This window comes from Pseudomonas sp. FP453 (genome assembly GCF_030687495.1).
Lineage (GTDB): Bacteria > Pseudomonadota > Gammaproteobacteria > Pseudomonadales > Pseudomonadaceae > Aquipseudomonas.
In genome coordinates this window covers 1,774,845-1,831,799 of record NZ_CP117435.1, presented here as the reverse complement: position 1 = coordinate 1,831,799, position 56,955 = coordinate 1,774,845, and the positions used below count along the sequence as shown (strand labels likewise).

The following is a 56,955-nucleotide window of genomic DNA, read 5'->3' as shown; positions in this document are numbered from 1 at the left end:
CAGGGCGAGGCTGTTGACGTTGAACGGCTGGCGTACGCGGTTCAGCACATCCGCAACCACTGCCGTGGACAAACCGTAGCCAACCCGCAACGACGCCAAGCCATAAGCCTTGGAGAACGTGCGCGATACCAGCAGGTTCGGGTAGGCCGCCAGGAAGTCCAAACCATCCGGCAGGTCGCTGCCTTCGGCGTACTCGATGTAGGCTTCGTCCAAAACCACCAGCACGTGCTCGGGCACATCCTGCAGGAAATCGTTCAACGCCTGCGCATCGAACCAGGTCCCGGTCGGGTTGTTCGGGTTGGCGATAAACACCACGCGGGTCTGCGCATCGATGGCCGCCAGCATGGCCGGCAGATCGTGGCCCCAGTCCTTCGCCGGAATCACCCGCGCATCGGCACCCACCGCCTGGGTGACGATCGGGTAGACGGCAAATGCGTGTTCGCTGAACACCGCGTTGAGGCCCGGCGCCAGGTAAGCACGCCCGACCAGCTCGAGAATGTCGTTGGAACCGTTGCCCAACGTCACCTGATTCAGCTCGACCCGGCACTTTTCAGCCAGCAGCGACTTCAGGGCAAAGCCGTTGCCATCGGGATAACGCGTCAGCTCGGCCAGCTCTTCACGAATCGCCGCCAACACCTTGGGACTTGGGCCCAACGGGTTCTCGTTACTGGCCAGCTTGACGATCTTCGCCGGGTCCAGGTTCAACTCGCGCGCCAACTCGTCCACAGGCTTGCCCGGAACGTAAGGCGACAGTTGTTGCACGCCCGGCTGTGCCAGGGCGAGGAAGTTGCCACTCATGTTAACGCCTCACAAAACCGCTTTCGGGTAGGAGCCCAGCACCTTGAGTGCCACCGCTTCCTGACTGATTTTCTCCAGCACACCCTTGACCAGCGGGTCGCGGTGATGGCCGATGAAGTCGATAAAGAACACGTAGGTCCATTTACCGCTGCGCGAAGGACGAGTCTCGATGCGCGTCAGGTCAATCCCGTTGTCATGGAACGGTACCAGCAGCTCATGCAGCGCGCCGGGCTTGTTGCTCATGGAGACAATGATCGAGGTCTTGTCGTCGCCGGTCGGCGGCACTTCCTGGCTGCCGATCATCAGGAAGCGCGTGGAATTATCCGGACGATCCTCGATCTTTTCAGCCAAGCGCGTCAGGCCGTACAGGCCCGCCGCCATATCACCGGCGATGGCCGCCGAGTTCCACTCACCCTTGACCCGCTTGGCCGCTTCGGCGTTGCTGGACACCGCCACGCGCTCGACATTCGGGTAGTGCGCATCCAGCCACTTGCGGCACTGGGCCAGGGACTGGGCGTGGGAGTAGATGCGGCTGATGCTGTCGGTCTTGGTGTTCTCGCCCACCAGCAAGTGGTGGTGGATACGCAGCTCGACTTCGCCGCAGATCACCATGTCGTGCTCAAGGAAGCTGTCCAGGGTGTGGTTGACCGCGCCCTCGGTGGAGTTTTCCACCGGGACCACACCAAAATTCACCGCACCGGCTGCCACTTCACGGAACACTTCGTCGATCGCCGCCATGGGCTTGCTGATCACCGCGTGACCGAAGTGCTTCATGGCCGCCGCCTGGGTGAAGGTGCCTTCCGGGCCGAGGTAGGCCACTTTCAGCGGCTGCTCCAGGGCCAGGCACGAGGACATGATTTCACGGAACAACCGCGCCATCTCTTCGTTGCCCAGCGGCCCCTTGTTGCGCTCCATCACGCGCTTGAGCACCTGGGCTTCACGCTCAGGCCGGTAGAACACCGGCACTTCGCCTTCTGCCAGGGACGCCATCTTCACCCGCGCCACTTCCTGGGCGCATCGCGCCCGCTCACTGATCAGCTCCAGGACCTTCTCGTCCAGGCTGTCAATGCGTACGCGCAGGGCCTTGAGTTCTTGCTCAGACATTAGCCGTGTTCCTTTTCGAACTCTGCCATGTAGGCAACCAGCGCATTGATCGCGTGGATGTCGACAGCGTTGTAGATGGAGGCGCGCATGCCACCGACCGAACGGTGGCCCTTGAGGTTCAGCAGGCCGCGTTCGTCGGCGCCGGCGAGGAATGGCTTGTCCAGGCGGTCATCAGCCAGGCGGAATGGCACGTTCATCCACGAGCGATCGGTCAGGTTGATCGGGTTGCTGTACAGGCCGCTGGCGTCGATGAAGTCGTACAGGGTGCGCTTCTTCTCTTCGTTGAGCTTGCCCATGGCGGCGACACCGCCCTGCTCTTTCAGCCACTCGAACACCAGGCCGGACAGGTACCAGGCGAACGCCGGCGGGGTGTTGTACATCGAGCCGTTGTCAGCCGCGACCTTGTAGTTGAGCATGGTCGGGCACAGCGAACGGGCCCGACCCAGAAGGTCTTCGCGGATGATGTTGACCAGGATGCCGCTCGGGCCGATGTTCTTCTGCGCGCCGGCGTAGATCATGCCGTACTTGGACACATCGATCGGGCGCGAGAGGATGTCCGAGGACATGTCGCACACCAGCGGAACGTCACCGACTTCCGGCACCCAGTCGAATTCCAGGCCGCCGATGGTCTCGTTCTGCACGTAATGGACGTAGGCCGCATCCTTCGAGAGTTTCCACTCGTTCTGACCGGGAATCGCGAAGTAGTCGTAGGGCTTGGCGGTACCGGCGACGTTGACGTTGCCGTAGCGCGAGGCCTCTTCAATGGCCTTCTGCCCCCAGATACCGGTGTCGATATAGTCAGCCGTGCCGTCTTCCGGCAGCAGGTTCAGTGGAATCTGCGCGAACTGCTGGCTGGCGCCGCCTTGCAGGAACAGCACTTTGTAGTCTGATGGGATGTCCAGCAAGTCGCGCAGATCCTGCTCGGCCTTGTTGGCAATGGACACGAATTCATCGCTGCGATGGCTCATTTCCATCACAGAGAGGCCTTTGCCATGCCAGTCGAGGAGTTCACCCTGCGCACGCTGCAGGACTGCTTCAGGAAGCGCCGCGGGACCGGCACAGAAGTTATAGGCTCTCTTGCTCACATCCAATCTCACTCTGATCTGGTGGGGCTGCAATCATGTTCGACAACACCCTTTCCCTGGAGCGAACCCTTGTGGGAGCTGACTTGCCTGCGATAAGGGCACCTCGGTATCGCAGTGATACCGCAGCGCTGCCATCGCAGGCAAGCCAGCTCCCACATTGACCGCGTCCAGTCAAAGGACATGTTGTTTCAAAGGGGACAAACAACAAGGGGGCGAATCTTCATCCGCCCCCTGTGTGTCCGCTTATTCCTGCGGTTCTTCTTCGTCTGCGGCAGCGTCGAGGGTTGGCTCGTCGACGCTGTCATCGCCTGTTGCGATCACCTCGCCGTCAAACTCTTCACCTTCCAGCTCCTCGCCTTCGACTTCCGATGGTTCCTGGACTCGCTCCAGGCCCACCAGTGTCTCGTCGCTGGCCAGCTTGATCAGCGTCACGCCCTGGGTGTTACGGCCCAGGCTCGACACTTCGGCCACACGGGTACGTACCAGGGTGCCCTGGTCGGAAATCAGCATGATTTCCTCGCCATCGAGCACCTGGACCGCGCCGACCAGACGGCCGTTGCGGTCGTTGCTGACCATGGCGATCACGCCCTGGCCGCCACGCTTGTACTCCGGGAACTCGCTGATGGCGGTACGCTTGCCGTAGCCACGCGCCGAAGCGGTGAGGATCTGGCTGCCTTCTTCCGGGATCAGCATCGAAATCAGCTTCTGCCCTTCTGGCAGGCGCATGCCGCGCACACCGCGGGCGGTACGGCCCATGGCGCGAACGTCGGACTCCTTGAAGCGTGTCACCTTGCCACCGTCGGAGAACAACATGACTTCACGCTCGCCATCGGTGATGGCGGCGGAGATCAGTACGTCACCTTCGTCCAGCTCCAGGGCGATCAGGCCCACGCTGCGCTGGCGGCTGAAGGATTCCAGCGGGGTCTTCTTGACGGTGCCTTTGGCAGTCGCCATGAAGATGAAGTGACCTTCGGTGTATTCCTCGACCGGCAGCATGGTGGTGATGTATTCATCACTGTCCAGCGGCAGCAGGTTGACCAATGGACGACCACGGGCGGCACGGGAGGCTTCCGGGATCTCGTAGGTCTTGAGCCAGTACACCTTGCCTTTGCTGGAGAACAGCAGCAGCGTGGTGTGGCTGTTGGCCACGAGCAGGTGAGCGATGTAGTCCTCATCCTTCACGCCAGTAGCCGATTTACCTTTACCACCACGGCGCTGGGCCTGGTAGGCCGCCAGCGGCTGGGTCTTGGCATAGCCGCCGTGGGAGATGGTCACCACACGCTCTTCTTCCGGGATCATGTCACCCAGGGTCAGGTCGAGGCGCGCATCGAGGATCTCGGTGCGACGCACATCGCCGTATTCGGCGCGGATCACTTCCAGTTCTTCGCGGATCACTTCCATCAGGCGCACAGCGCTGCTGAGGATGCGGATCAACTCGCCGATCTGGTTGAGGATCTCCTGGTACTCGGCCAGCAGCTTCTCGTGCTCCAGGCCGGTCAGGCGGTGCAGGCGCAGTTCCAGGATGGCCTGGGCCTGTTCCGGCGACAGGAAGTACTTGCCTTCGCGCAGGCCGTATTGTGGGTCCAGGGTCTCTGGACGGCACGAATCGGCACCGGCACGCTCAACCATCGCGACCACGGCGCTGGATTCCCAAGGCGTGCTGATCAGCGCTTCCTTGGCTTCCGACGGGGTTGGCGAGGCCTTGATCAGGGCGATCACCGGGTCGATGTTCGACAGCGCAACCGCCTGGCCTTCCAGGATGTGGCCGCGCTCGCGGGCCTTGCGCAGTTCGAACACGGTACGACGGGTGACCACTTCGCGACGGTGACGCACGAAGGCTTCCAGCAGATCCTTGAGGTTCAGGATGCGCGGGCGGCCGTCGATCAGGGCAACCACGTTGATACCAAACACGCTTTGCAGCTGGGTCTGGGCGTAGAGGTTGTTGAGGATCACCTCAGGCACTTCGCCACGACGCAGCTCGATCACCACGCGCATGCCGTCTTTGTCGGACTCGTCGCGCAGTTCGGTGATGCCTTCCAGCTTCTTCTCTTTGACCAGCTCGGCGATCTTCTCGATCAGGCGCGCCTTGTTCAGCTGGTACGGCAGTTCGGTGATGACGATCTGTTGGCGGCCACCGACCTTGTCGATGTCTTCGATCATCGAGCGGGCGCGCATGTAAATGCGGCCGCGACCGGTGCGGTAGGCTTCGATGATGCCGGCGCGACCGTTGATGATCGCGGCGGTCGGGAAGTCCGGACCGGGAATGTATTGCATCAGCTCATCGACGGTCAGCTCAGGGTTGTCGATGAGGGCCAGGCAACCGTCGATGACTTCACCGAGGTTGTGTGGCGGGATGTTGGTCGCCATGCCCACGGCGATACCGCTGGAACCGTTGACCAGCAGGTTGGGAATACGGGTTGGCATCACAGCCGGGATCATTTCGGTGCCGTCGTAGTTCGGCACCCAGTCCACGGTTTCTTTGTGCAGGTCAGCCAGCAGCTCGTGCGCCAGCTTGGTCATGCGCACTTCGGTGTATCGCATGGCCGCGGCGTTGTCGCCGTCGACCGAACCGAAGTTGCCCTGGCCGTCTACCAGCAGGTAGCGCAGGGAAAACGGCTGCGCCATCCGAACGATGGTGTCGTACACCGCAGTGTCGCCGTGAGGGTGATACTTACCGATCACGTCACCGACAACACGGGCAGATTTCTTGTACGGCTTGTTCCAGTCGTTACCCAGCTCGCTCATCGCGAACAGCACACGCCGGTGCACGGGCTTCAAGCCATCGCGCGCATCAGGCAGTGCCCGACCGACAATCACGCTCATCGCGTAGTCGAGGTAGGACTGTTTCAGCTCGTCTTCGATATTGACCGGGAGGATTTCTTTGGCCAGTTCGCCCATGAGAAGCCTGATTCCTTTTTCGGGTGAAACCTCGTCACATCCATATGGGACGAACGAAGCTCGCCGCTGCCGGCACGGTGCCTGACAACGACTTACGACAAATCAACGAGTTATGACACGGATCTGCACGTTATAGGCAACCCCTCGGGGCGGCCTTGGAAACCGCCGGATGTTATCACAATCGCCGCCACGCACCTATCCCCCAGATGCGCATGGAGCATAGTTAGTTGACGGGTGACAGGCTTGAGGGGGACGAGAGGGGCTTAGAGAAGCGTTGAGGCTATTTTTTGTGGGCAGATCCGAGGGTTTTGTTGACTTTCAGGGCCAATCGCGGGCAAGCCCGCTCCCACATTTTGAGCGGCGTACACCCTCAGTGTGGGAGCTGGCTTGCCTGCGATAGCCATTTCACTGGCACCAACGCCCTCAATGCAGACGCTTACGGCACATCAACTTGGCCATCTTGGCCACATCCGGCCGCTCGACAATGCCCTTTTCCGTGACGATCACGTCGATCAGGTCCGCCGGCGTCACGTCGAACACCGGATTGAACGCATCCACCCCCAAACGCTGCCCGACGATCTCCAGCAATTCGCCCGGATCACGCTCTTCCAGCGCGACGTCATCGCCCGTCGCCATCATCAAGTCGACGGTCGAACTCGGCGCCACCACCATAAAGCGCACACCATGGTGCATGGCACAGACGGCAAGCTGGTAGGTGCCGATCTTGCTGATCACATCGCCATTGGCCGCAATGCAATCGGCGCCGACGATCACCCAGGTCACGCCTTTGGTCTTGAGGATATGCGCGCCCGCCGAGTCGGCATTCACCGTCACCGGGATGCCCTCGCCCGCCAGCTCCCATGCGGTGAGCCGCGAGCCTTGCAGCCAGGGCCGGGTTTCGTTGGCGTAGACCTGCTCGACCATGCCTTCCAGGAAGGCCGCGCGGATCACCCCAAGGGCCGTGCCGACACCGCCCGTAGCCAGGGCGCCCGCATTACCGTGGGTCAGGATCGCCTGGGCGTTGCCCTGGTGCTTGCGGATCAACTCGACGCCCAGCTGGGCCATGTTCAAGTTGGCTTCCCGATCACTTTCATGGATCGCAATGGCTTCGGCCTCCAGCACCGCTAACGGATCAGCGTGCTTCTTGAGCCGGTCCAGACGGTCGCGCATGCGTTTCAGAGCCCAGAACAGGTTCGACGCGGTCGGACGGCTTTCAGCCAACAATGCGTAGTCTTCTTCCCACGCAGCCTGCCAGTCACCGCCCTCGGCGATCCGTTCACGGGCAGCGAGCACCAGGCCATAGGCCGCACTGATGCCGATCGCCGGCGCACCGCGCACGACCATGGTGCGAATCGCTGCGGCCACGGCCTCGACCGTGGAGCACGCCACCCAGCTTTCCCGGGACGGCAAGGCACGCTGATCGAGCAGGTACAGCGCGCCATCACGCCAATCGATGGCCTTCACTTTCTCCGCAGCCAACAGTCGATCGCGCATCCCTTACTCCGCACTCATGAACAAAAGCCGCCGATTATAGCGATCCGCCAGCCGGGGCGCTCGGGTATACTTCGGCCTTCTTTTATAGCTGCCTGGGAAGAAGCCCGCGATGACCGCCACTGCCGCCCCGCTCGACTTGGTGTTGCTGCCCACCTGGCTGGTGCCCGTCGAACCTGCCGGCGTGGTGCTCAAGGAACATGGCGTGGGCATCCGTGACGGGCGCATCGCCTTTATCGGCCCACGGGCGGCGGCATTGAAGCTGGCAGCCAAAGAGGTCCGCGAGTTGCCGGGCATGCTGCTCAGCCCTGGCCTGGTCAACGCCCACGGGCATGCGGCGATGAGCCTGTTTAGCGGCCTGGCCGACGATTTGCCGCTGATGACCTGGCTGGAAAAACACATCTGGCCCGCCGAAGCCAAGTGGGTCGATGAGGCTTTCGTACGCGACGGCACCGACCTGGCCATCGCCGAGCAGCTCAAGGGCGGCATCACCTGCTTCTCGGACATGTACTTCTACCCCAAGGTCGCCAGTGACTGCGTGCACAACAGCGGCATGCGCGCGCAAATCGCGATTCCGATCCTCGACTTCCCGATTCCCGGCGCCAGCAGCGCCGACGAGGCCATCCGCCAGGGTGTCGAGCTGTTCGGCGACCTCAAGCACCACCCGCGCATCAAGATCACCTTCGGCCCCCACGCGCCCTACACCGTGTGCGATGCCAACCTGGAAAAAATCCGCGTGATCGCCGAAGAGCTCGACGCCGCGATCCACATGCACGTACACGAAACCGCCTTTGAAGTGCAGCAAGCCGTCGAGCAGACCGGCGAACGCCCGCTCGCGCGCCTGGGCCGCCTCGGGCTGTTGGGCCCGCGCTTCCAGGCCGTTCATATGACCCAAATCAGCGAGGACGACCTGGGTTTGCTGGTAGAAAGCAACACCAGCGTGATCCACTGCCCGGAATCCAACCTGAAACTGGCCAGCGGCTTCTGCCCGGTGGAGCGCCTGTGGCAGGCTGGCGTCAACGTGGCCATCGGCACCGATGGCGCCGCCAGCAACAATGACCTCGACCTGCTGGGCGAAACCCGCACGGCAGCGATGCTGGCCAAGGCCGTCGCCGGTTCGGCCACCGCTCTGGATGCGCACCGCGCCCTGCGCATGGCCACCCTCAATGGCGCGCGGGCCATGGGCCTGGAAAGCGAGATAGGCTCGCTGGAAGTCGGCAAGGCGGCGGATATGGTCGCCTTCGATCTGTCAGGGCTGGCGCAACAACCGATCTACGATCCGGTCTCACAGCTTATATATGCCACCGGACGGGATTGCGTGAAACACCTTTGGGTCGCCGGCAAGCAGTTGCTCGACGACCGGCAATTGACCCGCATGGATGAGCAACAGTTGACCGCCACGGCCATCGCCTGGGGCAAACGCATCAGCGGGCACCACGAATAACGCCGGCCTTGACGCCGTACGTTCAAGACCGACAACCCGATTTATCAGATTTAGAGGATGCACCATGAGCAACGTCGACCACGCCGAAATCGCCAAATTCGAAGCCCTGGCTCACCGCTGGTGGGACCGCGAAAGCGAGTTCAAGCCCCTGCACGACATCAACCCACTGCGGGTCAACTGGATTGACGAACGCGTCAACCTGGCCGGCAAGAAGGTGCTGGACGTCGGCTGCGGCGGCGGCATCCTCAGCGAAGCCATGGCCCAGCGCGGCGCCACGGTGATGGGCATCGACATGGGCGAAGCGCCACTGGCCGTAGCCCAACTGCACCAGTTGGAGTCCGGGGTGAACGTCGAATACCGCCAGATCACCGCCGAAGACCTCGCCGAAGAAATGCCCGAGCAGTTCGACGTGGTCACCTGCCTCGAAATGCTCGAACACGTGCCGGACCCATCCTCGGTGATCCGCGCCTGCTTCCGCATGGTCAAGCCGGGCGGCCAGGTGTTCTTCTCCACTATCAACCGCAACCCCAAGGCCTACCTGTTCGCGATCATCGGCGCCGAATACATCATGAAGCTGCTGCCCCGTGGCACCCATGACTTCAAGAAATTCATCCGCCCGTCCGAGCTGGGCGCCTGGAGCCGCCAGGCCGGCCTGACCGTCAAGGACATCATCGGCCTGACCTACAACCCGCTGACCAAGCACTACAAGCTGGCCAGCGATGTCGACGTCAACTACATGATCCAGACCCTGCGCGAGGAGTAAGCCTGTGAAGTTGCGAGCGGTTCTCTTCGATATGGACGGTACGCTGCTGGACACCGCGCCGGACTTTATCGCCATCTGCCAGGCCATGCGCGCCGACCGTGGCCTGGCGCCGATCAACGATGCACACATCCGCGATGAAATCTCCGGCGGTGCGCGAGCGATGGTCGCCGTGACCTTTTCGATGGACCCGGAATCCCCAGGCTTTGAAGAACTGCGCCTGGAATTCCTGGAGCGTTACCTCAAGGGTTGCGCGGTGCACAGCAAACTGTTCGACGGCATGGCCGAACTGCTGGCGGACATCGAGAAGTCCAAGCTGGTCTGGGGCGTGGTCACCAACAAGCCGCTGCGCTTTGCCGAACCGATCATGCAGCAACTGGGCCTGGCCGAGCGCTCGGCCCTGCTGATCTGCCCGGACCACGTGAAAAACAGCAAGCCGGACCCGGAGCCGATGATCCTCGCGTGCAAGATGCTCGACCTCGACCCAGCCAGCGTGTTGTTCGTGGGCGATGACCTGCGCGACATCGAGTCTGGCCGCGATGCCGGCACCCGCACCGCCGCGGTGACCTACGGCTATATCCACCCGGATGACAACCCACGCAACTGGGGCGCCGACGTGGTAGTGGACCACCCGCTGGAACTGCGCAAGGTGCTGGATAACGCACTGTGCAGTTGCTGATTGCTTACCTATCTCAAAACCGCTGATGTCAATGTGGGAGCTGGCTTGCCTGCGATAGCGGCCTGCCAGCCAACACTTCTGCTGACTGATACACCGCTATCGCAGGCAAGCCAGCTCCCACAAGAATTGGGTTGCAGATTGAGCGCTGTATCACTGTGAATTTTGTCGAGGCTATTTATGTTTGATTACTCTGCACGTCCAGAACTGCTCAAAGGCCGGGTGATCCTGGTCACCGGCGCCGGTCGCGGGATTGGCGCGGCGGCGGCGAAAACCTACGCCGCCCACGGCGCCACCGTGCTGTTGCTGGGCAAGACCGAAGCCAACCTGGCCCAGGTCTATGACGAAATCGAAGCGGCCGGCCAACCTCAGCCGGTGGTGATCCCCTTCAACCTGGAGACCGCCCTGCCCCATCAGTACGATGAGCTGGCAGCGATGATCGAAAAGGAGTTCGGCCACCTCGACGGCCTGCTGCACAACGCCTCGATCATCGGCCCACGTACGCCGATCGAGCAGTTGTCCGGTGAGAACTTCATGCGCGTGATGCACGTGAACGTCAACGCGATGTTCATGCTGACCAGCACCTTGCTGCCGCTGCTCAAGCTGTCCCAGGATGCGTCGGTGGTGTTTACCTCCAGCAGCGTCGGGCGCAAGGGGCGGGCGTACTGGGGGGCTTACGGTGTTTCGAAGTTTGCCACTGAGGGGCTGATGCAGACCTTGGCCGATGAGCTTGAGGATGTGGCAGCGGTACGCTCCAACAGCATCAACCCAGGTGGCACACGCACCAGCATGCGGGCCCAGGCCTATCCGGGGGAGAACCCGATGGAGCGGCCGGCGCCGGAAGAGATCATGCCGGTGTACCTGTATCTGATGGGGCCGGACAGTGCTGGCATCAATGGCCAGGCGTTCGACGCGCAATAATCCCTGACCACACCATAAAAGCAAAATGTGAACACCAAAAATGTGGGAGCGGGCTTGCCCGCGATGGCGGAGTGTCAGGCGAGGTATTCATCACTGACAGATCGCCATCGCGGGCAAGCCCGCTCCCACATGGGTATTGCGGTGTTCTTTAGTTTTTTACGACTTCTTCTAGGGTGAAACGACCCAATGGGTTTTGCAGGAAGTTACTGATGTTGCTGCGTGAAATATTGATGTACGGGCTGTAGTACAAGTCAATCCAGTTCACGTCCTGCTTGGCCAGCTTCTGCAACTCCACATACATCTGCTCACGCTTGACCGGGTCGGCCTCGATCCGCGCGGCTGCCACCAGGTCCTTGACCTTGTCGTTCTTGTAACGGGTCATGTAGTTCTGGTTGGTGTCGTGGCCCAGCACGAAGGTGGTCTTCTGGTCCGGGTCGAGGATGTCGTTGGTCCAGTACATCACCGAAATATCGTACTCACCGTCCACCAGCATCTGCCAGCTTTGGGTCGGGTCGACCTTTTGCAGGTTGGCGGTCACACCGACCTTGGCCAACTGGTCCTTGATGATCACCGCGATCTGCTCGTCGGCTTCGTTGCCGGCGTTGACCACGTAGTTGAGTTTCAAGTCCTTGGCGCCGGCATCGGCCAGCAGCTTCTTGGCGGCCGTCGGGTCATACGGGCGTTGCAGGTTGTTGGCGTAGTGGAACAGCGAACCCTTAGGGATGTAGGAATACGCCACAGTGCCTTGACCGTAAGTGGCGGTCTTCACCAGCGATTGTTTATCGATGGCCATGTCCAGCGCCTCGCGCACTTCCTTCTTGGCCAGCAGGCCGTGGGCGTGGTTGATCAGCAGGTGATCTTCGCGGGTGGACGGGTCAGAGTGGATCACCACGTTCTTGTCTTTCTTCAGCTCTTCAACGCGGGAAAACGGTACGAAGATCGCCGTGTCCAGCTCGTTGTTCTGCACCATGCGCATGCGCGTGTTGTCGTCGGTCACCGAGACCCATTCCACGCCGTCCAGGCTGACGTTCTTGGCCTGCCAGAAGTTCGGGTTCTTCTTCAGGATCACGCGGTCGCCCTTGCGCCACTCGTCCACGGTGAACGCGCCGGAGGTTACCGGGTTTTCCGAGTAGGCGTCTTCGCCCATCTTGGTCATGGCTTTTTCCGACAGGATCGACACCGTCGGCGACGCCAGTTGCGAGAGGAAGGCTACGGCCGGAGTCTTGAGGGTGACCACCAGGGTCTTCGGATCAGCCGCCTTGGCGGTGTCGATCAGGCTGAACGGATCGCTCCACAGCGAGGCCTTGTTGTCACGGATGCGCAACAGGCTGAACGCCGCGTCGTCGGCGCTGATCGCCGAGCCATCGGAGAACTTCGCATCACGCAGCTTGAAGGTGTAGGTCAGGCCGTCCTTGGAAATGTCCCAGCTTTCTGCCAGCCCCGGCTCCATCTTGGTGCCCAGGTTGTCCACGCGGACCAGGGTGTCGTACACGTTGGCGAATACCCAGGTGTCACGGTTTTGCGCGCTTTTGATCGGGTCGAACGTGGTGCTGTCCTCACGGCAGCCGATGGTCAGTACACCGGCGGCTTGCGCCAACCCGGCGGTCAGGGACCAGGCGGTCAATGTAGCGGCGGCGAGCAACTTCAAATGACGCGATTGCATATCACAACTCCTTGTTAATGAATGGCAGAGGGTTAAAGCAATGGTTCTTCAAGCACGCAACTGTACCGATGCTCGTGCAGGAAATGGGTAGGCGGCAACACCACGGAACACATGGTTTGCGCATGCCGGCAACGCGGGTGAAAGGCGCAACCGGCAGGCAGGTTCAGCGGGCTCGGTGGCTCACCGGGCAAAGGTTCTGTAGGCAACGGCCGATGGGGATCGATCTCGGGAATCGCCTCGATCAACGCCGCCGTATAGGGATGACGCGGCGCGGTGAAGACCGCTTCCACCGGCCCTTCCTCGACGATCTTGCCCAGGTACATCACCGCCACGCGGTCGCACAGGCGGCGCACAATGGCCAGGTCATGAGCGATAAACAGAATCGCCAGGTTCATGCGCTGTTGCAGTTCCAGCAACAGGTTGATGATCTGCCCCTGGATCGACACGTCCAGCGCCGCCACGCATTCATCGGCGATGATCAGGCGCGGCTCCACCGCCAATGCGCGAGCGATACCCACGCGCTGGCACTGGCCGCCACTGAGGGAGCCGGGCTTGCGGCTGGCCAGTTCGGGGCGCAGGCCGACCAGGTCGAGCAGTTCATCGACGCGGCGCGGGATCTGGTCCGGCGTGACCTTGCGCTGCACCCGCAGCACTTCGGCAATGGTTTCGCCAATGGTGTGGCGCGGGTTCAGCGCTGCGTACGGGTCCTGGAAGATCATCGCGGTTTCGTGGCGCAGGCGGGCGATGTCGATAGGGCTGCCATGGGCCATGTCGATGCCATCGAACAACACCTGCCCGGCGCTGATCGGATTGAGGTGCAGAATCGCCCGACCCAGGGTGCTCTTGCCACTGCCGGACTCGCCGACCAAGCCCAGGGTTTCCCCCGCCGCCAGGTTCAGCGAAACACCGTTGACCGCCCTCACCCACTGCTTGTTCAACCCCAGGAAACCGCTGCCGGACGCGGCAAACTTCACCTCCAGGTCCTTGATCTGCAACAGGCTCATGGGCGTGCTCCCAACGGGTAGTGACAGGCCACGCGCAAGCCTTGCGGCACCTGCTCAGTACACAAGGTGCCCACCTGCGGGCAGCGCGGGTTGAAGCGACAACCGGCGGGCAGCGCATCCAACAACGGCGGCTGCCCGGCGATGGTGCGCAGCAACGCGTGGCCGCTGCTGTGGGCCGGCTGGCACGCGATCAGGCCAGCGGTATACGGGTGTTGCGGGCGCGCCAACAAGTCGTACTTGCTCCCCCGCTCACACAGGCGCCCGGCGTACATCACCGCGATGGAATCACAGGTCTGCGCCACCACGCCAAGGTCGTGGGTGATCATGATGATCGACAGGCCGCGCCGGTCGCGCAGGTCCAGCAGCAAGCGCAGGATTTGCGCCTGCACGGTCACATCGAGGGCGGTGGTCGGTTCGTCGGCGATCAACACTTTCGGGTTGCAGCCCAAGGCGACGGCGATCATCGCGCGCTGGCGCATGCCCCCGGAAAATTCGTGAGGATAGTTGTCCACCCGCGCCTGGGGATCGGGAATGCCGACTTGGCGCAGTACCTCGATGGCTTGCCGGCGCGCGTCTTTTTTCGACGCGCCCTGGTGCAGACGAATGCCCTCGGCAATCTGCTCGCCGATGCGCATCAGCGGGTCGAGGTGGCTGCTGGGGTTCTGGAAGATCATGCCCAACTGCCCACCGCGTACGGCGCGCATGCCGGTATCGTCCAGCGCCAGCAAGTCCTGGCCGGCCAGCCGCACGGCAGCGCCCTGCACCCGCAGGTTCGGCGACGGCAACAAGCGCATCAGCCCGCGGCAGGCCATGGTCTTGCCCGAGCCGCTCTCGCCCACCAGCCCGAGGATTTCGCCTTCGGCCAGGGCGAAGGACACACGGTCCACCAGCGTTACATCGCGCCCCGCGTTGTTGGCGATCACGCTCAGGTCCTGCACCTGCAACAGGCTCATGCGCGGTCCCCCAACACTTGCGCGACACCGTCGGCCAGCAGGCTGAAACCCATGGCCAGGGTGACGATGGCCAGGCCGGGGAATGTACAGATCCACCACGCCGTGGTGATAAACGCCTGCCCTTCGGCAACCATCGTGCCCCACTCGGCGGTCGGCGGCTGCACACCCAGGCCCAGGTAACTGACGGCGGCGCCGTTGAGCAGCACCAGCACCGCGTCCGACATGGAAAACACAATGGAGCCAAACATCGCATTCGGCAGCAAATGCCGGAACAGAATGCGCCCATGACCAAAGCCCAGGCTCTTGGCGGCCAGGGCAAAGTCGCTTTCCTTGAGCACCAGGATCTGCGAGCGGATCAACCGCGCATACGACACCCAGCCCACCAGCGCCATGGCGATATAAAAGCTCTTCAAGCCCGGCCCGAGGATGGCCATGATCGCCAGCATCAGCACCAGGAACGGGAACGCGAGGATCACGTCGATCACGCGCATGCAGAAGCTGTCGAAACGCCCGCCGATGTAGCCGGAGACCGCACCGACAAAGGTGCCGATCATGAACGGAAAGATCACGCCGACGATGGCCAGTTGCAGGTCGATGCGTGCGCCCCAGATCACGCGGGAGAGAATGTCGCGCCCGTAGTTATCGGTGCCAAAAGGATGGGCGAGGCTGGGGGCCAGCAAACTGAACTCGGTGTTCTGCGCAATCGGGTCATAGGGTGCGATCCACGGCGCAAACACTGCCAAGGCAAACCATACGAACAAGATCAACAGGCCCCACGCGGCGGTCAGTCGGCCATTGCGAAAACCAAAGCGCAGGCGCAAGCGCCAGGGGGCGATCAACGGGCGGCTGCTCATTGCATCTTCACCCGTGGGTCGAGGGCCACTGTGACCACGTCGGCGGCAAAGTTGACGATTACCGTCGCACACGCCAGCACCATGGCCACGCCCTGCACCACCATGTAGTCGCGGGTAAAGATGCCGCGCACCAGCAATTGGCCGATGCCGGGAATGGCGAACAGGCTTTCGATCACCACCGTGCCGCTGATCAGCCAGCCGATGTTCACCGCCAGCAGGTTGACCGCCGGCACCAGGGAATTGGGCAACACATGCCGGCGAAACACTGCCGCTTCCGACAACCCGCGCGCCCGCGCAGCGGTGACATGGTCGGCCTGCAATTCCATCAGCATGCTCGCCCGCAGGTTGCGCACCAGCACCGCCGACAGTGCCAGGGCAATGGTCAGGCAAGGCAAGACCATGTGGTGCGCCTTGTCGAGAAAGGTGCGGCCGTAGCCCGACACCGGAAACAGGCCCCACTTCACACTCAGCAGCAGGATCAGCATCAGCCCCAGCCAGAACGCCGGCATGCCCAGGCCGACCGTGGTGAACACGCGGATCAGGTTATCCACCCAGCCGCCCTTGTTGCGCGCCGCCAGGGTGGCCAGCGGCACCGCGATCAACAGCGCCAGCAGCACGCTGCCGAGCACCAGTACCAGGGTCGGCTCGATGCGGGTGACGATCAGCTTCAGGGCATCGACCTTGTACAGCAGCGATTGGCCGAGATCGCCTTTGAGCAGGTTCTTCAGGAAGTAGAAATATTGCAGCCACAACGGCTGGTCGAGGCCGTACTGGGCGCGGATTTTCAGCAGCGCGTCCGGTGTGCTGCGCGAGCCCAGCAAGGCCCGCGCCGGATCGCCGGGAATCGAGCGCACGAGGATAAAGGTGATCAGGCTGATGCCAAACAACACCGGCAGCAATTGCAGCGGCCGGGACAGCACAAAACGGTAGCGCGCCAGGTTCATCCGTCAGCCTCGGTGACGCGCGAGGAAGTCCAGCAACACCGGGAAATAGGCCTGGGGCTCTTCGTAGAACGGCATATGGCTGCTGTTGGGAAAGACGTGGAGTTCGGCGTGCTTGACTGCCATCTTCATACGCATGGCGCAGGCCGGGGTGAGTTCGTCGTGTTGGCCGGTGGTGATCAGCGTGGGCATCGTAAAGTCGGCCATCTCGGGGATGCGGTTCCAGTCCTTGAGGTTGCCGACATAGAGGAACTCGTTAGGGCCCTGCATGGTTTCATAAGGCCCCATGTTCCAGTCGCCGAGGGAGCGCTTGACCGGCTCGGGCCATTCGTCCAGGCGGCACACGTGGCGATAGTTGAGCAAGGTGATGGCGGCCTGGTACTGGGGATGGTCGAGGGTGCCCATGGCTTCATGGCGCTGCATCATCGCCACGGTTTCACTGCCGAGGGCGCCGCGCAGGCGTTCAAGCTCCTGGGACAGGTGCGGAATGTCGCCGACGGTGTTTTCGAGGATCAGGCTTTTCAACGCAGCGGGGTAATGGATGGCGTATTCGATGCCGAGCCAGCCGCCCCAGGAATGCCCCAGCAAATGCACGCGTCCCAGATTCAGGGTTTGGCGCACGGTTTCGACTTCTTCGACATAACGGCGGATTTCCCACAGGGAAACATCGGTCGGTCTGGCTGATGCGCCCGTGCCAAGCTGGTCGAATGCAACCACTCGCAGGTTATGGTCCTTGAGCCAGCCATGGGCGTCGCGCAAGTAGTCACACGGCAGGCCCGGGCCGCCGTTGAGGCACAAGAGCACCTCATCGCCTTCGCCGAAGCTGTAGACCACGAGGTTATGGCCGTCGACGTGCACGTTGTACTGCTGGTCGGGGGCAATTTCACGCCACATGCATACATTCCTTGTGTGGTATCGGCCTGGCTGGCAGCGGCCGTTGATCAGGCCAACACTACCGAGGATGCCGTGCGTCCATAACCTAGTATTTCTTATAGGTTTGGCCTGGCAGTCCTTCGCCGGGGCGTGGCATTCTACTTGCCGCAAGTCGAGATTCAAATGAATTCGGGAGCAGAACGGATGCTGGCCAAGCTTACTGCCTTCAATAACCGTCTGATGCCGGGCAGGAGCCTGGATGAACAGATGGACAACACCTTTATCCTTGCCCAACAGTTGGGTTTTGATGCACTGGTGTATGACTACACCCCGGTGCCCATCGACCATGACGGCGCCTTGATCACCCCTTCGGTCCTGGAGCTGCGCAACACGCCGCCCGACTGGCACGCGTTGTGGTGCGGCGAAGGCTTCTACCAGATCGACCCGGTGCAGCACCTGGCCTTGAGCACAGTATCGCCATTTGTCTGGTCCTACGAGGCCAAGGCCCAGACGGCGCTGCAGAAGATCATCGACCCTTGCCACGCACCTGTTTCCTCTTATTTGCACGAACGCCAACTGACCTGCGGCGTCAGCGTGCCCATCCACTTGCCACGCGGCGGCTTCGCCTCGTTGACCGGCCTGCGCATCGGCAAGGCCCGCAGTGTGTTGCAGGATGCACAGCAGACCCTGGCGGATTTCAGCCTGATTACCCACGCCTTGCAGGAAGCGGCCTACCCACTGTTCAGCAAAGAGCTACGCACGTACCCGCATATCCACCTGACCAAACGCGAACGCGAATGCCTGAAATGGGCCGCCGACGGCCTCACCGCCGCCGAAATCGCCACGCAGTTGAGCCGTTCACTGGCGGTGGTCACCCTGCACCTGGCCTCGGCGATGCACAAGCTGGGGGCCAAGAACCGCGTACAAGCGGTGGTGCGCGCCACCCATTACCGCCTGCTGGAAGATTGACCGATGGGTAAAACCTAGCTGTTTTGCTAGTTACCTAAATCTGGCGTGCCGACTATCGTGTCCCTGATCCTTTTTCCAAAGAGCAGGGTACGAAATGGAATTCATCGAAAAAATCCGCGAAGGGTATGCGGCCTTTGGCGCCTACCAGACCTGGTACCGCGTCACCGGCGACCTGACCACCGGCCGCACGCCGCTGGTGATCATCCACGGCGGCCCCGGCTGCACCCATGACTATGTCGATGCCTTCAAGGACGTCGCCGCCAGCGGCCATGCCGTGATCCACTACGATCAACTGGGCAACGGCCGCTCCACCCATCTGCCGGACAAAGACCCGTCGTTCTGGACCGTCGACCTGTTCCTCGCCGAACTGGACAACCTGCTCGACCACCTGAACATCCGCGATAACTACGCGATCCTCGGCCAATCCTGGGGCGGCATGCTCGGCAGCGAACACGCGATCCGCCAGCCCAAGGGCCTGCGCGCGTTCATCCCGGCCAACTCGCCGACGTGCATGCGCACCTGGGTCAGCGAAGCCAACCGCCTGCGTAAGCTATTGCCTGAAGGCGTGCACGAAACCCTGCTCAAGCATGAAGCCGCCGGCACCTATCAAGACCCGGAATACCTCGCCGCCTCGCGGATTTTCTATGACCAGCACGTGTGCCGCGTCAATCCATGGCCGGAAGAGGTCGCGCGGACCTTTGCCCAAGTCGACTCAGACCCCACGGTGTACCACGCCATGAGCGGCCCGACCGAGTTCCACGTGATCGGCAGCTTGAAGGATTGGAAGTCGATTGGCCGGTTGTCGGCGATCAAGGTGCCGACCCTGGTGATCTCCGGGCGGCATGACGAGGCCACGCCATTGGTGGTCAAGCCGTTCCTGGATGAAATCGCGGATGTGCGCTGGGCGCTGTTTGAAGACTCCAGCCACATGCCCCATGTCGAAGAACGCCAGGCGTGCATGGGCACCGTGGTTAAGTTTCTGGATGAGGCGTGTTCGGTACCGTACCCAAAGCTTAAGGCTGGCTAAATCAAAATGTGGGAGCTCGCTTGCCTGCGATGACTGGGGTGAATTCACCGCCGCTATCGCAGGCAAGCCAGCTCCCACAATGGATTGGGTTCACAATTCAAAATGTGCGTGACCCCGATCAAAATGTGGGAGCGGGCTTGCCCGCGATGACTGGGGTGAATTCACCGCCGCTATCGCAGGCAAGCCAGCTCCCACAATGGATTGGGTTCACAATTCAAAATGTGCGTGACCCCGATCAAAATGTGGGAGCGGGCTTGCCCGCGATGAGCCAGCTCCCACAATGGATTGGGCTCACGATTCAAAATGTGCGTGACCCCGATCAAAATATGGGAGCGGGCTTGCCCGCGATGACTGGGGTGAATTCACCGCCGCTATCGCAGGCAAGCCAGCTCCCACAATGGACTGGGTTCACAATTCAAAATGTGCGTGACCCCGATCAAAATGTGGGAGCGGGCTTGCCCGCGATGACTGGGGTGAATTCACCGCCGCTATCGCAGGCAAGCCAGCTCCCACAATGGATTGGGTTCACAATTCAAAATGTGCGTGACCCCGGTCAAAATGTGGGAGCGGGCTTGCCCGCGATGACTGGGGTGAATTCACCGCCGCTATCGCAGGCAAGCCAGCTCCCACATGGGTGCCTCAACCGGCTTCAGACTTCAGTGGTTTCAGGTTTCGCGGTCTTCCTTGATACATCAGCCACCAACGGAATCTCCTTACCCTCGGCATCAAACAGCTTGCCGCCGCGGAAGTAATCCCCATCGCGCAACGCGGCCACATCGTGGAAGCACAAACTGCGCTCCGTCCCTGCCACAAACACCGATTGCTGGTCCGAGTTACCGGCGGTGAAGTGGTTGAACGCCAGGTTCAGCAAGATCGCCATTATCGCGGACGAGCTGATGCCCGAGTGGAAAATGGTGGCGAACCAGGTCGGGAAGTGATCATAGAAGCTCGGTGCCGCAATCGGGATCATGCCAAAACCGATGGAAGTGGCGACGATGATCAGGTTCATGTTGTTGCGGTAGTCCACCTTCGACAGCGTGCGGATACCGCTGGCCGCCACGGTACCAAACAGCACGATACCCGCCCCGCCCAACACCGACGTCGGCACCGCCGCAATCACCCGGCCCATAAAGGGCAGCAGGCCGAGGATCACCAGGAACAACCCGCCCGTCGCCACCACAAAACGGCTTTTCACCCCGGTGACCGCCACCAGGCCGACATTCTGGGCGAACGCGCTCTGGGTGAACGAACCAAAAATCGGCGCAAACATGCTCGACAACATATCGGCGCGCAAGCCGTTACCCAGGCGTTTGGAATCGACCTTGGTGTCGATGATCTCGCCCACCGCCAGGATATCCGCCGAGGTTTCCACCAGCGTCACCATCACCACGATGCACATGGAGATGATCGCGGCCACATGGAAAGTTGGCATGCCGAAATGGAATGGTGTGGGAAAACCGAACATCGGCCCCTGGGTCACCCCGGAGAAGTCCGCCATACCCAGGAACACGGCAATCACGGTGCCGATCACCATCGCCAGGAGGATCGACAGACGGGAAATGGTCGCACTGCCGATCTTGCTCAACAGCAACACCAGCATCAGGGTCAATGCGGCCAGGCCGATGTTGGACATGCTGCCAAAATCCGCCGCGCGGCTGTTGCCGCCCATCGCCCAACGCGCCGCAACGGGCATCAGGGTCAAGCCGATGGTGGTGATCACGATACCGGTCACCAAGGGCGGGAAGAATTTGGTGATTCGCGAGAACACCGGGGTAATCAACAGCCCGATAAACGACGCGGCCATCACCGCCCCGAGGATCGCCGGAACCCCGCCGGCGCCATCGCTGCCGACGATTGCCACCATGGTGGCCACACCGGCAAACGACACGCCCTGCACCAGCGGCAACTGACAACCAAAGAACGGTAAACCCAAGGTTTGCAACAAGGTGGCCAGGCCACCGGCAAACAGCGACGCGGCGATCAACAGGCCGATATCCGCCGGCGACAACCCGGCCGCCTGGCCGACGATCAGCGGTACGGCGACGATGCCACCGTACATGGTGAGGACATGCTGCAGGCCGTAAGCCATGTTGGCGGCGACGCCCAGATTTTCATCTTCGGGCCGCTGCGGTGACGCCTTCGGGATAGTCATGGTGAGGGGATCTCTGTTTTTGTTGTGCAATCACTGTATGCAAAGGAAACACGGGATGTCCATAGAATTGTATACAATCAATTCCACAACAAGCTTGTAATCCTCGTTACAAAAATCCATTCAGCCGCCCTGTCCCGCGGCCTGAAGACCTGCGCAAAAGGACCTGAAAAAAAATGCTCAACCGCAAACTGCGCATCCACGCCCCCGCGATCTATTACTTCGACATGGTGCGGCGCTGCCATTCGATCCGCGAAGCCGCACGGCGCCTCAATGTGGCGTCGTCGGCGGTGAACCGGCAGATCCTCAAGCTGGAAGATGAGATGGGCGCGACGCTGTTTGAGCGTTTGCCAGGCGGCCTGCGTGTGACGGCGGCTGGCGAAATCCTCACGCGCCACATCACGCTGCTGTTGCAGGATGTGGAACGGGTGCGCGGTGAACTGGATGGCTTGCATGGCGTGCAGACCGGCCATGTGGAAATCGCCACGGTGGAAGGCGCTGCCGTTGAACTGCTGCCCGCCGCCCTCAAGCGCATGCGCGAGCGCTATCCGAAGGTGACGATTGGCGTCACGGTGCAAGGCTCGCAATCGATTCCCGGCGCGGTGGTCAATGGCCAGGCGGATTTGGGGCTGGCGTTTGCCCTGCCCCGCAGTGGCGAAATCACCCAACTGTGTGTCGGCCATTTCCGCCTCGGCGCGCTGATGACACCGACCCACGCATTGGCGGGTGAAAGCCAAGTCAGCTACGGGCAGTGCTGCGAATACGGGGTGATCCAGGCCAAGAGCGAGCTGTCGGTGCATCACCTGATCGCCCCGCTGCACAAGCGTGCAGCGCCAAACAAGGCGCTGCTGCACAGCAACTCCATGGAGTTGGCCCGGCAGTTGGCACGCCAGCAATTGGGCATTGCCTTCCAGACCCGCATCGGCATCGAGGCCGACCTGGCGCGCGGCGAACTGCTGCATATCCCCTTGAGTGACCAGGGTGGAATCTTCAGCGACCTGGGCGTGTATGCGCGCAAAGACCGCGACTTGCCAGTGGCGGTGCAAGCGTTGGCGCATCTGCTGGGCGAGGAAATTACCTTGCGCGAACGCGATGAAATGACTGCGCCCCCGCGTATTTCCTGACTTTCAGGGCAGCCCGGCTGCTGCCGTTTCGGCATCGGCCCAGGCGAGATTCTGTTCTTTGGCGTGCGCGATCCTTGTGTCGATACTGCGCCCGGCGGCCCCTGCAAGGTCGCCATGAGCCAAACGCCAAAGGAATTAAAACAATGAAAAAGGCACTGCACGGCGCAACCGTATTGCTCACCCTCCTCGGCGGCGGGGAGGCTGTCGCGGTGGAATGGATGAACAACAGCGTAGGATTCCGCTACGGCCAACAGTTCACCAATCCGAATAACCCCGACGAATTCAGCAAGCGGATCTACAGCTTCACCCACGCCAGCGGCTACACGTATGGCAGTAATTTCCTCAACCTGGATGTGTTCCTGTCCGACAGCAGTGACCCGCGCAAGGGCACCGATCACGGCGGCAGCGAAGTGTACGCGGTGTATCGGCACCAGCTTTACGCGTCACGGGTGTTCGATGTGCCGTTGGGTACCGGGCTGGTCAAGGATTACGCGCTGACCCTGGGCTTCGATGCCAACCGCAACAACAACTTCGCCTCGGCAAAAAAACGTGCGGTGGTGCTCGGCCCGACCTTGAAGTTCAACACCGTCGGCGTGCTGGACCTGAGCCTGTTGTACTACAAGGAAAAGAACCACACCGGCATCCCCGGCGCGCAAGAGTCGAACCACACCTTCGACGACACCTACATGCTCAACCTGACCTGGATGCGTCCCTTCGAAATCGCCAACCACGCGGCGAAATTCCAGGGGTTCATCAACTACGTCGGCGAGAAAGGCGAGGACTACCACGGCCGCGACACTGCGCCCGAAGCGCTGGTGCGCAGCGCGCTGATGGTGGCCGTGCGTCCGGGTAAAAGCGTGAAGCCGAACCTGTATCTCGGTGTGGGTTACGAGTACTGGCACAACAAGTTTGGTGTGGACGGTGGCCGGGGTAGCCGCACGTCGACGCCGACGGTGAATATGGAAATCACCTTCTAGGGCATTTCAAAGTGTGGGAGCTGGCTTGCCTGCGATAGCATCACCTCGGTACGACTGAAACACCGAGTCGCCAGCATCGCAGGCAAGCCAGCTCCCACAGTTGATCGCATTACACTTCTAAGCTTGTGCCAGCTTCGAACCGTCAGCCTTCGGCCGCGCCAACCAGTACCCCAACACCGCCAACGGCGCAGTCGCCAGCATCACGATCACGGTAATCAGCAGCGGCTGGTCAATCATCGACGACACCAGCAGGCTGCTGAGAAAGCACAAACCCAGCTGCAGGGTGTTTTGCAGGGCCGCCGCCTTGCCGGAATTTTCGGCAAACGGCATCAGTGCATTCGCCACTACAATCGGATAGCTGGCACCGTTGACCAGCGCCATCAGGCAGAACGGAATCAGCAAGGTGGTGAGGGTCGGCACGGTGAGTGTCGCAACCAGGTACAGCGCCACCATGCTGATGCAATACGCCACCAGCAACCAGGGCAACAGCGTCTTGCCCTGGAAGCGCTGCAAGGCGCTGCGGCAACTGTAGCCACCCACCAGAAACGCCAAGGTCGGCAGGACGTAGCTCAAGCCGATGTCATTCGGGCTGTAACCCATATCGCCAAGGATGAAGGGCGAAGCCGTCAGCCAGGCGAAGAAACTGGCCGAACACGCGGCAAAGATCATCACATTGCCGGTGAACACCCGGGAGCCGAGCAATTGGCCATAGCCGAGACGCGAAGGTGCGGCCTCTTCTGCCGGACGTTTCGGCATACGACGCAGGAGCAATGTTGGCAGCAGCAACAGCAGCGACACCCCCAGCAACACACCGAAGATCGCCTGCCAGCCAAAGTGATTCAACACGATCGCCCCCAACAGCGGCGCCAACGCAGGGGACAGGGACATCAGTGGCATGATGCTGGCGAACACGCGGTGCGCCTTGTCAGCCGGATAGCGGTCGATCACCAGCGCCTGCCAGCTCACGGCGGCGGAACACACGCCAATCGCCTGGATAAAACGCAGCGCCAGCAATTGCGCTGCGGTCTCGACCCAGAACATGCCCGCGCAACCGAGCACGAACAGGCTCAAGCCGGCGAGCAGAATCGGCTTGCGCCCCAGGCGGTCGGACAACGGCCCCCACAACAACTGCCCTACCGCGAAGCCGGCGAGAAAAATACTCAAGCTGGCACCCACCGCGCCCGCGCCAATCTGCAGTTGCTCGCCCATGGCGCCGAATGCCGGCAAGTACATGTCCATGGCGAGGTAGCCGAGCATGCTCAGCCCCGCCAGATACCAAGTGAAACCAAAAGAATTTTTCATCGAAGCCTTGTAGATCCTGCCATCAAACTATTTGCTGACTGGCGCCCATTATGAGGCTGACAGTTTCTGTGTGAAGCGATAATAATTGAACACTCTTATCAATAAATTTGAAGGCAACGGCCATGTGGTCCGAATACTCCCTGGATGTGGTCGATGCGGTGGCACGCCACGGTAGCTTCAGCGCTGCAGCGCAGGAATTGAACCGCGTGCCGTCAGCCATCAGCTATACGGTGCGTCAGATTGAAGAGTGGCTGGCGGTGCCGCTGTTTGTGCGCCGGCACCGCGATGTCGAGCTGACCGCCGCCGGGCGCCTGTTTGTCGACGAGACACGGGGCGTGATGAAAAAAATGCTCGGCACCCGGCGCCTGTGCCAGCAGGTGGCCAATGGCTGGAGCGGCCAGTTGAAAGTGGCCGTGGACTCCATCGTCAAACCCCAGCGTTGTCGGCAACTGGTGCTGGATTTCTATCGGCAGTTTCCCGAGGTGGAATTGCTGCTGGAGTACGAGGTGTACAACGGCGTGTGGGATGCCCTGGCCGACGAGCGCACCGACATCGTGATCGGCGCCACCAGCGCAGTGCCGGTGGCCAGTCACTTCACCTTCCGCGACATGGGCCTGTTGAACTGGCTGTGCGTGGTCAGCGCGCGGCATCCGCTGGCGGCCGTGGAAGGCCTGCTCAGTGACGACCAACTGCGGCCCTTCGCCTCGCTGTGCATGACCGACACCTCGCGCAACCTGCCCAAGCGCGACACCTGGACCCTGGATAACCAACGCCGGCTGGTGGTGCCGAATTGGGCCTCGGCCATCGATTGCCTGCGCGACGGCCTGTGCGTCGGCATGGCGCCGGCGCATCAGGTGCTGCCGTGGATCGAACGCGGGGAGTTGGTGGCGCTGCAGTTGAGCCGGCCGTTTCCGGCCAGCCCATCGTGTGTGGCCTGGGCGCAGAGCAAGGTGTCGCCGGCAATGGCGTGGTTGCTGGATTATCTGGGGGACAAGGAGACGATGAATTCGGAGTGGCTCAACGGCCTCTGAAACATATGGAGATCCCTATGTGGAAATGCCTGCTCCCACATTAGTTGATTGCCGCTAGTCCAGCAGGCGGGTGATGGCCCGCACGATCATCTCCACCTCTTTGGCCTCCAGGGTCAGCGGCGGCAGCAGGCGAATGATCTTGCCCCGCGTCACGTTGATCAAAAGTCCGTGCTCCTGCGCCGCACGCTGGGCCAGGTCACGATAAGGGCTGGCCAGCTCGATGCCGATCATCAAGCCCTGACCGCGAATGGCCAGCACCTGCGGATGTTCACTCAACTCCACCCGCAGCCGGGCCAGCAGGTGCTCGCCCTGTTGCGCGGCGTTCTGCAGCAAACCTTGCTCTTCAATGATGTCCAGCACGGTGCAGCCTACGCGGCAGGCCAGCGGGTTGCCGCCAAAGGTGCTGCCGTGACTGCCTGGGGTGAACAGCTGCGCCACCGCCGACCGCGCCAGGCAGGCACCGATCGGCACGCCGTTGCCAAGGCCTTTGGCCAGGGTCATCACGTCCGGGAGGATGCCTTCGTGCTGGAACGCAAACCAGGTGCCGGTGCGGCCAATGCCGGTCTGGATTTCGTCGAGCATCAGCAGCCAGCCGTGGCGCGTACAGTGATCACGCAGGGCTTGCAGATAGCCGGGCGGCGCGGGCAGCACGCCACTTTCGCCCTGGATGGGCTCCAGCAGGACGGCGGCTATACGCGCACCGTAAGCCTTCGTGATCGTCTCAATCGCGGCGATATCACCAAAGCCCACCTTGATAAAATCCCCCGGCAAGCGCTGGAACCCAAGGCGCACCGATGGCCCGTCGCTGGCCGCCATGGTGCCCAGGGTGCGACCGTGGAAGGCGTTTTCCATCACCACCACCAACGGCTCTTCGATGCCCTTTTTCCAGCCATGCAAGCGCGCCAGTTTGAGCGCCGTCTCGTTGGCCTCGGCGCCGGAGTTGTTGAAGAACGCGCGGTCGAGGCCGGACAGCCGCGCCAGACGCTGGGCCAGGCGTTGTTGCCAGTCGATGCTGTAGAGGTTGGAGGTGTGCAGCAGCAATCCCGCCTGCTCACGGATGGCACTCACCAGTTTTGGATGGGAATGCCCCACATTGGTCACCGCCACACCTGCCACCGCGTCCAGGTATTCGCGGCCTTGCTGGTCCCACAGGCGCGTGCCCAGGCCACGGGTAAAACTCAGGGCCAAGGGTTGATAAGTGGTCATCAGGCAGGTGGCGGTCATGGTTGCAGCTCCAGTGCATCGTTGTGATGCCTGCAGTATCGTTAGCCACCTGAGCTGGATAAACTGCGCTTTCGTGCAATGACTTTGAATCAGGACTTGATAATGGATTTGTTCCAGGCGATGTCGGTGTACGTAAAAGTCGTGGAAACCGGCAGCATGACGGCGGCCGCCCAGGCCTGCGGGATGTCGACCACCATGGTCGGCAATCACCTGCGCGCTCTCGAACAGCGCCTGGGGGTCAGCCTGCTCAAGCGCACCACGCGCAAACAAAGCCTCACGGAATTCGGCGGGCAGTATTACCAGCGCTGCCTGGAAGTGCTGGGGCTGGTGGCCGACTCCGAGCAACTGGCAGAGCAGGCCCACAGCGAGGTGCCCAAAGGCACCCTGCGCATCACCGCGCCACCGGCCTTTGGCACCGAGCGCCTGGCCCCGGCCTTGAGCGAGTTCTCCCAGCGCCACCCGCTGATCAAGCTCTACGTGGTGCTCAGCAACCAGCGCATGGACATGGTCGACAGCGGCTTCGACGTCGCCATCCGCCTGGGCGACCTGGAACCCTCCAGCCTGATCGCCCGGCCGATGCAGGATTACACCATCACCCTGTGTGCCTCACCGAGCTACCTGGCGCGACGCGGCACGCCGCGAACCCCCGAAGACCTGCAACAGCACGACTGCCTGGCCTTCGCCTACCCGTCCACCGACGATTGGCGCAACGCCGACAAGCTCTGGCGCATGAGCGGCGCCGAAGGCGAAGTGGAAATCCCGGTGTCCGGCTCGCTGACCATCAACAGCTCGCAAGCGCTGCGCCAGGCGGCGGTGCAAGGCATGGGCATCGTCATGCTGCCCGATGCCCTGGTGCAACCCGACTTGCAGGACGGCAAGCTGACGGCCTTGCTGACCGCCTATCAACTGCCCAGCCGCCCGATGCACTTGCTGTACGGCCAAGACCGTTATCGCCTGCCAAAACTGCGGGCGTTTGTCGATTTCGCCATGGAGAAATGGGCGCGTTAGAAACCGCCCACAAGCATGCGTGGTGCGCTCGGCAGAGCGTGAGAAGGTTCTGGGACAGCACAAAACAAATGTGGGAGCGGGCTTGCCCGCGAAAGCGGTGCATCAGTCGCCCTATTCAGCGTCTGACACTCCGTCTTCGCGGGCAAGCCCGCTCCCACATTTTTTACTGAACCGGGTTTAAGCGGTGATCAGGCCCTGGATCTTCACGTCCGGGTTCACGTCGGCGTCGTAGTCAACACCGTCGATTTCAAAGCCGAACAAGCGCAGGAACTCCGCCTTGTAGCCGGCAAAATCGCTGATCTCGTTGACGTTTTCGTCAGTCACCTGGTTCCACAGCGCAGCCACGGCGTCCTGGACTTTAGGCTCCAACTCAGCCAGGTCGGCACGCAGGCGGCCGTCGGCGTCGAGTTTCGGCTCGTTGCCGTACAGGCTGTCCTTGAACAGGCCGTAGACCTGCTCGATGCAACCTTCGTGGGTGCCCTGCTCTTTCATCACCTTGAACAGCAGCGACAGGTACAGCGGCATGATCGGGATCGCCGAGCTTGCCTGGGTAACCACGGCCTTGAGCACCGACACACGGGCATCGCCCTTCAGCGCAGCGAGGTTATCGCGCAGGGTCAGGACTTTTTTGTCGAGGTCTTTCTTGGCTTCGCCGATGGAGCCGTTCCAGTAGATGTCCTGGGTCAGCTTTTCACCGAGGTAGGTGAACGCAGTGGTCTTGGCGCCTTCGGCCAGGACGTCGGCGTCACGCAGGGCGTCGATCCACAGCTGCCAGTCTTCGCCACCCATGACTTTCACGGTGCCGTCGATTTCTTCCTGGGTTGCAGGCTCAAGGGTGGTGTCGACCACGACGCCTTTGTCGGTGTTGATACCGCGCAGGGTCACAGGCTTGCCGATCGGCTTGAGGGTGGAGGTGTGCACCACGCCTTGCGGGTCGGTACGGCGTGGCGCAGCCAGGCTGTAGACCACCAGGTCGATCTTGCCCAGGTCTTTCTTGATGGTTTCGATGGTCAGGCGCTTGATCTCGTCGGAGAACGCGTCGCCGTTGATGCTCTTGGCGTACAGGCCTTTCTCGACAGCGAACTTCTCGAATGCAGCGCTGTTGTACCAGCCGGCCGAACCGAGCTTGCCGTCTTCACTTGGCTTCTCAAAAAACACGCCCAGGGTGTCGGCACCGCAGCCAAACGCAGCACTGATGCGCGCGGCCAGGCCGTAGCCGGTGGAAGCGCCGAGGACCAGCACCTTCTTGGCGCCGCCTTCGATGACGCCGTGTTGGGTCACGTAGTCGATCTGTTGCTTGACGTTCGCTTCACAGCCAACAGGGTGAGCGGTCACACAGATAAAGCCACGAACCCGCGGTTTGATGATCATAAAATTTCTGCCTCTTCCAAGGGGTCGATGGCCAGTGGTGGCCATTCAACTTCAATCGTACCGGTCTATGACGCCCGAAAAACCGAAGCGTCACGATAGTCGCAAATCTTCTGTTTACAAAATCCAATCGGTAAACGCGTATGCCGTTAAAAACTGTGTAAAGCGTTCACAATTTCGCAATATTTGTAACGCCTGTCCGGCGCTGGACGCCTTATCATGACGCAGTTGTTTCATTATGTTTCATAACCCACCACTCGCGGCCACGGATCCGGACCTGTCGATTGGCGTCCAGCCGGAGCTGAGTTTCATGAACAAGTCTGCCCTACGCAAAAAAGCGGTGTCCATCGCCTGGATACTTGGCGTGCTCCTGATTATCGGCCTGTTTCCCCTGACCACCGTGGTGTTCCTCGGCCTGGTACTGGTGTGCGGTATCTATGACTTCCTGCGCAACGGCCTGTATGACGCGCCCACCCTCAAAAAATACTTTATCGGCAGCGGCCGCAATACCTGGTTGCTGGCGCCGTTCAACACCTTGTTCGACCTGTTGAGTTCACGTAACCGCCACGTCTATACGATGAACGACCTGCCGCCGGCCTGGCGTGAAGACCTGCAACTGGTGCTCAACGAAGCCATGGGCCACAAGGATGAAATCATCGGCTACCTGGACGAACGCATGGCCGAGAAGAAGCGCGGCATGTTGTTTTTCCAGTGGTACGGGCGGCCGATCGAAACCACCCTGGACATCCCGAAACTGCGCGAGAAACTGCCGTTCGTGAAGACCATCGGTGTGTCGGTGTTCAACGAGAACCGTTCGACCTCTTTTCACTTCGGCCCCCTGCGCATGATGTTCCGGGTGCTCTACAACATGGCACCCGCGCCCCATCATGACGGCGTGTACATCCAGGTCGGCCAGCACAAACATTACTGGCACGACGACCCGTTGTTTATCTTCGATGACACGCTGATGCACGCCTCCTTCAACAAGAACGATGCAAAGCGTTACTGCCTGTTTATCGATATCGTGCGGCCGACCCCGCTGCCGCGGGTGCTCAATGCCGTGATCGCGGGGTTTGCCGCAATGGTCTTTACCCTGCGTCGGGTTTTCTACAAAAACTGGAAGCTGATTCAGTAAGTTCTGCGGCATGATGGTGCGCGACGGTGTTTGCACTCGGCCTTGTGCCTGAGGTAAACAATGGTCTCGTGCGACCGAGTTCGGCGCCCAACATTCTCCAGCCATCGCGGCCCGTTACGGGCGCGGTGGCTGCGCTTTCAAGGAATCAGAATGCCCCAACGTCAAGTCATCAATGCCTCCGTCAGCCCCAAGGGCAGCCTCGAAACCCTGTCCCAACGTGAAGTGCAGCAACTGAGCGAAGCCGGCACCGGCAGCACCTACACCCTGTTCCGCCAGTGCGCCCTGGCAATCCTCAACACCGGCGCGCATATCGACAACGCCAAGACCATCCTCGACGCCTACAAGGATTTTGAAGTGCGCATCCACCAGCAGGATCGCGGTGTGCGCCTGGAACTGCTGAACGCGCCGGCCGATGCCTTCGTTGATGGCGAAATGATCGCCAGTACCCGTGAGATGTTGTTCAGCGCCCTGCGCGACATCGTCTACACCGAGAACGAGCTGGACAGCCAGCGCATCGACCTGAGCAACTCCCAGGGCATCACCGACTATGTGTTCCACCTGCTGCGCAACGCCCGTACGCTGCGGGCCGGTGTCGAACCGAAAATCGTGGTGTGCTGGGGCGGCCACTCGATCAATACCGAAGAATACAAATACACCAAGAAAGTCGGCCATGAACTGGGCCTGCGCAGCCTGGACGTGTGCACCGGCTGCGGGCCCGGCGTGATGAAAGGTCCGATGAAAGGCGCGACCATTTCCCATGCCAAGCAACGCATTACCGGTGGGCGCTACCTGGGCCTGACCGAACCGGGCATCATCGCCGCCGAAGCGCCCAACCCGATCGTCAACGAGCTGGTGATCCTGCCGGATATCGAAAAACGCCTGGAAGCGTTCGTGCGCGTGGGCCACGGCATCATCATCTTCCCGGGCGGCGCCGGCACGGCCGAGGAGTTCCTGTACTTGCTGGGCATCCTGATGCACCCGGACAACCGCGACCTGCCGTTCCCGGTCATTCTCACCGGGCCGAAACACGCCGCGCCATACCTGCAACAACTGCACGCGTTTGTCGGGGCCACCCTCGGCGAAGCGGCACAGGCGCACTACCAGATCATCATCGACGACCCGGCCGAAGTGGCCCGCCAGATGACGGCCGGGCTCAAGGGCGTGAAGCAGTTCCGCCGCGAGCGCAACGATGCGTTTCACTTCAACTGGCTGCTGAAGATCGACGAAGGTTTCCAGCGCCCGTTCGACCCGACCCACGCCAACATGGCCAGCCTGCAACTGAGCCATGCGCTACCGCCACACGAACTGGCGGCCAACCTGCGCCGCGCGTTCTCGGGGATCGTGGCGGGCAACGTCAAGGACAAGGGCATCCGCCTGATCGAAGAACATGGCCCGTACGAGATCCACGGCGATCCGGCCATCATGAAACCGCTGGATGAGTTGCTGCAGGCATTTGTCGCCCAGCACCGCATGAAGTTGCCAGGTGGCGCGGCTTATGTGCCGTGCTATCGCGTGGTGCAATAACGCCAGCAGTTGGTCATACGTTGTAGCGCTTTGGGCGTGTTCCAGGGCGTGCTGATGCTGTGAATCGGGCTAGGGTTTAGTGAGTCCGATTCACTCACAGCAGAAGGCACAACCTATGGACCAACGGATCTTGTCCTCCATTATTCCTTACCCTAAGGTAAGGAATATCACCGTGGAGATTTTCAATATGGCGACCGCCACACTGACCTCGAAAGGGCAAATCACCATTCCTGTCCAGGTAAGGACCGCCCTGGGCCTTGAGACAGGCGATCGCGTTGAGTTTGTCGAAATGGAAGACGGCAGGTTTTCGATCATTGCCGCTAGCAAAACCGTGCATGACCTGAAGGGCCTGATCCAGAAACCCGCCAAGGCCGTGTCCGTTGAAGACATGAATCGCGCTATCGCCGCACAGGGAGCAAAGGCCGGATGATCGGCCTGGATACCAATGTGCTGGTGCGCTATGTCACCCAGGATGATCCCGTCCAATCGGCCAAGGCTTCAGATCTGATTGAATCGCTCACCACGCTGTCGCCGGGGTTTGTCAGCCTGGTCTCGGTGGTGGAACTGGTATGGGTGTTACAGAGCTGCTACCAATCAGCCAAGAGTGACGTGGTGGTGGTTCTGGAGACGTTACTGCGCACCCGCGAGCTGACTATCGAGCATGCCGAAACCCTCTGGCAGGCACTCCGACGGTTTACCGCAAGCAAGGCCGACTTCGCCGACTGCCTGATTGAACGCTGCGCCCATGCAGCAGGATGCGAGTACACCGCCACCTTCGATCTCAATGCCGCGAAGGCAGCGGGCATGAAACGGCTGACCTAGCCGTGCGGGGCTCAACGAACCCAGCCACCCCCCTGCCAGTGATAACCGTCATTGCGTTGCACCCAGTGCGGATGTACATAGCGGTAACCTTCGCGCACCGGTTCCCAGTGACCGTGTACTGCCACATAGCGCCCGCTCTCCCAGCGCCAGTAACCGCGTGACCACACATAGCCGTAACGTGGCACGGGTTCGACTTCGACCACTTGCACCGGCGGCGGCTGTGGCGCGATGACTTCGACATACTCTCGCTGCACCGGCCTGCGCTCATGCACGACACGCTCCTGTACGCATCCCGACGCGGCCACCACCACTGCCGCCAATGCTGCATAACGTAGCAACATACAAACCCCTCGGGCGTTATCGCCCCAAGCCTACACCGGTAAAAAATCCCCCCTTGTTGCAACCGCGCTCCTGCTTGGCCTGGGTTCTTTTTAACAGGTGGTGTCTGTCGGGTTGCTGAACCCATCGCCGCCGCCAAGACTCTCGCCCCCACGTAATGCACAGGCACAAAAAAGCCCGCTGACCGTCACCGGTCCAGCGGGCTTCTTTTGTCTCAGCGTGACCCTAGGACCACAGCTGTTTCTTACAACGCCAGGTCAGACGCCGGCTTGCTCGGCTCAGCCGCAGGCTTGGCAGCCTCGACAGCCTTCGGCGCAGCGCTCTGTGGGATCACAGGCGGTGTCGGCAGTTGCAGGACACCGGCGGTGTAGGCCCATTCCTTGGCAACAGCCTCAGGGCTGTCGTTCAGCTTGGTGCCGTAGCTCGGTACGATCTGGTGCAGTTTCGCCTGCCACTCAGGGGTCGCAACCTTGTCCTTGAACACTTTCTGCAGCACGGTCAGCATGATCGGAGCCGCGGTGGACGCGCCTGGCGATGCACCCAACAGGCCGGCGATGGTGTTGTCGGCGGAGCTGACCACTTCGGTACCGAGTTTCAGGACGCCGCCCTGCTCTTCGTCACGCTTGATGATCTGCACGCGCTGACCGGCTTGCCACAGGCGCCAGTCTTCTTTCTTGGCGTTCGGGAAGTACTCTTGCAGCGCCTTGAAGCGGTCGTCATCCGACAGCATCAGTTGGCCAGCGAGGTACTCGACCAGTGGGTATTCACGAATACCGACTTTGGTCATTGGCCAGATGTTGTGGGTGGTGGTGCTGGTCAGCAGGTCCAGATACGAGCCTTCCTTCAGGAACTTGGTGGAGAAGGTCGCGAATGGGCCAAACAGGATCACGCGCTTGCCATCCAGCACACGAGTGTCCAGGTGCGGAACCGACATCGGTGGCGCGCCAACCGACGCTTTGCCGTAGGCCTTGGCCAGGTGTGCCTCGGCTACGGTTGGGTTATCGGTCACGAGGAACGAGCCGCCTACCGGGAAGCCAGCGTATTCCTTGGCTTCAGGAATGCCCGACTTTTGCAGCAGGTGCAGTGCACCGCCGCCCGCGCCGATGAACACGAACTTGGCGTCGGTTTCGGTCTTGGTGCCGTCTTTCAGGTTTTTGTAGCTCACACGCCACGAACCGTCGGCGTTCTTGGTGATGTCCTGCACTTCGCTCGACAGTTTCAGGTCGAACTTGGGCGTGGTTTGCAGGTGAGCGACGAACTGGCGGGTGATCTCGCCGAAGTTCATGTCGGTACCCAGCGGGCTCCAGGTGGCCGCGATCTTCTGGTTCGGGTCACGCCCCTCCATCATCAGCGGAACCCACTTGGCGATCTGCGCCGGGTCTTCGGAGTACTGCATGCCGGCGAACAGCGGGCTGGCTTGCAGGGCTTCGTAGCGCTTCTTGAGGAACTTGATGTTGTCATCGCCCCACACAAAAGCTCATGTGCGGAGTGGTGTTGATGAACGAACGCGGATTCTTCAGCACGCCCTGCTGGACCTGCCAGGACCAGAATTGACGGGAGATCTGGAACGCTTCGTTGATTTCGACCGCTTTCGGGATCTCAACGTTGCCGTTCTTGTCTTCCGGGGTGTAGTTCAGCTCAGCCAGGGCCGAGTGGCCGGTACCGGCGTTGTTCCAGCCGTTGGAGCTTTCTTCGGCCACACCATCGAGGCGCTCGACCATTTCCATCGACCAGCCCGGCTCCAGCTCATTGAGCCATACACCCAGGGTCGCACTCATGATGCCGCCGCCGATCAGCAGCACATCGACTTTCTTTGCCTCTTCCGCGTGAACGGACGTGATCCCCATCGACAAAGCCAGCCCCCCAGCAGGGCAGTGTTTACTTTCTTAAACATCAGTAGCACCTATGATAAAACGCCATCCGCCCTACCGCCCCCGTTCGTGAGCAACCCTCCTTCACACTGCGCCAGGCAACGCACCGCGGGGTTTGCACACTCACTTAAAGGCCGCAGGGTGGGCACACAAGGCCGACGTATCGACCTCACTTTTATGTCCCTTCTGCGCTGACTTCTTATCATTATTGGCTTCAGCTACCTGGGCGACAGCCAACCGTCGGCGCGTATTCGGGTGAACGCACCTTGGAAAGCGTAGACCAAGACGGCGCGCAGAATATCACGCTCGGGGAGGATGGGGCGTCTGATGTGGACTCGCCGGTCGAATGCCGCCATCGGCTGGCGGGCCTGGGCCGCACCCGCAAGGGGTGGCACGGAACTATTCAGCTCCCGATCCGGTCAACCCGGTGGCAAATGTAGCAACTGCCAGCGCAAATATTTCCATTTACTCTACAATCAGCAACACGTGAAAACAGGGCCTCTTCGTGAGTAGTATGACGACACCAAACGATCGATATAGAGATGACGAAATAGATCTTCTGCCGTTTATTCATGCCCTGTGGAAGAGCAAGTTCAAGATCATTGCGGCAACCGTGGTTGGGGTGGCCATTTCTTTCGCCGTCTTCTATACCGCCGCACCCAAATGGATCGCCAGCACTTACATCGCGAAACCGGCGCTATTGAGCCTTTATAACGAGTTGCGCAGTGACCATATCGCGCCCGCCACTGAGCAGGCTTCAGAGATCAGGCTTTACAGTTCGATACAGGACGATGTGTTCAATACCGCCATGGGCATCATGACGGCCAACGGAATCGACAGCACAGGCACGCCGCAGCCTTATATCTTCCGCGTGTCGTCCACGGCCAGCAGCAAAGAGCAGGCAGAGGCGCAACTGAAGGCGGCGCTGGCCGTCGCCAACACGCAGGCGCTCAACCTCAACCTGCCCTCACTGGCTGCCGACAATACGCTCAGGGCCTTCAATCCACTAAGCGGTTTCAGCACGTTTAATTCAAAGAGCTTGAAACCCTATTTGGCGCACGGCATTTTCATCGGGTTTATGTTCGGCTGCCTAGTTGCCCTGATCCCGTTACTCAAACTTCATTTCGGACGGGCGACTGGCAAATAACGTCACGCACATCCATTCGCGGACTCGGCAATAAAACTTGAATCACGTATGCCCCAAGCCGTTTCGCGAAAATCGTCGTTTTCATTGCGAACTCGTCAACCTATCAAGTAATGGCGTAAAGCCATCCTTCGCCACAAACAATACTTCGTACACAAGTCGCATTCATCAGCTGGTTGGTGGCCTTCCATTGCGCTGGTCTGGCGCTTCGTGCCCGAGCGCCGCAACGAACCACGCCGCGTTCAACCTGGCCAATGCATTGGGTCGATGGTTTGGCGGGATCGCGATCAGCGCCGGTTTCGGCTGGACCAACACCGGCTACATCGACGCAGCGACCGCACTGAGCGGCCTGGCGTTTACCGGGTAGCACGTCGAATGCCTGGAGAGGCCTAAATGAAGACCGCATCTGAGTCAATGCCGGAAAAATCAAAAAACCGCCATTTACGATGAATATTTATTCATCAGACAGGTTAGGTTCAGGTTGGATCCAATAGCGGCATGCGTGTAACATCCCTGTAACATTTACCCAATGACAAGGATGTGTTTTGATTTTCCCCGACAGAGGTGTGCTTAAGAGTTTTCCCTCGATACTCGACCACCGTAAAGCCAGAATTTTTCTGACAGAAGACACGAATATTAATGTCGAACTGGCGATCCAAGAGCTGATTGACAGCCGGCACCAGTTGCAAGACCGCATCAGCGCCCCGCTCCAAGGCATGGAAAGCGACCTCTTCGCCAAATTCCAGCCCCTCGACAGCTTCAAGCCCAAATTGAGAGTGACCCTCGGACGTGCAAAGCGCGACGGCGCCTTCGATTGGCCGGTCGAAGAAGTCATCAACACCCACGCCGCACAACAACGCGGGGCCCCCATCGCCAACCTGCTCGGGTTTGGCTACCGAAAATCCGCGATTGGTTTGATCCAGGAATTCTTCATCTTCACCGAAATGCTCGACGACCACGTCAACGGCCTGCAGTGGCTGGACAAAAGCCGCGACATCCGCGGCCTGGTCAACCTGTCGTTCGACCTGCTGCGCGCCCTGCATGACAAGGGCATCGTGCATATGGACTTCTGGGCGAACAACGTGATGATCAACGCTGACGCACCCTACGCCGCCAAGGCCATCGACCTGGAAAACTGCTTCCTCACCCCTACCGATCACATGACCGAAGTGCTGGCGTTTCAATTCGGGTTCTTTTATCGACGGGAAGTTTTCCGCTTCATGATCGAGCAGGACTACGACCAGATGGTTATGGAAGAGCTGCACAAATACCGCGAAATCGACCGTAGCCGGTTTGACAGCATGTATACGTCATGCAAACACGAAAATATCAGCCGTCGCGCCAGACGGGAGATTTTCCATAGGGGCACTGTAGTTGCGGGATAAGCGTGACGGCGCGCATTGAACCTGAAGCCGCAGAGCAAGATATCTGGCCCCTGATTCCTGATAAACTCGCGCCCTCTGCCTTGCTCACTCAGATGTCCCAATGTCCCTGACTACTGCTGCACCGCAATCCGTTGCACGGCGCTTTTCTGTTGCGCCGATGATGGATTGGACCGACCGCCACTGCCGCTTCTTCCTGCGCCTGTTGTCGAAAAACGCCCTGCTCTACACCGAGATGGTCACCACCGGCGCGATTCTCCACGGTGACCACGAGCGCTTCCTGCGTCACAACGACGCCGAGCACCCTCTGGCCTTGCAACTGGGCGGCAGCGTTCCGGCGGACCTGGCCGCGTGTGCGCGAATGGCTGAGGCCGGTGGTTACGATGAGGTGAACCTCAACGTCGGTTGCCCCAGTGACCGCGTGCAGAACAACATGATCGGTGCCTGCCTTATGGGCCACCCCGCCCTGGTGGCGGATTGCGTGAAGGCGATGCGTGATGCGGTGGCGATTCCGGTGACGGTAAAACATCGCATCGGGATCAACGGCCGCGACAGTTATGCGCAGCTGTGTGATTTTGTCGGCCAGGTGAAGGACGCGGGATGCACCAGTTTTACCGTGCATGCGCGCATTGCGATTCTGGAGGGGTTGTCGCCCAAGGAGAACCGCGATATTCCGCCCCTGCGCTACGACGTGGCAGCGCAGTTGAAGCAGGATTTCCCTGAATTGGAGATCATCCTGAACGGTGGGATCAAGACACTGGCGCAGTGCCATGAGCACTTGCAGGTGTTTGATGGGGTGATGCTGGGCCGCGAGGCTTATCACAACCCCTACCTCCTGGCGGAGGTGGATCAGCAGTTGTTTGGCAGTACTGAGCCTGTGATCACCCGGGCGCAGGTGCTGGCGCAATTGCGGCCCTATATCGCGGCGCATCTGGCGACGGGCGGCTCGATGCATCACATTACCCGGCATGTGCTGGGGCTGGGGACGGGGTTCCCGGGGGCACGGAAGTTTCGGCAGTTGTTGTCGGTGGATATTCACAAGGCGAGCGATCCACTGGCGTTGCTGGATCAAGCCGCGCAATTGCTGGACGGGCGCTGATACCCTCGTCACAGGTCATCGGGGTTGAACCTGCCGGCCTTTTTGCCCTCCTATCTACCAGCAAGGCCAGTCATTCAAACGGCTGTTTTCAGGTTGTTGCCCTCGCAAACGATCGAACGCATTTGCGCCCTTGAGCGCCTGTCGGCGCTCGGGTAATGTCATCAGACCCATAGGACAGAGCACGCCCATGACTTCCAAGCTGGAACAACTCAAGCAAATCACCACCGTCGTAGCCGATACCGGCGATTTTGAAGCTATCGCTCGGGTCAAACCGCAAGACGCCACCACCAACCCTTCCCTGCTGCTCAAGGCTGCTTCGATTCCCGCCTACGCCAAGCTGCTGGACGAGTGCGTCAAAGACTGCAACGGTGATGTCGGCCTGGCCAGCGATCGCTTTGCGGTTGCGGTGGGTCAAGAAATCCTGAAAGTGGTTCCGGGGCGTATTTCCACCGAGGTGGATGCGCGCCTTTCGTTCGACACCGACGCTGTACTCAAGCGTGCGCACCGTCTGATCGACCTGTACGAAAAGGCCGGCATTGGCCGTGATCGCGTGCTGATCAAGATTGCCTCCACCTGGGAAGGCATCCGCGCCGCAGAAAAGCTGGAAAAAGAAGGCATCCAGACCAACCTGACCCTGCTGTTCTCCTTCGCCCAGGCTGTTGCCTGTGCCGAAGCAGGTGTGTTCCTGATCTCACCGTTCGTGGGCCGCATCTACGATTGGTACAAGAAGGCCAACGGCAGCGACTACACCGGCTCGGAAGACCCGGGCGTGCAGTCGGTGACGCGCATCTACAACTACTACAAGGCTAACGGCTACAAGACCGTGGTGATGGGCGCCAGCTTCCGTAACCTGAGCCAGATCGAAGAACTGGCCGGTTGTGATCGCCTGACCATCAGCCCGGACCTGCTGGAGAAACTGGCGGCCGACAACGGCAAGCTGGAGCGCAAGCTGGCTCCAGGCCACGCCGGTGAAGCGCGTGTGCATCTGACTGAAGCGCAGTTCCGCTGGGAGTCCAACGAGGACGCGATGGCGACTGAGAAGCTGGCGGAGGGGATTCGTCAGTTTGCTCGGGATCAGGAGAAACTGGAGGCACTGCTGAGCGCCAAGTTGTAAGGCAGGCCGTAACAAAAAGGGCGATACCTGTGAGGGTATCGCCCTTTTTTGTGCTCGCCGGGTTTGGCAGCACGTCCTGTATTGCCTGGGCTGGCGCTATCGCAGGCAAGCCAGCTCCCACCGAGACCGAGTTTTTACTGGGGAATCAGTGGCGTTCCAGGGCGTTGACGAGGTCGTGGAACGCTTCGCGGTTGGACTCGTTCAAGCCCATCAGGATCTTGTGCGCTTCCAGCACCTTGACCCGCACCACTTCTTCGGACTGGTCCTGCGATGGCAGGTCGGTCAGGCATTCCGGGCAAGGAATCGGACGATCAACGATGTTGAACACCTGATCGAAACCCATGGATTGCAACAAACGGGTGATGTCTTCGTGGGTGGTGACGACCGTCGGCAACAGGCCGACCTTCTGCCGAGACAGAATGGACAACTTGGCCAACAACCCCAGGGTGGTGCTATCGATGCTGCGGGTTTCGGTCAGATCGATCACGATCGCCGAGAAATTCAGCGCGGTGAAAATCCGCTCAATCGTCGCATCCAGCGCCGAACACAAGGTCAGGCGCACTTCACCGACAAACTTCAGGACAAAGGTCCCGTCTTGCTCGGCGAATTGGATTCTTCCGGTACTCATCAAAGATTCCTGCTCAACACCAGTAGGGCGATATCATCCGGCATCTCCCCCAGCGTGGCCAATCCAAACACTTGCCGCAGGCCATCCAGGCTGCCGCCCGCCGACTTGACCTTTTGGGGCAAGGCGGCTTCTTTCTCCTTGAGTGTAGGCTCTGGAAGCAAATCCAGGATACCGTCGGACATCAGCGTCAGGCTGAAGGTCGGCGGCAGCTCCAGGATGTGATCTTCGTAGGTGGCTTCATTGAACAAGCCTACGGGCAGACCACGTCCTTCCAGGTAGCGCACACTGTCAGGCGTATACAAAACAGGCATCGGCAGGTGACCGCCAATACTGTAGGTCAAAAGACCAGTTTCTTCATCGATCACGCCGCCGACCATCGTCACATGCTTGCCCAGCTTGCAGCTGATCAAGCCTCGGTTGATGTGGCCCAGCACCTCGGACGGCGTGAACTCCGGCAAGGTGCCATTGCGCTTGGATTCGAACAGCAACCGCGTGGTCATGAACTTCAACAACACGGTGACAAACGCGGAAGAGGCGCCATGGCCGGAGACGTCGGCCAGATAGAACGCAACACGGCGCTCATCCACGCGGAAATAATCGACAAAATCCCCCGACAGGTACAACGACGGGATGATCTGGTGGGCAAACTGGAATTCGTCGATGGTCCACGGACTCACCGGCAACATGTTCATCTGCACCTGGCGACCGGCGTTCTGGTCTTCCTGGAGCAGGTTCAGGCTGGCTTCGAGTTCGCGGTTGGCGGTTTCGAGCTTTTCGCGGTAGCGCTGGTTTTCCAGGAGCAGGCGTGCACGGTCCAGGGCACGGCGCACCGAGTGCTCCAGCACCGCCAGGTCTTCCAGGGGCTTGATCAGGTAGTCGGCAGCGCCGAGGCGCAGGGCCTCGACCGCATCGTTCATCACCCCGGCACCGGACACCACAATCACCGGCGTCTGCGGCGCGAGCTCAGTCACCTGGCGAATCAGCTCCAGGCCGCCCATCTGGGGCATGCGCAGGTCGCAGATCACAAGGTCGGGCTTGTCGCGCTCGAATACCTGGAGACCCTGTTGGCCATTGCTGGCCTGCAGGACGCTGAAGCCACTGTCTTCCAAATAGGCCGCGAGACTCGCGCGCACTACTTCGTCGTCATCGATTATCAGCAGCGTGGCACTGGTTTTTTGCATGTGGGCAAACGGCGCCAGAATTAGGTTGGCGTAGGCAGCTCGGCAATGGCCGGGCTCACACTACTGGATTCGCTTTCTAGCCACTCTGTCCTACAAAGCACGGGCTTTTGGCCTACGCACAACAGTAAAGCAGAGGTGCCCTTCTAAGGCGCAGACGGTACTCCCATCCGTCAGGGGTTTCAAGCTCATGCCGATGGTCGCCGGGCGTCTTTACATCGCAAATCACTGGGAGTTATAAGAACAGCCACGACCACAACACAAAGTAAGGATGGAACCCGTGAGCGAACACGAGCGCGACTACGCCGAAAAACGCGATTTCATCCGCATGCGAGTGGATGCCGATGTGTCTTTGATCCACGCCGGGCAAGAGATTGCAGGGGTTTGCGTGGACCTTTCCAGCTCCGGTATGCAGGTGCAGGCACCGCGCCTGTTCAAGGTGGGCGACCTGTTGACCGTGCGCATCGATTCGGAGCACAGCTCCCTCACAGGCCTGGAGGCGGACACTGAAGTGGTGTGGGTCAAAGGCGCCGACGATGGCCAGCACCTGGGCCTCAAGATCTTGAAAATGCACTGAAATCCGCGCACAAAAAAGGCGACCCTTGAAGGTCGCCTTTTTTTCATTTCAAGACATCACAGCTTAGAAATCATCGACAACCTTGCCATCCTTGACCTTGAACTCGCGGTTCTGCAGGTAGGCATTGCGGATGAAAGTGTATTTGTCGCCAGTGATCAGCTTCTCGCTGTCGAGCAGGCTGGCACGGACATCAACCACGTTCAGGCCGAAGGTGCTGTTGCGCCAGCCGATATCGTTCATGTAGCGGTACGGCTGGGTGTAGCTGTCCACGTACTTGGACGGTGCGTCACGCAAGGTGCTCGGGCCCAGCAGCGGCAGCATCACGTAAGGGCCGCTGCCCACACCCCAATAGCCGAGGGTCTGGCCGAAGTCTTCATCGCTGCGTTGCAGCCCCATTTTGGTGCCGACGTCGATAAAGCCCAGCACGCCAAACGTGGTGTTCATCAGCAAGCGCGCCGTGTCCACACCCGCCGCATGCGGCTTGAGCTGCAGCACATTGTTGGCCAGGTTGCCGACATCGCCGATATTGCGGAAGAAGTTATGGACGCCATCCTGCATGAATTGCGGGGTCACGAACTGATAGCCTTGGGCCAATGGCTTGAGGGCATAGGTATCAACGGTGTCGTTGAAGGTGAAGATCGGGCGGTTCACGCTTTCCCAGGGATCATCTTCCGAGGCGGCCTGTGCGGCGAACGGGGCCAGCAGCACAGTGGCACACACCGACAGCTGAGCGAAATAGTGGCTCCAGCGCATAGCTTTTGCTCCTTGAATGGTCTGTCATGGGCGCTATGCCCTGAATAAGGCCGTGAGTATATGACGGAAGTGTCCATTTAGGCAGCAACCGGGAAACCTCCCGCCCAAAATGCACAAAATTCCTACAATTAAAGCCCGGTGTCATCCGCCTGTCATCCCGTTCCGATAGGGTCAACGCTATTTCAGGGAAGTCGCCATGCCTCACGCCGAGATTGCCATCGCCAGCGCGCCTGCCTTGACTGCCGTTCTGTTTGGCCTGAGTGGTTGCCTGGTGGACTTCGGTTCCCAGGCACGCAGCGATTCGCCCTCACCCGATTCCCTGGCAACGCCCGGCGCCCTGAAAATCCTGCGCAACCTGCAAGAGCAAGGCATCCCCTGTGCCTGGCTGGATGAACTCCCCGCCTCGATCACGACGCCACTGGCCGCCGTCCTGCCCGGCTGGCTGAAAGCAACGTCGCCCTCCTCCATTCGCTGGCCCGCACCTCACGCGTGCTGGCAGGCCTTGATGGAGTTGAACATCGAACGCCTCGAAGGCTGCGTGCTGGTCAGCGGCGAACCGCGCCTGCTGCAGTCGGGACTCAACGCCGGCCTGTGGACGATTGGCCTGGCATCCTGCGGCTCGCTGTGCGGCATGGCCCCGACACAATGGCAGGCCTTGAGCGAGCAAGAGCGCGAGCACAAGCGCGGCAAGGCCACCGTGGCCCTGTACGGGTTGGGCGTGCATTCGGTGATCGACCACCTGGGCGAGCTCGGCACTTGCCTGGCCGATATCAGCCTGCGTCAGCTCAAAGGCGAGAAGCCCTGATCGAGATCATGCACAGTCAGCGCAGGTGGATTAGTCTACAGGTCAGCCCGTAGACCTTTCTCGGCGTGCCGCGGTCTATGCCAGTGCCTATCGATAAAAGGAAACACGTCATGCCAGATCGCAAAAAACTGGAAGAACAGGTCGAGATCCTGCGCGGGCAGTTGGAACAGGAACCGCCCCTTTCGGAAGAAAAACGTACAGCACTGGAAGCCTTGATCGCCAAGTTCGAGCTACAACTGGAACTTGAACCGGCTACCCAGACACCCAGTATTTCCGACGATGTGAACCTGGCGGCTGTGGAATTCGAATCCGAGCACCCGCTGATTGCCGGGACGCTGCGTAACATCGTGACCACCTTGGGCAACATCGGGATCTGACCCGAACTCAAAGCCAAACCCTGAAACCAGTGTGGGAGCTGGCTTGCCTGCGATAGCGATCATTCAGCCACCCATCAGGTGACTGATCCACCGCCATCGCAGGCAAGCCAGCTCCCACAATTGTTTGTGCGTGAAGCTTACTGCCGGGCCAGGCGCACGTTCTGGAACGCCACATCCTCAGTACTGCGGTACGGGTTGATATCCAACCCACCACGCCGCACATAACGCGCATACACCGTCAACGTCTCAGGCTTGAGCAGACGTTGCAGGTCGAGAAAGATCCGCTCCACACACTGCTCATGGAAGTCCGAGTGCTGGCGAAAGCTCACGATGTATTCCAGCAGGCTGGCGTGATCCAGCGCTGACCCACGGTACTCCACCACCACGCTGCCCCAGTCGGGCTGGCTGGTCACCGGGCAGTTGGATTTGAGCAGGTGGCTGTGCACGCTCTCCTCGACGATGCGCGAATCATCGCAACGCAGCAGCTCCGGGCGCGGGTGCTCGTAGTTGCTGACGCTGATGTCCAGCTCATCGATGCACACGCCCGGCAACGCCATCACGCCCTCGGCCTCGATCTCGACCAGGCTGCGGATGCGCACACCGACCGGCTTGCCGGCAGCGGCGCCGAGATCGGTGCGCAGGGTCGCTTCCAGGCTCGCCGTGTCGGCGAACGCGGTCTGGTTCAGTGAGTTGAGGTACAGCTTGAAGGACTTGGACTCGATGATATTCGGCGAGTCAGCCGGGATGCTGAACTCACCGATGGCCACCACCGGCTTGCCCGACGGCAGCAGCCAGGACAGTTCGAAGCAGTTCCAGAAGTCCACGCCCTTGTAGGGCAGGGTCTCGGCGCTCAGGCCCAGCTCGGCCCATTTGGCGGCGCGAGGAATCGGAAACAGCAACGACGGGGTGTAGGTGGAGATGTATTCACTGGACTTGCCCAGCGGCGAATGTTCGGCTGCGGGATGCATGGCGGAAACCTGGCTAAATAAACGCCGCCAGTCTACCAGCCTTTGCCCCCGCCTTTGCGGCCTACTCGACGTTCAGCGCTCCCACCATGCCCGCCTGGTAATGCCCGGGCAGGTTGCAGGCGAACTCCAGGCCCGTGGACCGGGTGAAGGTCCAGGTCAACTCGGCGGTTTTCCCCGGCTCGACCAACACGCTGTTGGGATCATCGTGTTTCATCATCGCGCCATGGCCCATGGCACTGTGATCCATCTTGCCCATGCCCGTGGCTGTGAGCATGCCGCTGGCCTGCATCTGCAACATTTCCTTCTGGTGTTCGGCATGCATCGCCGCGTCACCCAGGTTGAACTCGTGGAGCAGTTGGCCTTTATTGACCAGGACAAAGCGCACGGTCTCACCGGCTTTTACGTCCAATGACTTGGGCGAAAAAGAAATATCCTGCAAGGTCACTTCCACGGTGCGCGTGGCCTGGCCGGCCGCTGCCGCGTGGCCGAATGCATAGGTATGCGCCGAGTCCGCCAGCGCAGCAAAACTCGCCACCAACAGGCAACCCGCCAATAACAGGGGTGTACGCAACGCCATCTCAACTCTCCAAAAATGTGTAACACACTGAGCAGCACTCTAAGATGGGGCCGCTGCCAGCCAGCTGACTGCTAGATTACAACTTTGTCAGGTTGCGCCCCTACCCTGGAACCCACGGTATAAAGCGCCTCGTGCATCGCCACTCAGAGCCGCCCATGAAACTGCTGATCGTCGAAGACCAACCGAAAACCGGCCACTACCTGCGCCAGGGCCTGGCCGAAGCCGGCTTTACCACCGAACTGGCGGCCGACGGCACCAGCGGCCAGCACCTGGCACTGACCGGTGACTACGATCTGCTGATTCTCGACGTCATGCTACCCGGTCGCGATGGCTGGCAAATCCTGCAAGCGGTGCGCAGCGCCGGCCTGGAGACGCCGGTGCTGTTCCTCACCGCCCGTGACGCCGTGGAAGACCGCGTGCACGGCCTGGAACTGGGCGCCGATGATTACCTGGTCAAGCCCTTCGCCTTTTCCGAACTGCTGGCTCGGGTGCGCAGCCTGTTGCGTCGTGGCAGCAGCACGCCACAGGAAACCGCCCTGCAACTGGCCGACCTGCGCCTGGACCTGATCCGCCGCCGCGTCGAGCGGGACGGCCAGCGCATTGACCTCACCGCCAAGGAGTTCGCCCTGCTGGAACTGTTGCTGCGCCGCCAGGGCGAAGTGCTGCCCAAATCGCTGATCGCCTCCCAGGTCTGGGACATGAACTTCGACAGCGACACCAACATCATCGAAGTGGCGATCCGCCGCCTGCGCCTGAAAGTCGACGACAGCTTCCCCAACAAGTTGATCCACACCGTGCGCGGCATGGGTTATGTGCTGGAGGAGCGTTTCAATTGATCAAGCGCCTGTCCCTGGCCAGCCGCCTGGCGCTGCTGTTTGCGGCGTGTACTGCGGTGGTCTCGCTGCTCGCCGGCGTGCTGTTCAACCGCGCCAGCGAAGCGCATTTCATTGAGCTCGACCAACAACAGCTCGACAGCCAGCTCGTGGCCCTGCGCAGCACCTTGCAGGGCGTGGATTCGGCCGAATCCTTTGCCCGTCGCGAAGCCCAACTGCGCGCCGAACTCAGTCACCAACCCGACCTCACCCTGCGCATTACCCGCGCGGGCCAGCGCTGGTTCGACGGCGCACCAGGCATGACCTTGCCCGAAGCCCCCGGTCTGCACAGCCTGCAAGACGCCGGCACCAACTACCGGGTGTACAACGCGCCGTTGACGGCCAGCCAACCTGACTCACCGCAACTGAGCCTGATGCTCGACATCACCCATCACCAACACTTCCTGCAACGCATGCAGCATCTGATCTGGCTCACTGTTGGCCTCTCGGCACTCGCCACCGCATTGCTCGGTGCCTGGGCCGCACGCAGCGGGCTGCGGCCGTTGCGGCGCATGGGCGAAGTGGCGGCAGGTGTATCGGCCCATTCTCTGACCCAACGCCTGCCCCAGGAGCAGATGCCGGTAGAACTGGCAGAACTGGCCCAGGCCTTCAATGCCATGCTCGGCCGCCTGGACGACGCCTTCCAGCGCCTCTCGGCGTTCTCCGCCGATATCGCCCATGAGCTGCGCACACCGCTGTCGAACCTGTTGACCCACACCCAAGTCATCCTCACCCAGCCGCGCCCGCTGGAGGACTACCGCGAGGCGCTGCACAGCAATCTGGAAGAGCTGCAATGGATGGCGCAATTGGTCAACGACATGCTGTACCTGGCCAAGGCAGACCACGGTTTGCTGATGCCCAAGCGTGAGCCGTTGGTATTGGCCGATGAGGCGGACACCTTGCTGGAGTTTTTTGCGTTGCTGGCGGAGGACGCCCAGGTCAGCCTGGTGCGCGAAGGTTCTGCGCACACGGTAGGCGATCGCGGCATGTTGCGTCGGGCGATGTCGAATCTGCTGGATAACGCCTTGCGGTTTACCCCGACAGGGGGTGAGGTGCGGGTAAGGATAGAGGAAGGCGTGAGGCTGACTGTTGAAAATACCGGGGACGGTATTCCAGCGGCGTTGCTGCCGAGGCTGTTTGACCGATTCTACCGGGCGGACCCGGCGCGCCATGAGGGCAGCAGCGAGCATGCGGGATTGGGGTTGGCGATTACCCAGTCGATTGTGCGGGCGCACGGCGGGCGGATTTTTTGTGAATCGGGGAAGGGTTGGACCAGGTTTGTGATTGAGTTGCCAGCTCCAGATTGACGCAAGCTGTGCCGGCCCTATCGCGGGCAAGCCCGCTCCCACATTTTGATTTGTGAATACATTCAACTGTGGGAGCTGGCTTGCCTGCGATAGCGATCCAAAGGCCTACGAATATCTCAGGGCATGCGCCGGCTCAATCTTCGCCGCCCGATACGCCGGATACAGCGTCGCCAAAAAGCTCAACACAAACCCCGCCGTGCAAATCAGCACCACATCCCCACCTTGCAGCTCCGAAGGCAGGTTACTGACAAAGTACACGTCCGAACTGAAGATATGCTGCCCGGTCACCCGCTCCATCCAGCCCACCAGCGCACTCACGTTCAGCGCCGCAATCACGCCGAGCACGCCGCCGATCAAGGTGCCGACGATGCCGATCACCGTGCCCTGCACCATGAAGATCGCCATGATCTGCCGTGGCGTGGCGCCGATGGTGCGCAGGATGGCGATGTCGGCGCCCTTGTCATTCACCACCATGATCAGGGTCGCGATGATGTTGAACGCCGCCACGGCGACGATCATCAGCAACAGCAGGCCGATCATGGTCTTTTCCATCTTCATCGCGCTGAACAGGCTGCCCTGGGTGTGCGTCCAGTCATCCGCCTTATAGGCCGCACCCAGGCTGGCGGCGATGTCCGCCGAGACCTTGGGTGCCGCATACAGGTCTTTTACCGCCACGCGCACGCTTTGCACCTGGTTCGGTTGCCAGTGCTGGATCTCAGCCGCGTCAGCCATGTGGATCAGGGCCATCGAGCCATCCAGCTCGGCGCCGACCTTGAAGATACCGACCACATTCAAGCGCTGCATGCGCGGGGTAATCCCCCCCGGCGCCGTGCTGATTTCCGGGACGATCAGGGTCAGCTTGTCGCCCACATTCAAGCGAAAACGCCGGGCGGTGATTTCACCGACCACCACGCCGAACTCGCCGGGCTTCAGGTCCTCCAGCTTGCCCTGCACGATGTGCTGGGCCACGATCGACACCTTGCCTTCCTGGGCCGGATCGACGCCGCTGATCTCGATCGGCTGCATCGCGCCCTTGTAGGAGAACATGCCATCCATCTGCGTGAAGGGAACTGCGGCAGTCACCTCGGGATTCTTCATCGCAGCAGCGGCCACCGGCTGCCAGTCGTCAATCGGGTTCACGCCGACGATGGTGGCGTGGGGCACCATGCCGAGGATGCGTGAGCTCATTTCACGCTGGAAGCCATTCATCACCGACAACACCACGATCATCGCCAACACACCCAGGGCGAGGCCGATCATCGAGGTCATCGAGATAAACGAAACAAAACGGTTGCGGCGCTTGGCGCGGGTATAGCGCGTGCCGATGAAAATCGATAACGGTCTGAACATTCGCGGGCACCGTTGGAAAAATAGAAAACCCGATGTCAGACACCGGGCTTGAAACAGGTCAGATAGCGACCAGATGACCTTCCTGCAGGTGCAACACACGGTCCATCTGGCGGGCCATGCTCATGTCATGGGTCACCACCAGGAACGCGGTGCGCATCTGCGTGCTCAACTCCAGCATCAAGTCCTTGATGCCTTGGGCTGTGTGGGAGTCGAGGTTGCCGGTGGGCTCATCGAGCATCACCAGGCCCGGGTTGTTGACCAGGGCACGGGCGATGGCCACACGCTGGCGTTCACCGCCGGACAGTTCGGCCGGCTTGTGCTCCAGGCGATGGCCCAGGCCGACGCGTTCCAACAAGGCTTTGGCGCGCTGACGGGCTTCCGGAATCGCGGTCTTGCCGATCAACAGCGGCATGCACACGTTTTCCAGGGCGGTGAACTCGGGCAGCAAGTGGTGGAACTGGTACACAAAACCCAGCGACCGGTTGCGCAACTGGCCACGGGCCTTTTCACCGAGGGCCGACAGTTCTTCACCGGCCAGCCATACGCTGCCATGGGACGGCGTATCAAGGCCGCCCAACAGGTTCAGCAAGGTACTTTTGCCAGAGCCGGAACTGCCGACAATCGCCACGCGCTCGCCCGGGTGCAACTCCAGTTGCAGGTCTGACAGCACCACCACCGATTCCGGGCCTTCCTCGTAGGATTTGCCCAGGTTGCGGCAGCTCAAGATTGCTTTTTCACTCATGCCTGATTCACTCATAACGTAAGGCCTGTGCTGGCTGGGTACGTGCCGCGCGCCAGGCTGGATACAGGGTGGCAAGGAAACTCAATACCAACGCGGCGCCGCCCACCATCAGCACATCCTGGGCCTGCACCTGGGACGGCAAGTAATCGATGAAGTAGACGTCGGCGTTGAGAAACTTGTGGCCGATCAGGGTTTCGAGGCCGGCGATGGCAGCGCTGACGTTCAGCGCGGCCAGGATGCCGACGGCAGTGCCGATCAGGGTACCGACCACGCCGATCACCGTGCCCTGCACCATGAAGATCGCCATGATCTGCCCCGGCGTGGCGCCAAGGGTGCGCAGGATGGCGATGTCGCCTTTCTTGTCGTTCACCACCATGACCAGCGTGGAGATGATGTTGAACGCGGCCACGGCGACGATCAGCAGCAACAGCAGGCCGATCATGGCTTTTTCCATGCGGATGGCCTGGTACAGGTTGCCGTGGGTGCGGGTCCAGTCGCGGGCGTAGTACTGGGATTCGCCCAGGTGCTGGGCGATTTCCCACGAGGTACGCGGGGCGTCGAACAAGTCATTGAACTTGAGGCGCAGGCCCTGCACCTGGTCCGGCTTCCAGCGATGCAGGCGGGCCAGGTCGGTGAGGTTGGTCAGGCCGAGGTAGCCGTCGATTTCGCCGGCGCCCACGTGGAAGGTGCCCACCACGGTAAAGCGCTTCATGCGCGGGAACATGCCGGCCGGGGTCACGGTGACTTCCGGGGCGACGAAGGTCAGCTTGTCGCCCAGGTTCACACCGAGCTTGGCCGCGGCCTTGTCACCGATCACGATGCCGAACTCGCCAGGGGCCAGGTCATCGAGTTTGCCCGACAACATGAACTTGTCGATGATCGAGACGTTACGCTCCTGGGCCGGGTCGATGGCATTGAGCAGGATCTTCTGCACCTTGCCGTCGTTGGTCAGCAGCCCCTGCATCTGGGTAAATGGCGCGACGGCCAGCACCTTGGGGTTCTGCTTGACCTTGTCGGCCAGGCTTTGCCAGTCACTGATGGGCGCATCGCCCTCGATGGTCGCGTGGGGCACCATGCCCAGCACGCGGGTACGCATCTCATGATCGAAGCCGTTCATCACCGACAGCACCACGATCATCACGACCACGCCCAAGGCGAGCCCGATCATCGAGGTCAAGGAAATGAACGACACAAAATGATTGCGACGCTTTGCACGGGTATAACGCGTGCCGATAAATACGAAGAGAGGTCTGAACATGTCGGGGCTTGTTCGGAGGAAAAGAAGACGTCCCGGTGGCGGGGTCTGGTAAGCAGCTTTACACTCAGACCATTAACGCTAGCTGGGGTTCGCCATGTCGACATTAGATGAAGAAGAGCGCCGCGAATACTACCGTATCGACGACATGATCGCACTTCAAATCAAAAGCCTGTCCGCCCCCGAAGCGGCGAGCAAGGAAGTGTTGCAGGATGAGTCGCCGCTGTTCAATTTGCTCAGCGAACTGCACCTCAGCGAATTCGAAGCCCAGCACCTGCTGCGCCAGATCAGCGAGAAAGACCGCAGCCTCGCCGCCTTCCTCAAAGTCCAGAACAAACGCCTGGACCTGCTCAGCCAGGTCATGGCGCAAAGCCTGCGCACGGCCGTTGGCGAGCCGCAGCCGGTGATCATTTCCGAAGGCGGCATCGACTTCCAGCACCCTACCCCGCTCGCCCCCGGCGCACACCTGGCGGTCAAGCTGGTGCTGATGCCCCAGGCGCTCGGCCTGCTGCTGCGCGCGCGGGTCACCCATTGCGATCCCAAAGGCGCTGGTTTTGACGTGGGCACGGAGTTCGAATCCATGACCGACGCCCAACGCCAGCTGCTCGCCCGCTACATCCTGCAGAAACAAGCCCAGGAACGCCGCCTGGCGCGGGAACAAAGCGACGCCCAAGACACCTGAATAGCATTCACCCCGCCAGACACGCTGGCGCATAGGAGCAACTGTGACCCTGATTTACGGCCACCGCGGTGCCAAAGGCGAAGCACCGGAAAACACCCTGACCAGCTTCCAGGAATGCCTCAAGCACGGCGTGCGCCGCTGCGAATTGGACCTGCACCTGTCCATGGACGGCGAGCTGATGGTCATCCACGACCCGACCCTCAAGCGCACCACCGACCGGCGCGGCAAAGTCGTCGAGTATTCGGCGGCGGACCTGGTGAAGATGGACGCCCGCAAAGGCGGCCCGGGTTGGGTCAAACCCTGCCCGATCCCGCGCCTGGAAGAATTGTTCGAGCAGTGCGACTTCGATCACTGGCAACTGGAAGTCAAAAGCGCCTCACGCACCCGCGCAGCCACCACCGTGCTGGCGATTCGCGAGATGGCCGTGCGCCACGGCCTGATGGACAAGGTCACGGTCACGTCAAGTTCGCGGGAAGTACTGAAAGCGGCGGTGGAACTCACCCCCGACCTGTCACGCGGCCTGGTGGCCGAATACGCGTGGCTCGACCCGCTGAAGGTCGCGCAAAACTACGGCTGTGAGATTCTGGCGTTGAACTGGACGTTGTGCACCCCTGAGCGTCTGGAAAAAGCCCAGCGCCAGGGCCTGCACGTGTCCGTGTGGACGGTCAATGAACCTGCGCTGATGCGCAGGCTCGCCGACTTCGGCGTAGATAGCCTGATTACAGACTTTCCCGGTTTGGCCACTGCCACCCTCGAGAATTACTGAAATCGGTCTCCCCGGCCGGCTCAGGCCACCGGCCGGAGCCGCTCAAAAAAGCCGGTTGAGGCCGTCGTAGGCCGCTACCCGATAGGCTTCGGCCATGGTCGGGTAGTTGAACGTGGTGTTCACAAAATACTTGAGGGTATTTTGCTCGCCCGGCTGGTTCATGATGGCCTGGCCGATGTGCACGATCTCCGAGGCCTGGTAGCCGAAGCAATGCACGCCGAGGACTTCCAGGGTTTCGCGGTGGAACAGGATCTTCAGCATGCCTTGCGGCTCGCCGGCGATCTGCGCACGCGCCATGCTCTTGAAGAACGCCTTGCCCACTTCGTAAGGCACCTTGGCCTTGGTCAGTTCGTGCTCGTTCTTGCCGATCGAACTGATCTCGGGAATGGTGTAGATGCCGGTCGGCACGTCGTTCACATAACGCCAGCTGCCATTGTCGACGATGCTGCCAGCGGCCGAACGGCCCTGGTCATGCGCCGCACTGGCCAGGCTCGGCCAGCCGATCACGTCGCCGGCGCCGTAGATGTTCGGCACGCAGGTGCGGTAGTTCTCGTCCACCTCGATCTGGCCACGGCCGTTGACCTTGACCCCGATGTTTTTCCATGCCCAGCTTGTCGGTGTTGCCGGTCCGGCCGTTGCACCACAGCAAGGCATCGGCCTTGATCTTCTTGCCGGACTTGAGGTGCAGGATCACGCCGTTGTCCAGGCCTTCGACCCGCTCATACTCTTCGTTATGGCGCACGGTGATGTTGTTGTTGCTGAAGTGGTAGCTCAACGCCTGGGAGATTTCCGAGTCGAGGAAGCTCAGCAACTGGTCGCGGTTGTCCACCAGCTCAACCAGCACACCCAGGCCGCTGAAGATCGAGGCGTATTCACAGCCGATCACGCCGGCGCCGTAGATGATCAGTTTGCGCGGGGGTGTGGCCCAGGCTGAGGATGGTGTCGCTATCGTAGATACGCGGGTGGTGGAAATCGATATCGGCCGGGCGATACGGGCGCGAACCGGTGGCGATGATGATGTGCTTGGCCACCAGCTTCTCGACCACGCCATTGGGGCACACCACTTCGACGGTTTGCTCGTCGGCAAAGCTGCCGGTGCCGAAGAACAGGTCGACACGGTTACGGGCGTAGTAACCGGTGCGCGAGGCCACTTGCTTGGAGATGACTTTCTCGGCGCTTTTCAGCACGTCCGGGAACGAGAACCAGCGCGGCTCACCAATGGCCCGGAACATCGGGTTGGTGTTGAACTGCATGATCTGGCGCACCGAGTGACGCAAGGCCTTGGACGGGATGGTACCCAGGTGGGTGCAGTTACCGCCGACCTGGCGACGGCTATCGACCATCGCCACCTTGCGCCCTGCCTTCGCGGCGTTCATCGCCGCACCTTCTCCAGCCGGGCCGGAACCCAGTACCACCACGTCGTAGTTGTAGACAGCCATGCGTACTCCTCAGAACAGGCCAGGCGTACGGTTGGACGCCTGGCTAAATCATGCCGCGGCCAGCGGTCATGAAGGACATTTTGGCTCAAGTGTGTGAACCGGGGCACAGTCTATATAAGGCTCAACGCCGCGCACATTAACCCTTGGTCGCGTCGTAGGCCAGTCTTGCCTTTACTACAGCATCAGGAAATTGCAATTACACTGCCAGCAAGCACCTTTGCAGGACTGGCCATTATGCGGCATGTCGCTTTCTGTTTATTGATGATGTTGTCGGCCATGGTTCAAGCCAACGAGGCCGACCGGCTCAGGCAAGCCGGTTTTCCTGCGCAATCCCATGAGCTGGCGCTGAAAAACCAGGTGGTGCTGACCTATCTCTGGGCGGATGTCTACGCGGCAGCGCTGTATGCCCCGCCCGAGAGGCGCGCCAAGCTCGCCTGGGAGCAGCAAAAGGCCCTGCGCCTTGAGCTGTATTACTTTCGCGATATCGATCGTGGCGATGTGATCAAGGCGGCCAATACGACGCTGGAGCGCCAACGGGTTAGCGCACGATTGAAACCCGAGGTAGAAAAATTGCATGCCCACTTTCGCAACATCCAGAAGGGTGATCGGTATGCGCTGGATTTTCGCCCTGAGCGTGGGTTGAATCTGGAAATCAATGGGGAGGTGGTGTTCAGCAGCCCCAATGACGAACTGGCGCGGGCTTACTTGGGGATTTGGTTGGCGCCCAAGGGGTTGTCGGAGGGTTTGCTGAATTGAAGGTGTGTCAGTGCTGACGCCATCGCGGGCAAGCCCGCTCCCACAGTTGAATGTATTCACAAATAGAAATCTGTGAACCCAGCCTAATGTGGGAGCTGGCTTGCCTGCGATGAGGCCCTTACAGTCCCGACAAAACCTTCAGGCATAAAAAAGCCCCGAACCATCCGGGGCTTTTTCATTCAGCGCAAAGGCTTAGCGCGGAAACGCAGGCGGGTTGACCCCGGCCATGTCTTCCATCACGCGAACCACCTGGCAGCTGTAGCCGAACTCGTTGTCGTACCACACGTACAGCACAACACGGTTGTCCTGGGTAATGGTCGCCTCGGCGTCCACCACACCGGCGTGGCGCGAGCCCACGAAGTCGGTGGAAACCACTTCCTGCGAGTTGACGAAGTCGATTTGCTTATGCAGATCGGAGTGCAGCGCCATGAAGCGCAGGTACTCGTTCATCTCTTCACGGGTGGCGGCTTTCTCAAGGTTCAGGTTGAGAATGGCCATCGACACGTTTGGCGTCGGCACGCGGATCGCGTTACCGGTCAGCTTGCCGGCCAGCTCAGGCAGGGCCTTGGCAGCGGCGGTGGCAGCACCGGTCTCGGTGATCACCATGTTCAACGCGGCGCTACGGCCACGGCGATCGCCCTTGTGGAAGTTGTCGATCAGGTTCTGGTCGTTGGTGTACGAGTGAACCGTCTCAACGTGACCGTTGACGATACCGAACTTGTCATTCACCGCTTTCAGCACCGGCACGATGGCGTTGGTGGTGCAGGAAGCGGCGGACACGATCTTGTCGTCAGCGGTGATTTCACCGTGGTTGATGCCGTGCACGATGTTCTTCAGCTTGCCCTTGCCCGGTGCGGTCAGGACAACGCGGTCGATACCCGGGCAGGCCAGGTGCTGGCCCAAGCCTTCGGCGTCACGCCATACCCCGGTGTTGTCCACCAGCAGTGCGTCTTTGATGCCGTACTGGGTGTAGTCCACTTCAGCCGGGTTCTTCGCGTAGATCACCTGGATCAGGTTACCGTTGGCGGTGATAGTGTTGTTTTCTTCATCGATGACGATGGTGCCGTTGAACGGACCGTGTACCGAATCGCGACGCAAGAGGCTCGCGCGCTTGGTCAGGTCGTTGTCGGCGCCTTTGCGCACAACGATGGCACGCAGGCGCAGGCCGTCGCCGCCACCGGTTTTTTCGATGAGGATGCGCGCCAGCAGACGGCCGATACGACCGAAGCCGTACAGCACCACGTCAGTGCCTTTGCGACCGGCAGCGTTTTGCTGGCCAACCACATCGGCCATCTCTTCACGCACGAACTGCTCGGCGGTACGCCCAGCGCCTTCTTTGCGGAATTTATAGGCCAACTTGCCCAGGTCTACCGAGGCCGCGCCGAGCTTGAGCTCGCTCATGGCTTTGAGCAGTGGGAATGTTTCGTGGACGGAGAGTTCGCTGTCGTCGGCAGAACGGTGACGCGCAAAGCGGTGGGCTTTGAGAATCGCGATGACAGACTGGTTGATCAGGCTGCGGCCATAGATCGAGCTCACCACATTGTTATTGCGGTACAGCTGGCCGATAAGCGGAATCATCGCTTCTGCGAGTGCTTCACGGTCGATCCATTCACCAAGACACTGGTCGGGCTTCTGAGTCACGGGAACCTTCCACATGTAGGGGCAGAAAAAAGGGGCTACATTATGCCGCCCGACCGGCCTCGGAGCAATGCGCCCCAGGCAACAAAAAGTGCTTGCGAAAAAAAGGCACCCCGCTGGAGCCCAGTAAATACGCGGGTTCCAGAAGGCCACTAGTTGAGCCAAGCGGCCGACTTGTCCGTAACCCTCCGAAAACCTCGCCGGTTTTTGC

The 56,955-nt window shown here is 60.8% G+C and carries 51 protein-coding genes and 3 pseudogenes (1 of these 54 cut by a window edge); 27 read left to right on the top strand and 27 right to left on the bottom strand.

Going from position 1 to position 56,955, the window contains the following annotated elements:
• The 5 genes from hisC to mtnA form a co-directional block, all read right to left on the bottom strand.
• Positions 1–798 carry the 5' portion of a histidinol-phosphate transaminase gene (gene hisC, locus PSH87_RS08355; protein WP_017734473.1) on the bottom strand. The gene continues 315 nt to the left of window position 1, outside the view, so 798 of the gene's 1,113 nt are visible here — the first part of the coding sequence; its start codon is at positions 796–798; its stop codon lies off the left edge, out of view.
• A 9-nt stretch (positions 799–807) separates the two neighbouring features.
• A complete protein-coding gene (gene pheA, locus PSH87_RS08350) occupies positions 808–1,902 on the bottom strand; it encodes a prephenate dehydratase (RefSeq protein ID WP_003172650.1) in 1,095 nt (364 codons plus the stop codon).
• Positions 1,902–2,987 (bottom strand): 3-phosphoserine/phosphohydroxythreonine transaminase, encoded by a 1,086-nt coding sequence (serC, locus tag PSH87_RS08345; protein WP_026136487.1) that lies wholly within the window; start codon positions 2,985–2,987, stop codon positions 1,902–1,904. The genes pheA and serC overlap by 1 nt, the downstream gene beginning before the upstream one ends.
• 243 nt (positions 2,988–3,230) lie before the next feature.
• Positions 3,231–5,885: a DNA gyrase subunit A gene (gyrA, locus tag PSH87_RS08340; RefSeq protein ID WP_017734476.1), complete on the bottom strand. Its 2,655-nt coding sequence runs from the start codon at positions 5,883–5,885 to the stop codon at positions 3,231–3,233.
• 423 nt (positions 5,886–6,308) lie between these two features.
• The gene (mtnA, locus tag PSH87_RS08335; protein ID WP_305433082.1) at positions 6,309–7,379 is read right to left on the bottom strand and encodes an S-methyl-5-thioribose-1-phosphate isomerase; all 1,071 of its coding nucleotides are present in this window, start codon (positions 7,377–7,379) and stop codon (positions 6,309–6,311) included.
• A 109-nt stretch (positions 7,380–7,488) separates the two neighbouring features.
• Here mtnA and PSH87_RS08330 point away from each other — a divergent pair, with 109 nt between their 5' ends.
• From PSH87_RS08330 to PSH87_RS08315, 4 genes are all read left to right on the top strand, one after another.
• Positions 7,489–8,820, top strand: a complete 1,332-nt coding sequence (locus tag PSH87_RS08330) for a TRZ/ATZ family hydrolase (RefSeq protein ID WP_305433081.1) — start codon at positions 7,489–7,491, stop codon at positions 8,818–8,820.
• Positions 8,821–8,884: 64 nt separating this feature from the next.
• Complete coding sequence (ubiG, locus tag PSH87_RS08325; protein ID WP_017734479.1) at positions 8,885–9,583, top strand: bifunctional 2-polyprenyl-6-hydroxyphenol methylase/3-demethylubiquinol 3-O-methyltransferase UbiG; 699 nt, start codon at positions 8,885–8,887, stop codon at positions 9,581–9,583.
• Between the two features lie 4 nt (positions 9,584–9,587).
• A complete protein-coding gene (gene mupP / locus PSH87_RS08320) occupies positions 9,588–10,259 on the top strand; it encodes an N-acetylmuramic acid 6-phosphate phosphatase MupP (RefSeq protein ID WP_026136488.1) in 672 nt (223 codons plus the stop codon).
• 177 nt (positions 10,260–10,436) lie between these two features.
• The gene (locus tag PSH87_RS08315) at positions 10,437–11,177 is read left to right on the top strand and encodes a YciK family oxidoreductase (RefSeq protein ID WP_016975315.1); all 741 of its coding nucleotides are present in this window, start codon (positions 10,437–10,439) and stop codon (positions 11,175–11,177) included.
• A 148-nt stretch (positions 11,178–11,325) separates the two neighbouring features.
• Here the strand turns inward: PSH87_RS08315 and PSH87_RS08310 are convergent, their stop codons facing one another.
• Genes PSH87_RS08310 through PSH87_RS08285 form a run of 6 tightly spaced genes read right to left on the bottom strand, consistent with a single transcriptional unit; the run spans position 11,326 to position 17,486 of the window.
• Positions 11,326–12,840 (bottom strand): ABC transporter substrate-binding protein, encoded by a 1,515-nt coding sequence (locus tag PSH87_RS08310; RefSeq protein WP_017734482.1) that lies wholly within the window; start codon positions 12,838–12,840, stop codon positions 11,326–11,328.
• Positions 12,841–12,872: 32 nt separating this feature from the next.
• Positions 12,873–13,844, bottom strand: a complete 972-nt coding sequence (locus tag PSH87_RS08305; RefSeq protein WP_017734483.1) for an ABC transporter ATP-binding protein — start codon at positions 13,842–13,844, stop codon at positions 12,873–12,875.
• A complete protein-coding gene (locus PSH87_RS08300) occupies positions 13,841–14,797 on the bottom strand; it encodes an ABC transporter ATP-binding protein (RefSeq protein ID WP_305433080.1) in 957 nt (318 codons plus the stop codon). The genes PSH87_RS08305 and PSH87_RS08300 overlap by 4 nt, the downstream gene beginning before the upstream one ends.
• Complete coding sequence (locus tag PSH87_RS08295; RefSeq protein ID WP_305433079.1) at positions 14,794–15,651, bottom strand: ABC transporter permease; 858 nt, start codon at positions 15,649–15,651, stop codon at positions 14,794–14,796. The genes PSH87_RS08300 and PSH87_RS08295 overlap by 4 nt, the downstream gene beginning before the upstream one ends.
• Entirely contained in the window at positions 15,648–16,595 is a 948-nt protein-coding gene (locus PSH87_RS08290; protein WP_017734486.1) for an ABC transporter permease, read from the bottom strand. Before PSH87_RS08290 ends, PSH87_RS08295 begins: the two co-directional genes overlap by 4 nt.
• A 3-nt stretch (positions 16,596–16,598) precedes the next feature.
• A complete protein-coding gene (locus PSH87_RS08285) occupies positions 16,599–17,486 on the bottom strand; it encodes a proline iminopeptidase-family hydrolase (RefSeq protein WP_017734487.1) in 888 nt (295 codons plus the stop codon).
• Positions 17,487–17,669: 183 nt separating this feature from the next.
• On the opposite strand from PSH87_RS08285, the gene PSH87_RS08280 reads away from it, so the two are divergent.
• Entirely contained in the window at positions 17,670–18,434 is a 765-nt protein-coding gene (locus tag PSH87_RS08280; protein WP_017734488.1) for a LuxR family transcriptional regulator, read from the top strand.
• 94 nt (positions 18,435–18,528) lie between these two features.
• Positions 18,529–19,461, top strand: a complete 933-nt coding sequence (locus PSH87_RS08275) for a proline iminopeptidase-family hydrolase (protein ID WP_017734489.1) — start codon at positions 18,529–18,531, stop codon at positions 19,459–19,461.
• Positions 19,462–20,110: 649 nt separating this feature from the next.
• Here the strand turns inward: PSH87_RS08275 and PSH87_RS08270 are convergent.
• On the bottom strand, positions 20,111–21,613 hold the full coding sequence (locus PSH87_RS08270; RefSeq protein ID WP_017737378.1) for a nucleobase:cation symporter-2 family protein: 1,503 nt from the start codon (positions 21,611–21,613) through the stop codon (positions 20,111–20,113).
• Between the two features lie 173 nt (positions 21,614–21,786).
• Here PSH87_RS08270 and PSH87_RS08265 point away from each other — a divergent pair, with 173 nt between their 5' ends.
• Together PSH87_RS08265 and PSH87_RS08260 are read left to right on the top strand one after the other, a co-directional pair.
• Positions 21,787–22,734 (top strand): LysR family transcriptional regulator, encoded by a 948-nt coding sequence (locus tag PSH87_RS08265; protein ID WP_305433078.1) that lies wholly within the window; start codon positions 21,787–21,789, stop codon positions 22,732–22,734.
• A 143-nt stretch (positions 22,735–22,877) separates the two neighbouring features.
• Complete coding sequence (locus tag PSH87_RS08260) at positions 22,878–23,711, top strand: nucleoside-binding protein (protein WP_305433077.1); 834 nt, start codon at positions 22,878–22,880, stop codon at positions 23,709–23,711.
• Positions 23,712–23,828: 117 nt separating this feature from the next.
• Here PSH87_RS08260 and punC read toward each other — a convergent pair whose 3' ends face one another.
• Positions 23,829–25,013, bottom strand: coding sequence for a purine nucleoside transporter PunC (punC, locus tag PSH87_RS08255; RefSeq protein ID WP_305433076.1), 1,185 nt, complete (start codon positions 25,011–25,013; stop codon positions 23,829–23,831).
• Between the two features lie 122 nt (positions 25,014–25,135).
• Here punC and punR point away from each other — a divergent pair, with 122 nt between their 5' ends.
• Positions 25,136–26,044, top strand: coding sequence for a DNA-binding transcriptional activator PunR (gene punR, locus PSH87_RS08250; RefSeq protein ID WP_017737374.1), 909 nt, complete (start codon positions 25,136–25,138; stop codon positions 26,042–26,044).
• 54 nt (positions 26,045–26,098) lie between these two features.
• On the opposite strand, the gene PSH87_RS08245 is transcribed toward punR, so the two are convergent.
• Positions 26,099–27,268 (bottom strand): aspartate aminotransferase family protein, encoded by a 1,170-nt coding sequence (locus PSH87_RS08245; RefSeq protein ID WP_305433075.1) that lies wholly within the window; start codon positions 27,266–27,268, stop codon positions 26,099–26,101.
• Positions 27,269–27,370: 102 nt separating this feature from the next.
• On the opposite strand from PSH87_RS08245, the gene PSH87_RS08240 reads away from it, so the two are divergent.
• Entirely contained in the window at positions 27,371–28,276 is a 906-nt protein-coding gene (locus PSH87_RS08240) for a LysR family transcriptional regulator (protein ID WP_305433074.1), read from the top strand.
• Positions 28,277–28,453: 177 nt separating this feature from the next.
• Here the strand turns inward: PSH87_RS08240 and fabV are convergent, their stop codons facing one another.
• Positions 28,454–29,647, bottom strand: a complete 1,194-nt coding sequence (fabV, locus tag PSH87_RS08235; protein ID WP_305433073.1) for an enoyl-ACP reductase FabV — start codon at positions 29,645–29,647, stop codon at positions 28,454–28,456.
• 307 nt (positions 29,648–29,954) lie between these two features.
• Here fabV and PSH87_RS08230 point away from each other — a divergent pair, with 307 nt between their 5' ends.
• The 4 genes from PSH87_RS08230 to PSH87_RS08215 all read left to right on the top strand — a co-directional run bounded on the left by PSH87_RS08230 (position 29,955) and on the right by PSH87_RS08215 (position 33,125).
• Positions 29,955–30,779, top strand: a complete 825-nt coding sequence (locus PSH87_RS08230) for an aspartyl/asparaginyl beta-hydroxylase domain-containing protein (protein WP_026136857.1) — start codon at positions 29,955–29,957, stop codon at positions 30,777–30,779.
• 150 nt (positions 30,780–30,929) lie between these two features.
• Entirely contained in the window at positions 30,930–32,303 is a 1,374-nt protein-coding gene (gene ppnN, locus PSH87_RS08225; protein WP_017737369.1) for a nucleotide 5'-monophosphate nucleosidase PpnN, read from the top strand.
• Between the two features lie 115 nt (positions 32,304–32,418).
• Positions 32,419–32,733 carry an AbrB/MazE/SpoVT family DNA-binding domain-containing protein gene (locus PSH87_RS08220; protein WP_017737368.1) on the top strand — a complete coding sequence of 105 codons (315 nt, stop codon included), beginning with the start codon at positions 32,419–32,421 and terminating at the stop codon, positions 32,731–32,733.
• Positions 32,730–33,125, top strand: coding sequence for a PIN domain-containing protein (locus tag PSH87_RS08215; RefSeq protein WP_017737367.1), 396 nt, complete (start codon positions 32,730–32,732; stop codon positions 33,123–33,125). Before PSH87_RS08220 ends, PSH87_RS08215 begins: the two co-directional genes overlap by 4 nt.
• 11 nt (positions 33,126–33,136) lie before the next feature.
• Here the strand turns inward: PSH87_RS08215 and PSH87_RS08210 are convergent, their stop codons facing one another.
• Both PSH87_RS08210 and mqo read right to left on the bottom strand, forming a co-directional pair.
• Positions 33,137–33,466: a hypothetical protein gene (locus tag PSH87_RS08210; RefSeq protein ID WP_305433072.1), complete on the bottom strand. Its 330-nt coding sequence runs from the start codon at positions 33,464–33,466 to the stop codon at positions 33,137–33,139.
• Between the two features lie 242 nt (positions 33,467–33,708).
• Positions 33,709–35,358: pseudogene (mqo, locus tag PSH87_RS08205) on the bottom strand (malate dehydrogenase (quinone)).
• A 491-nt stretch (positions 35,359–35,849) separates the two neighbouring features.
• Between mqo and PSH87_RS08200 the strand changes: the two are divergent.
• The 5 genes and pseudogenes from PSH87_RS08200 (at position 35,850) to tal (ending at position 40,074) form a co-directional block, all read left to right on the top strand.
• A complete protein-coding gene (locus tag PSH87_RS08200) occupies positions 35,850–36,482 on the top strand; it encodes a Wzz/FepE/Etk N-terminal domain-containing protein (protein WP_305434278.1) in 633 nt (210 codons plus the stop codon).
• A gap of 214 nt (positions 36,483–36,696) precedes the next feature.
• Positions 36,697–36,872 (top strand): annotated as a pseudogene (locus PSH87_RS08195) (MFS transporter); the annotation flags it as partial.
• A 152-nt stretch (positions 36,873–37,024) separates the two neighbouring features.
• Positions 37,025–37,864, top strand: coding sequence for a hypothetical protein (locus PSH87_RS08190; protein ID WP_026136854.1), 840 nt, complete (start codon positions 37,025–37,027; stop codon positions 37,862–37,864).
• Positions 37,865–37,964: 100 nt separating this feature from the next.
• The gene (gene dusA / locus PSH87_RS08185; protein WP_305433070.1) at positions 37,965–38,960 is read left to right on the top strand and encodes a tRNA dihydrouridine(20/20a) synthase DusA; all 996 of its coding nucleotides are present in this window, start codon (positions 37,965–37,967) and stop codon (positions 38,958–38,960) included.
• A 187-nt stretch (positions 38,961–39,147) separates the two neighbouring features.
• Entirely contained in the window at positions 39,148–40,074 is a 927-nt protein-coding gene (gene tal / locus PSH87_RS08180) for a transaldolase (protein WP_017737360.1), read from the top strand.
• 145 nt (positions 40,075–40,219) lie between these two features.
• Here the strand turns inward: tal and rssC are convergent, their stop codons facing one another.
• Positions 40,220–40,702, bottom strand: a complete 483-nt coding sequence (gene rssC, locus PSH87_RS08175) for an anti-sigma factor antagonist RssC (protein WP_003172602.1) — start codon at positions 40,700–40,702, stop codon at positions 40,220–40,222.
• The gene (gene rssB, locus PSH87_RS08170) at positions 40,702–41,883 is read right to left on the bottom strand and encodes a two-component system response regulator RssB (protein ID WP_017737359.1); all 1,182 of its coding nucleotides are present in this window, start codon (positions 41,881–41,883) and stop codon (positions 40,702–40,704) included. The genes rssC and rssB overlap by 1 nt, the downstream gene beginning before the upstream one ends.
• 277 nt (positions 41,884–42,160) lie before the next feature.
• On the opposite strand from rssB, the gene PSH87_RS08165 reads away from it, so the two are divergent.
• The gene (locus PSH87_RS08165) at positions 42,161–42,457 is read left to right on the top strand and encodes a PilZ domain-containing protein (protein WP_017737358.1); all 297 of its coding nucleotides are present in this window, start codon (positions 42,161–42,163) and stop codon (positions 42,455–42,457) included.
• Positions 42,458–42,520: 63 nt separating this feature from the next.
• Here PSH87_RS08165 and PSH87_RS08160 read toward each other — a convergent pair whose 3' ends face one another.
• Complete coding sequence (locus tag PSH87_RS08160; RefSeq protein ID WP_017737357.1) at positions 42,521–43,210, bottom strand: VacJ family lipoprotein; 690 nt, start codon at positions 43,208–43,210, stop codon at positions 42,521–42,523.
• Positions 43,211–43,406: 196 nt separating this feature from the next.
• Here PSH87_RS08160 and PSH87_RS08155 point away from each other — a divergent pair, with 196 nt between their 5' ends.
• Complete coding sequence (locus tag PSH87_RS08155) at positions 43,407–44,015, top strand: hypothetical protein (protein WP_017737356.1); 609 nt, start codon at positions 43,407–43,409, stop codon at positions 44,013–44,015.
• 110 nt (positions 44,016–44,125) lie between these two features.
• Complete coding sequence (locus PSH87_RS08150; RefSeq protein ID WP_017737355.1) at positions 44,126–44,392, top strand: DUF4404 family protein; 267 nt, start codon at positions 44,126–44,128, stop codon at positions 44,390–44,392.
• Positions 44,393–44,529: 137 nt separating this feature from the next.
• On the opposite strand, the gene queF is transcribed toward PSH87_RS08150, so the two are convergent.
• Entirely contained in the window at positions 44,530–45,360 is an 831-nt protein-coding gene (gene queF, locus PSH87_RS08145; protein ID WP_305433069.1) for an NADPH-dependent 7-cyano-7-deazaguanine reductase QueF, read from the bottom strand.
• Positions 45,361–45,421: 61 nt separating this feature from the next.
• The gene (locus PSH87_RS08140) at positions 45,422–45,937 is read right to left on the bottom strand and encodes a plastocyanin/azurin family copper-binding protein (RefSeq protein ID WP_017737353.1); all 516 of its coding nucleotides are present in this window, start codon (positions 45,935–45,937) and stop codon (positions 45,422–45,424) included.
• A 155-nt stretch (positions 45,938–46,092) separates the two neighbouring features.
• Between PSH87_RS08140 and PSH87_RS08135 the strand changes: the two genes are divergently transcribed.
• Together PSH87_RS08135 and PSH87_RS08130 are read left to right on the top strand one after the other, a co-directional pair.
• Positions 46,093–46,773, top strand: a complete 681-nt coding sequence (locus PSH87_RS08135) for a heavy metal response regulator transcription factor (protein WP_017737352.1) — start codon at positions 46,093–46,095, stop codon at positions 46,771–46,773.
• Positions 46,770–48,116, top strand: a complete 1,347-nt coding sequence (locus PSH87_RS08130; RefSeq protein ID WP_305433068.1) for a heavy metal sensor histidine kinase — start codon at positions 46,770–46,772, stop codon at positions 48,114–48,116. The genes PSH87_RS08135 and PSH87_RS08130 overlap by 4 nt, the downstream gene beginning before the upstream one ends.
• A 105-nt stretch (positions 48,117–48,221) precedes the next feature.
• Here PSH87_RS08130 and PSH87_RS08125 read toward each other — a convergent pair whose 3' ends face one another.
• The 3 genes from PSH87_RS08125 to PSH87_RS08115 are packed head-to-tail and all read right to left on the bottom strand — an operon-like array spanning position 48,222 to position 51,466.
• On the bottom strand, positions 48,222–49,466 hold the full coding sequence (locus PSH87_RS08125; RefSeq protein ID WP_017737350.1) for a lipoprotein-releasing ABC transporter permease subunit: 1,245 nt from the start codon (positions 49,464–49,466) through the stop codon (positions 48,222–48,224).
• Between the two features lie 58 nt (positions 49,467–49,524).
• On the bottom strand, positions 49,525–50,208 hold the full coding sequence (gene lolD, locus PSH87_RS08120) for a lipoprotein-releasing ABC transporter ATP-binding protein LolD (RefSeq protein ID WP_305433067.1): 684 nt from the start codon (positions 50,206–50,208) through the stop codon (positions 49,525–49,527).
• Between the two features lie 7 nt (positions 50,209–50,215).
• On the bottom strand, positions 50,216–51,466 hold the full coding sequence (locus PSH87_RS08115) for a lipoprotein-releasing ABC transporter permease subunit (RefSeq protein ID WP_026136852.1): 1,251 nt from the start codon (positions 51,464–51,466) through the stop codon (positions 50,216–50,218).
• Between the two features lie 94 nt (positions 51,467–51,560).
• Here PSH87_RS08115 and PSH87_RS08110 point away from each other — a divergent pair, with 94 nt between their 5' ends.
• Positions 51,561–52,145 carry a PilZ domain-containing protein gene (locus PSH87_RS08110; RefSeq protein WP_017737348.1) on the top strand — a complete coding sequence of 195 codons (585 nt, stop codon included), beginning with the start codon at positions 51,561–51,563 and terminating at the stop codon, positions 52,143–52,145.
• 43 nt (positions 52,146–52,188) lie between these two features.
• A complete protein-coding gene (locus tag PSH87_RS08105; protein ID WP_017737347.1) occupies positions 52,189–52,911 on the top strand; it encodes a glycerophosphodiester phosphodiesterase in 723 nt (240 codons plus the stop codon).
• A gap of 42 nt (positions 52,912–52,953) precedes the next feature.
• On the opposite strand, the pseudogene sthA reads toward PSH87_RS08105, so the two are convergent.
• A pseudogene (gene sthA / locus PSH87_RS08100) lies at positions 52,954–54,350 on the bottom strand (Si-specific NAD(P)(+) transhydrogenase).
• Between the two features lie 234 nt (positions 54,351–54,584).
• On the opposite strand from sthA, the gene PSH87_RS08095 reads away from it, so the two are divergent.
• Positions 54,585–55,106 carry a chalcone isomerase family protein gene (locus PSH87_RS08095; RefSeq protein WP_305434276.1) on the top strand — a complete coding sequence of 174 codons (522 nt, stop codon included), beginning with the start codon at positions 54,585–54,587 and terminating at the stop codon, positions 55,104–55,106.
• A gap of 192 nt (positions 55,107–55,298) precedes the next feature.
• On the opposite strand, the gene PSH87_RS08090 is transcribed toward PSH87_RS08095, so the two are convergent.
• Complete coding sequence (locus tag PSH87_RS08090) at positions 55,299–56,762, bottom strand: glyceraldehyde-3-phosphate dehydrogenase (protein ID WP_026136851.1); 1,464 nt, start codon at positions 56,760–56,762, stop codon at positions 55,299–55,301.
• Between the last annotated feature and the right edge of the window lie 193 nt (positions 56,763–56,955).

Bases quoted from the DNA above. Each gene is read 5' to 3' on its own strand.
- tal (WP_017737360.1), top strand. From the start codon at position 39,148: ATGACTTCCAAGCTGGAACAACTCAAGCAAATCACCACCGTCGTAGCC.
- PSH87_RS08280 (WP_017734488.1), top strand. From the start codon at position 17,670: ATGCTGGCCAAGCTTACTGCCTTCAATAACCGTCTGATGCCGGGCAGG.
- ppnN (WP_017737369.1), top strand. From the start codon at position 30,930: ATGCCCCAACGTCAAGTCATCAATGCCTCCGTCAGCCCCAAGGGCAGC.
- mtnA (WP_305433082.1), bottom strand. From the start codon at position 7,379: ATGCGCGATCGACTGTTGGCTGCGGAGAAAGTGAAGGCCATCGATTGG.
- PSH87_RS08330 (WP_305433081.1), top strand. From the start codon at position 7,489: ATGACCGCCACTGCCGCCCCGCTCGACTTGGTGTTGCTGCCCACCTGG.
- PSH87_RS08210 (WP_305433072.1), bottom strand. From the start codon at position 33,466: ATGTTGCTACGTTATGCAGCATTGGCGGCAGTGGTGGTGGCCGCGTCG.
- lolD (WP_305433067.1), bottom strand. From the start codon at position 50,208: ATGAGTGAAAAAGCAATCTTGAGCTGCCGCAACCTGGGCAAATCCTAC.
- ubiG (WP_017734479.1), top strand. From the start codon at position 8,885: ATGAGCAACGTCGACCACGCCGAAATCGCCAAATTCGAAGCCCTGGCT.
- queF (WP_305433069.1), bottom strand. From the start codon at position 45,360: ATGCATCCCGCAGCCGAACATTCGCCGCTGGGCAAGTCCAGTGAATAC.
- PSH87_RS08300 (WP_305433080.1), bottom strand. From the start codon at position 14,797: ATGAGCCTGTTGCAGGTGCAGGACCTGAGCGTGATCGCCAACAACGCG.
- PSH87_RS08125 (WP_017737350.1), bottom strand. From the start codon at position 49,466: ATGTTCAGACCGTTATCGATTTTCATCGGCACGCGCTATACCCGCGCC.
- rssC (WP_003172602.1), bottom strand. From the start codon at position 40,702: ATGAGTACCGGAAGAATCCAATTCGCCGAGCAAGACGGGACCTTTGTC.
- PSH87_RS08110 (WP_017737348.1), top strand. From the start codon at position 51,561: ATGTCGACATTAGATGAAGAAGAGCGCCGCGAATACTACCGTATCGAC.
- PSH87_RS08160 (WP_017737357.1), bottom strand. From the start codon at position 43,210: ATGCGCTGGAGCCACTATTTCGCTCAGCTGTCGGTGTGTGCCACTGTG.
- punR (WP_017737374.1), top strand. From the start codon at position 25,136: ATGTGGTCCGAATACTCCCTGGATGTGGTCGATGCGGTGGCACGCCAC.
- PSH87_RS08230 (WP_026136857.1), top strand. From the start codon at position 29,955: ATGAACAAGTCTGCCCTACGCAAAAAAGCGGTGTCCATCGCCTGGATA.
- PSH87_RS08285 (WP_017734487.1), bottom strand. From the start codon at position 17,486: ATGTGGCGTGAAATTGCCCCCGACCAGCAGTACAACGTGCACGTCGAC.
- PSH87_RS08200 (WP_305434278.1), top strand. From the start codon at position 35,850: ATGACGACACCAAACGATCGATATAGAGATGACGAAATAGATCTTCTG.
- PSH87_RS08220 (WP_017737368.1), top strand. From the start codon at position 32,419: ATGGACCAACGGATCTTGTCCTCCATTATTCCTTACCCTAAGGTAAGG.
- PSH87_RS08310 (WP_017734482.1), bottom strand. From the start codon at position 12,840: ATGCAATCGCGTCATTTGAAGTTGCTCGCCGCCGCTACATTGACCGCC.
- PSH87_RS08135 (WP_017737352.1), top strand. From the start codon at position 46,093: ATGAAACTGCTGATCGTCGAAGACCAACCGAAAACCGGCCACTACCTG.
- PSH87_RS08260 (WP_305433077.1), top strand. From the start codon at position 22,878: ATGAAAAAGGCACTGCACGGCGCAACCGTATTGCTCACCCTCCTCGGC.
- PSH87_RS08115 (WP_026136852.1), bottom strand. From the start codon at position 51,466: ATGTTCAGACCTCTCTTCGTATTTATCGGCACGCGTTATACCCGTGCA.
- PSH87_RS08315 (WP_016975315.1), top strand. From the start codon at position 10,437: ATGTTTGATTACTCTGCACGTCCAGAACTGCTCAAAGGCCGGGTGATC.
- PSH87_RS08305 (WP_017734483.1), bottom strand. From the start codon at position 13,844: ATGAGCCTGTTGCAGATCAAGGACCTGGAGGTGAAGTTTGCCGCGTCC.
- punC (WP_305433076.1), bottom strand. From the start codon at position 25,013: ATGAAAAATTCTTTTGGTTTCACTTGGTATCTGGCGGGGCTGAGCATG.
- PSH87_RS08090 (WP_026136851.1), bottom strand. From the start codon at position 56,762: ATGTGGAAGGTTCCCGTGACTCAGAAGCCCGACCAGTGTCTTGGTGAA.
- PSH87_RS08270 (WP_017737378.1), bottom strand. From the start codon at position 21,613: ATGACTATCCCGAAGGCGTCACCGCAGCGGCCCGAAGATGAAAATCTG.
- PSH87_RS08155 (WP_017737356.1), top strand. From the start codon at position 43,407: ATGCCTCACGCCGAGATTGCCATCGCCAGCGCGCCTGCCTTGACTGCC.
- pheA (WP_003172650.1), bottom strand. From the start codon at position 1,902: ATGTCTGAGCAAGAACTCAAGGCCCTGCGCGTACGCATTGACAGCCTG.
- PSH87_RS08215 (WP_017737367.1), top strand. From the start codon at position 32,730: ATGATCGGCCTGGATACCAATGTGCTGGTGCGCTATGTCACCCAGGAT.
- PSH87_RS08240 (WP_305433074.1), top strand. From the start codon at position 27,371: ATGGATTTGTTCCAGGCGATGTCGGTGTACGTAAAAGTCGTGGAAACC.
- PSH87_RS08290 (WP_017734486.1), bottom strand. From the start codon at position 16,595: ATGAACCTGGCGCGCTACCGTTTTGTGCTGTCCCGGCCGCTGCAATTG.
- dusA (WP_305433070.1), top strand. From the start codon at position 37,965: ATGTCCCTGACTACTGCTGCACCGCAATCCGTTGCACGGCGCTTTTCT.
- PSH87_RS08140 (WP_017737353.1), bottom strand. From the start codon at position 45,937: ATGGCGTTGCGTACACCCCTGTTATTGGCGGGTTGCCTGTTGGTGGCG.
- gyrA (WP_017734476.1), bottom strand. From the start codon at position 5,885: ATGGGCGAACTGGCCAAAGAAATCCTCCCGGTCAATATCGAAGACGAG.
- PSH87_RS08245 (WP_305433075.1), bottom strand. From the start codon at position 27,268: ATGACCGCCACCTGCCTGATGACCACTTATCAACCCTTGGCCCTGAGT.
- PSH87_RS08150 (WP_017737355.1), top strand. From the start codon at position 44,126: ATGCCAGATCGCAAAAAACTGGAAGAACAGGTCGAGATCCTGCGCGGG.
- PSH87_RS08295 (WP_305433079.1), bottom strand. From the start codon at position 15,651: ATGAGCAGCCGCCCGTTGATCGCCCCCTGGCGCTTGCGCCTGCGCTTT.
- PSH87_RS08275 (WP_017734489.1), top strand. From the start codon at position 18,529: ATGGAATTCATCGAAAAAATCCGCGAAGGGTATGCGGCCTTTGGCGCC.
- PSH87_RS08095 (WP_305434276.1), top strand. From the start codon at position 54,585: ATGCGGCATGTCGCTTTCTGTTTATTGATGATGTTGTCGGCCATGGTT.
- PSH87_RS08265 (WP_305433078.1), top strand. From the start codon at position 21,787: ATGCTCAACCGCAAACTGCGCATCCACGCCCCCGCGATCTATTACTTC.
- rssB (WP_017737359.1), bottom strand. From the start codon at position 41,883: ATGCAAAAAACCAGTGCCACGCTGCTGATAATCGATGACGACGAAGTA.
- fabV (WP_305433073.1), bottom strand. From the start codon at position 29,647: ATGATCATCAAACCGCGGGTTCGTGGCTTTATCTGTGTGACCGCTCAC.